This is a genomic window from Treponema parvum (genome assembly GCF_017893965.1).
Taxonomy (GTDB): domain Bacteria; phylum Spirochaetota; class Spirochaetia; order Treponematales; family Treponemataceae; genus Treponema_D; species Treponema_D parvum.
The window spans coordinates 2,363,589-2,421,259 of record NZ_CP054142.1 but is presented as its reverse complement, the minus strand read 5'-3'; the positions used below and the strand labels follow the sequence as shown (position 1 = coordinate 2,421,259).

Annotated in this window: 50 protein-coding genes, 6 tRNA genes and 1 other RNA gene (2 of these 57 cut by a window edge); 24 read left to right on the top strand and 33 right to left on the bottom strand. The window is 43.8% G+C overall.

What is annotated here, in order from left to right; translation table 11 throughout:
* On the top strand, positions 1 to 347 hold the final stretch of the coding sequence (locus HRQ91_RS10680) for an ABC transporter ATP-binding protein (RefSeq protein WP_246473221.1). 1,444 nt of this gene lie to the left of the window's left edge; 347 of the gene's 1,791 nt are visible here — the last part of the coding sequence; the start codon falls outside the window, past its left edge; the stop codon is at positions 345 to 347.
* A gap of 24 nt (positions 348 to 371) precedes the next feature.
* Here HRQ91_RS10680 and HRQ91_RS10675 read toward each other — a convergent pair whose 3' ends face one another.
* Complete coding sequence (locus tag HRQ91_RS10675; RefSeq protein ID WP_210119523.1) at positions 372 to 1,349, bottom strand: undecaprenyl-diphosphate phosphatase; 978 nt, start codon at positions 1,347 to 1,349, stop codon at positions 372 to 374.
* Between the two features lie 239 nt (positions 1,350 to 1,588).
* Between HRQ91_RS10675 and HRQ91_RS10670 the strand changes: the two genes are divergently transcribed.
* Positions 1,589 to 2,578, top strand: a complete 990-nt coding sequence (locus HRQ91_RS10670) for a pectinesterase family protein (protein ID WP_210119522.1) — start codon at positions 1,589 to 1,591, stop codon at positions 2,576 to 2,578.
* An 8-nt stretch (positions 2,579 to 2,586) separates the two neighbouring features.
* On the opposite strand, the gene HRQ91_RS10665 is transcribed toward HRQ91_RS10670, so the two are convergent.
* From HRQ91_RS10665 to HRQ91_RS10615, 11 genes are all read right to left on the bottom strand, one after another.
* Positions 2,587 to 4,158 (bottom strand): extracellular solute-binding protein, encoded by a 1,572-nt coding sequence (locus HRQ91_RS10665; protein WP_210119521.1) that lies wholly within the window; start codon positions 4,156 to 4,158, stop codon positions 2,587 to 2,589.
* Positions 4,159 to 4,231: 73 nt separating this feature from the next.
* Positions 4,232 to 5,140 carry a carbohydrate ABC transporter permease gene (locus HRQ91_RS10660; protein WP_210119520.1) on the bottom strand — a complete coding sequence of 303 codons (909 nt, stop codon included), beginning with the start codon at positions 5,138 to 5,140 and terminating at the stop codon, positions 4,232 to 4,234.
* 86 nt (positions 5,141 to 5,226) lie between these two features.
* Entirely contained in the window at positions 5,227 to 6,126 is a 900-nt protein-coding gene (locus HRQ91_RS10655) for an ABC transporter permease (RefSeq protein WP_210119519.1), read from the bottom strand.
* Between the two features lie 126 nt (positions 6,127 to 6,252).
* A complete protein-coding gene (locus HRQ91_RS10650; protein ID WP_210119518.1) occupies positions 6,253 to 9,648 on the bottom strand; it encodes a helix-turn-helix domain-containing protein in 3,396 nt (1,131 codons plus the stop codon).
* Positions 9,649 to 9,808: 160 nt separating this feature from the next.
* Positions 9,809 to 11,200 (bottom strand): glycoside hydrolase family 28 protein, encoded by a 1,392-nt coding sequence (locus tag HRQ91_RS10645; RefSeq protein ID WP_210119517.1) that lies wholly within the window; start codon positions 11,198 to 11,200, stop codon positions 9,809 to 9,811.
* A gap of 319 nt (positions 11,201 to 11,519) precedes the next feature.
* Positions 11,520 to 12,719, bottom strand: coding sequence for a hypothetical protein (locus tag HRQ91_RS10640; protein ID WP_210119516.1), 1,200 nt, complete (start codon positions 12,717 to 12,719; stop codon positions 11,520 to 11,522).
* 254 nt (positions 12,720 to 12,973) lie between these two features.
* Positions 12,974 to 13,687 carry a DNA alkylation repair protein gene (locus tag HRQ91_RS10635; protein ID WP_210120799.1) on the bottom strand — a complete coding sequence of 238 codons (714 nt, stop codon included), beginning with the start codon at positions 13,685 to 13,687 and terminating at the stop codon, positions 12,974 to 12,976.
* Positions 13,688 to 13,759: 72 nt separating this feature from the next.
* Positions 13,760 to 14,650 carry an Rpn family recombination-promoting nuclease/putative transposase gene (locus tag HRQ91_RS10630; protein WP_210119515.1) on the bottom strand — a complete coding sequence of 297 codons (891 nt, stop codon included), beginning with the start codon at positions 14,648 to 14,650 and terminating at the stop codon, positions 13,760 to 13,762.
* A 182-nt stretch (positions 14,651 to 14,832) separates the two neighbouring features.
* Positions 14,833 to 15,588, bottom strand: a complete 756-nt coding sequence (locus HRQ91_RS10625; protein WP_210119514.1) for a hypothetical protein — start codon at positions 15,586 to 15,588, stop codon at positions 14,833 to 14,835.
* Between the two features lie 54 nt (positions 15,589 to 15,642).
* Positions 15,643 to 16,365: a hypothetical protein gene (locus tag HRQ91_RS10620; protein ID WP_210119513.1), complete on the bottom strand. Its 723-nt coding sequence runs from the start codon at positions 16,363 to 16,365 to the stop codon at positions 15,643 to 15,645.
* Position 16,366: 1 nt separating this feature from the next.
* A complete protein-coding gene (locus HRQ91_RS10615; RefSeq protein WP_210119512.1) occupies positions 16,367 to 17,644 on the bottom strand; it encodes a C40 family peptidase in 1,278 nt (425 codons plus the stop codon).
* A gap of 285 nt (positions 17,645 to 17,929) precedes the next feature.
* Here HRQ91_RS10615 and HRQ91_RS10610 point away from each other — a divergent pair, with 285 nt between their 5' ends.
* From HRQ91_RS10610 to HRQ91_RS10570, 9 genes are all read left to right on the top strand, one after another.
* Positions 17,930 to 19,669 carry an AMP-dependent synthetase/ligase gene (locus HRQ91_RS10610; RefSeq protein ID WP_210120798.1) on the top strand — a complete coding sequence of 580 codons (1,740 nt, stop codon included), beginning with the start codon at positions 17,930 to 17,932 and terminating at the stop codon, positions 19,667 to 19,669.
* Between the two features lie 18 nt (positions 19,670 to 19,687).
* Positions 19,688 to 20,617, top strand: a complete 930-nt coding sequence (pyrF, locus tag HRQ91_RS10605) for an orotidine-5'-phosphate decarboxylase (RefSeq protein ID WP_210119511.1) — start codon at positions 19,688 to 19,690, stop codon at positions 20,615 to 20,617.
* 110 nt (positions 20,618 to 20,727) lie between these two features.
* Entirely contained in the window at positions 20,728 to 22,551 is a 1,824-nt protein-coding gene (locus HRQ91_RS10600) for a dihydroorotate dehydrogenase (RefSeq protein WP_210119510.1), read from the top strand.
* 191 nt (positions 22,552 to 22,742) lie between these two features.
* Positions 22,743 to 23,936: a THUMP domain-containing class I SAM-dependent RNA methyltransferase gene (locus tag HRQ91_RS10595; protein WP_210119509.1), complete on the top strand. Its 1,194-nt coding sequence runs from the start codon at positions 22,743 to 22,745 to the stop codon at positions 23,934 to 23,936.
* Positions 23,920 to 24,522, top strand: coding sequence for a TetR/AcrR family transcriptional regulator (locus HRQ91_RS10590; RefSeq protein ID WP_210119508.1), 603 nt, complete (start codon positions 23,920 to 23,922; stop codon positions 24,520 to 24,522). Before HRQ91_RS10595 ends, HRQ91_RS10590 begins: the two co-directional genes overlap by 17 nt.
* A gap of 172 nt (positions 24,523 to 24,694) precedes the next feature.
* On the top strand, positions 24,695 to 25,924 hold the full coding sequence (gene fabV / locus HRQ91_RS10585) for an enoyl-ACP reductase FabV (RefSeq protein WP_210119507.1): 1,230 nt from the start codon (positions 24,695 to 24,697) through the stop codon (positions 25,922 to 25,924).
* A 135-nt stretch (positions 25,925 to 26,059) separates the two neighbouring features.
* Positions 26,060 to 26,983, top strand: coding sequence for an aspartate carbamoyltransferase (pyrB, locus tag HRQ91_RS10580; protein ID WP_210119506.1), 924 nt, complete (start codon positions 26,060 to 26,062; stop codon positions 26,981 to 26,983).
* A 15-nt stretch (positions 26,984 to 26,998) separates the two neighbouring features.
* Complete coding sequence (locus HRQ91_RS10575; RefSeq protein WP_210119505.1) at positions 26,999 to 27,454, top strand: aspartate carbamoyltransferase regulatory subunit; 456 nt, start codon at positions 26,999 to 27,001, stop codon at positions 27,452 to 27,454.
* Positions 27,451 to 29,001, top strand: coding sequence for a dihydroorotase (locus HRQ91_RS10570; protein WP_210119504.1), 1,551 nt, complete (start codon positions 27,451 to 27,453; stop codon positions 28,999 to 29,001). Before HRQ91_RS10575 ends, HRQ91_RS10570 begins: the two co-directional genes overlap by 4 nt.
* Positions 29,002 to 29,031: 30 nt before the next feature.
* Here the strand turns inward: HRQ91_RS10570 and HRQ91_RS10565 are convergent, their stop codons facing one another.
* The gene (locus HRQ91_RS10565; RefSeq protein ID WP_210119503.1) at positions 29,032 to 30,162 is read right to left on the bottom strand and encodes a lipid II:glycine glycyltransferase FemX; all 1,131 of its coding nucleotides are present in this window, start codon (positions 30,160 to 30,162) and stop codon (positions 29,032 to 29,034) included.
* Positions 30,163 to 30,411: 249 nt separating this feature from the next.
* Complete coding sequence (locus tag HRQ91_RS10560; protein WP_210119502.1) at positions 30,412 to 31,704, bottom strand: ABC transporter substrate-binding protein; 1,293 nt, start codon at positions 31,702 to 31,704, stop codon at positions 30,412 to 30,414.
* Between the two features lie 294 nt (positions 31,705 to 31,998).
* On the opposite strand from HRQ91_RS10560, the gene HRQ91_RS10555 reads away from it, so the two are divergent.
* The 10 genes from HRQ91_RS10555 (at position 31,999) to HRQ91_RS10510 (ending at position 43,587) form a co-directional block, all read left to right on the top strand.
* On the top strand, positions 31,999 to 33,006 hold the full coding sequence (locus HRQ91_RS10555) for a TRAP transporter substrate-binding protein (protein WP_210119501.1): 1,008 nt from the start codon (positions 31,999 to 32,001) through the stop codon (positions 33,004 to 33,006).
* Between the two features lie 95 nt (positions 33,007 to 33,101).
* Entirely contained in the window at positions 33,102 to 33,545 is a 444-nt protein-coding gene (locus HRQ91_RS10550) for a TRAP transporter small permease (protein WP_210119500.1), read from the top strand.
* A 2-nt stretch (positions 33,546 to 33,547) separates the two neighbouring features.
* Positions 33,548 to 34,840 carry a TRAP transporter large permease gene (locus tag HRQ91_RS10545; RefSeq protein WP_210119499.1) on the top strand — a complete coding sequence of 431 codons (1,293 nt, stop codon included), beginning with the start codon at positions 33,548 to 33,550 and terminating at the stop codon, positions 34,838 to 34,840.
* Positions 34,841 to 34,851: 11 nt separating this feature from the next.
* Positions 34,852 to 36,132 (top strand): nickel-dependent putative hexonate epimerase, encoded by a 1,281-nt coding sequence (locus HRQ91_RS10540; RefSeq protein WP_210119498.1) that lies wholly within the window; start codon positions 34,852 to 34,854, stop codon positions 36,130 to 36,132.
* 122 nt (positions 36,133 to 36,254) lie between these two features.
* Complete coding sequence (dctP, locus tag HRQ91_RS10535) at positions 36,255 to 37,256, top strand: TRAP transporter substrate-binding protein DctP (protein WP_210119497.1); 1,002 nt, start codon at positions 36,255 to 36,257, stop codon at positions 37,254 to 37,256.
* A gap of 362 nt (positions 37,257 to 37,618) precedes the next feature.
* A complete protein-coding gene (locus HRQ91_RS10530) occupies positions 37,619 to 38,110 on the top strand; it encodes a TRAP transporter small permease (protein WP_210119496.1) in 492 nt (163 codons plus the stop codon).
* Positions 38,111 to 38,150: 40 nt separating this feature from the next.
* Positions 38,151 to 39,446, top strand: a complete 1,296-nt coding sequence (locus tag HRQ91_RS10525; RefSeq protein ID WP_476718534.1) for a TRAP transporter large permease — start codon at positions 38,151 to 38,153, stop codon at positions 39,444 to 39,446.
* 152 nt (positions 39,447 to 39,598) lie between these two features.
* Positions 39,599 to 41,500, top strand: coding sequence for a fructose-1,6-bisphosphatase (locus HRQ91_RS10520; protein ID WP_210119495.1), 1,902 nt, complete (start codon positions 39,599 to 39,601; stop codon positions 41,498 to 41,500).
* A gap of 48 nt (positions 41,501 to 41,548) precedes the next feature.
* Positions 41,549 to 42,841 carry a M48 family metallopeptidase gene (locus tag HRQ91_RS10515; RefSeq protein ID WP_210119494.1) on the top strand — a complete coding sequence of 431 codons (1,293 nt, stop codon included), beginning with the start codon at positions 41,549 to 41,551 and terminating at the stop codon, positions 42,839 to 42,841.
* A gap of 74 nt (positions 42,842 to 42,915) precedes the next feature.
* On the top strand, positions 42,916 to 43,587 hold the full coding sequence (locus HRQ91_RS10510) for a YoaK family protein (protein ID WP_210119493.1): 672 nt from the start codon (positions 42,916 to 42,918) through the stop codon (positions 43,585 to 43,587).
* A gap of 67 nt (positions 43,588 to 43,654) precedes the next feature.
* On the opposite strand, the gene ffs is transcribed toward HRQ91_RS10510, so the two are convergent.
* The 10 genes from ffs to HRQ91_RS10460 form a co-directional block, all read right to left on the bottom strand.
* An RNA gene (gene ffs / locus HRQ91_RS10505) (signal recognition particle sRNA small type) lies at positions 43,655 to 43,753 on the bottom strand.
* Positions 43,754 to 43,757: 4 nt separating this feature from the next.
* Positions 43,758 to 43,843 (bottom strand) — tRNA-Ser (locus tag HRQ91_RS10500).
* Positions 43,844 to 43,953: 110 nt separating this feature from the next.
* Positions 43,954 to 44,040 (bottom strand) — tRNA-Ser (locus HRQ91_RS10495).
* Positions 44,041 to 44,074: 34 nt separating this feature from the next.
* Positions 44,075 to 44,149, bottom strand: a tRNA-Arg gene (locus HRQ91_RS10490).
* Positions 44,150 to 44,177: 28 nt separating this feature from the next.
* Positions 44,178 to 44,262, bottom strand: a tRNA-Ser gene (locus HRQ91_RS10485).
* An 11-nt stretch (positions 44,263 to 44,273) separates the two neighbouring features.
* Positions 44,274 to 44,358: transfer RNA gene (locus HRQ91_RS10480), tRNA-Ser, on the bottom strand.
* Between the two features lie 125 nt (positions 44,359 to 44,483).
* Complete coding sequence (locus HRQ91_RS10475; RefSeq protein WP_210119492.1) at positions 44,484 to 44,837, bottom strand: DUF1667 domain-containing protein; 354 nt, start codon at positions 44,835 to 44,837, stop codon at positions 44,484 to 44,486.
* A 19-nt stretch (positions 44,838 to 44,856) separates the two neighbouring features.
* Entirely contained in the window at positions 44,857 to 46,146 is a 1,290-nt protein-coding gene (locus tag HRQ91_RS10470; RefSeq protein ID WP_210119491.1) for an NAD(P)/FAD-dependent oxidoreductase, read from the bottom strand.
* Positions 46,143 to 47,612 carry an NAD(P)/FAD-dependent oxidoreductase gene (locus HRQ91_RS10465; protein ID WP_210119490.1) on the bottom strand — a complete coding sequence of 490 codons (1,470 nt, stop codon included), beginning with the start codon at positions 47,610 to 47,612 and terminating at the stop codon, positions 46,143 to 46,145. Before HRQ91_RS10465 ends, HRQ91_RS10470 begins: the two co-directional genes overlap by 4 nt.
* 361 nt (positions 47,613 to 47,973) lie before the next feature.
* Positions 47,974 to 48,891: a 1-acyl-sn-glycerol-3-phosphate acyltransferase gene (locus HRQ91_RS10460; RefSeq protein WP_210119489.1), complete on the bottom strand. Its 918-nt coding sequence runs from the start codon at positions 48,889 to 48,891 to the stop codon at positions 47,974 to 47,976.
* A gap of 379 nt (positions 48,892 to 49,270) precedes the next feature.
* Between HRQ91_RS10460 and HRQ91_RS10455 the strand changes: the two genes are divergently transcribed.
* The 3 genes from HRQ91_RS10455 to HRQ91_RS10445 are packed head-to-tail and all read left to right on the top strand — an operon-like array spanning position 49,271 to position 50,060.
* The gene (locus HRQ91_RS10455; protein ID WP_246473220.1) at positions 49,271 to 49,471 is read left to right on the top strand and encodes a type II toxin-antitoxin system HicA family toxin; all 201 of its coding nucleotides are present in this window, start codon (positions 49,271 to 49,273) and stop codon (positions 49,469 to 49,471) included.
* A 46-nt stretch (positions 49,472 to 49,517) separates the two neighbouring features.
* Positions 49,518 to 49,907, top strand: a complete 390-nt coding sequence (locus HRQ91_RS10450) for a type II toxin-antitoxin system HicB family antitoxin (RefSeq protein WP_210119488.1) — start codon at positions 49,518 to 49,520, stop codon at positions 49,905 to 49,907.
* Between the two features lie 9 nt (positions 49,908 to 49,916).
* A complete protein-coding gene (locus tag HRQ91_RS10445) occupies positions 49,917 to 50,060 on the top strand; it encodes a hypothetical protein (protein ID WP_210119487.1) in 144 nt (47 codons plus the stop codon).
* Between the two features lie 88 nt (positions 50,061 to 50,148).
* Here the strand turns inward: HRQ91_RS10445 and HRQ91_RS10440 are convergent.
* The 9 genes from HRQ91_RS10440 to HRQ91_RS10400 all read right to left on the bottom strand — a co-directional run.
* Positions 50,149 to 50,221 (bottom strand) — tRNA-Ala (locus HRQ91_RS10440).
* Between the two features lie 16 nt (positions 50,222 to 50,237).
* Complete coding sequence (locus tag HRQ91_RS10435; RefSeq protein WP_210119486.1) at positions 50,238 to 50,918, bottom strand: HAD-IA family hydrolase; 681 nt, start codon at positions 50,916 to 50,918, stop codon at positions 50,238 to 50,240.
* A 21-nt stretch (positions 50,919 to 50,939) separates the two neighbouring features.
* The gene (locus tag HRQ91_RS10430; protein ID WP_210119485.1) at positions 50,940 to 51,515 is read right to left on the bottom strand and encodes a uracil-DNA glycosylase family protein; all 576 of its coding nucleotides are present in this window, start codon (positions 51,513 to 51,515) and stop codon (positions 50,940 to 50,942) included.
* Between the two features lie 77 nt (positions 51,516 to 51,592).
* A complete protein-coding gene (locus tag HRQ91_RS10425) occupies positions 51,593 to 52,243 on the bottom strand; it encodes a beta/alpha barrel domain-containing protein (RefSeq protein ID WP_210119484.1) in 651 nt (216 codons plus the stop codon).
* 2 nt (positions 52,244 to 52,245) lie between these two features.
* Entirely contained in the window at positions 52,246 to 52,857 is a 612-nt protein-coding gene (locus tag HRQ91_RS10420; RefSeq protein ID WP_210119483.1) for a KpsF/GutQ family sugar-phosphate isomerase, read from the bottom strand.
* On the bottom strand, positions 52,844 to 53,542 hold the full coding sequence (araD, locus tag HRQ91_RS10415; RefSeq protein WP_275946234.1) for an L-ribulose-5-phosphate 4-epimerase AraD: 699 nt from the start codon (positions 53,540 to 53,542) through the stop codon (positions 52,844 to 52,846). Before araD ends, HRQ91_RS10420 begins: the two co-directional genes overlap by 14 nt.
* On the bottom strand, positions 53,532 to 55,205 hold the full coding sequence (locus HRQ91_RS10410; protein WP_210119482.1) for a ribulokinase: 1,674 nt from the start codon (positions 55,203 to 55,205) through the stop codon (positions 53,532 to 53,534). Before HRQ91_RS10410 ends, araD begins: the two co-directional genes overlap by 11 nt.
* Positions 55,206 to 55,221: 16 nt before the next feature.
* Complete coding sequence (locus HRQ91_RS10405; RefSeq protein WP_210119481.1) at positions 55,222 to 56,187, bottom strand: ABC transporter permease; 966 nt, start codon at positions 56,185 to 56,187, stop codon at positions 55,222 to 55,224.
* On the bottom strand, positions 56,184 to 57,671 hold the 3' portion of the coding sequence (locus tag HRQ91_RS10400) for a sugar ABC transporter ATP-binding protein (RefSeq protein ID WP_210119480.1). It continues 24 nt past the right edge of the window; only the last 1,488 of its 1,512 coding nucleotides appear in the window; the start codon falls outside the window, past its right edge — the gene reads right to left on this strand; its stop codon occupies positions 56,184 to 56,186. Before HRQ91_RS10400 ends, HRQ91_RS10405 begins: the two co-directional genes overlap by 4 nt.

Here is a 57,671-nt window from a genome sequence, read left to right as displayed (position 1 = left end):
ACGGTTACGACACTATGGTGGGTGAGCGCGGAATAAAACTTTCAGGCGGGCAAAAACAGAGAGTTTCGATAGCGCGAATTTTTCTTAAAAATCCGCCCATTTTGATTCTGGACGAAGCTACGTCGGCTTTGGACACTGCAACGGAGATGAAGATTCAAAAATCGTTTGAAGAACTTTCCGAAGGGCGGACGACTTTTGTAATCGCGCACAGGCTTTCAACCGTTAAAAATGCAAAAATCATCGCCGTAGTAGACAACGAAGGAATCACGGAGTGCGGAACTCACGACGAGCTTATGAAATCCGAAGGCCTTTACAGCAGCCTGTATACGGCTCAGTTCGGCGACTGAATCAGTGCTCTTGCAGCTGGCGCTTTAAAACAATAAAATGCCCGCTATTCCCAGGGGAATAAGATAAAGCGAAAACCATTCCAGACGCCCTTTTTTTATAATTTTCATGAGCAACGCAAGGCAAACATATCCTGTAACAAGGGCTGTAATAAAGCCCGCCGCGGCGGGAAGAAGTCCCACGGAAGACGACAATTTTCCAATGTCTTTTATTTCGATGATAAATGCGCCTAAAATTGCGGGAATAGAAACTATAAACGAGAATTCCGCCGCGGTTTCACGGTCTACTCCGGAAAACAAGGCTCCGGAAATTGTAGAGCCCGACCTTGAAATTCCGGGCAGTGTTCCGATCCCTTGCATAAGACCGATCAGAAGCGCCTGCCGCCATGAAATTCCCAGAGGAATTTTGTCCGAAGCCGCTTTATTACGTTTTTCGGCCGATGAGGATAAGATTAAAAGCAGCGCAGTTACGATAAATCCTGTGCAGATAAATTTAGGCGGCAGATCGGTGACATATTCTTTTGTAAATATTCCTATCGCGCCCGTTAAAACCGTTGTCAAAAGGACGGCAATGATTGTTTTTTTACTGAGCTCGTCGGTTCCCGTAAGGCCGTCGCCAGGATCATCGCATGCGCCGCTTAGACCGTCAGGCCGGAGGCCGCCGATACGTTCAGTCTTCGTATCACCAATGCCTTCCACTTGTGCGCCGCCTACATTTTCAGTTTGCACACCGCCGCGGTCATAGTTTGAACCGCGCCGCAACTTACACACCGGATAAAAAAATAAAATTTTTGCAAAAACGCATAACAGGCGCCCTATCTTTTTTCTAAAAAAAATGACGACCGCCGCAAGCGTTGCGATGTGCAGCATAATATCGAATAAAATAGGAATTTCATTTGCCAAAAACAGACGGCGTAAGATAAACAGGTGCCCGGAAGACGATACGGGTAAAAATTCGGTAATCCCCTGTACTAAACCCAGGATAATAGCTTTAAATACTGTCATAATATAGCTTTGCACGTGTGTGCGCCTTTTATAAATTTGCGGGCAAACTCAAGGAATGCCGGCTGTTTGCTGCGATCGGAGGCGTTAAAAAAAACACCCCGACCGATCGGCTAAAATCTGCTTCGGGGTATTTTCAGGACGCTATAGACGACTATATTATACACTATTCTGTAAATTTTTCCATATAAAATTTGAATTAAATTCATATTTGTTTTAAAATTATCCATAGAGAGGCAAGAATGAGCAGAATATATACCGTCGCTGCCGACGGTTCAGGCGACTTTACCGCGATACAGGACGCCTTAAACACCGAAGACGACGACGTTGTCATAAAACTTAAACCCGGCCTTTATAAAGGGCAGATTTTTTCCGCCAAAAAAAGACTTAAAATCTTAGGCGAAGATCCTGAAAAAACTGTGATAAGCGGAAACATAGGCGCCAAAGATATTCATCCGGACGGTTATAAAACGGGAACATTCCGTTCTTTTACGGCATATTTTGCGGGAGATTCGGTTTTTCTTGAAAATCTTACTATTGAAAACACTGCGGGGCAGGGAACTGACGTAGGCCAGGCGGTAGCTTTGTACGCATCCGCATCTTACGTTTATTGCAAAAATCTTAAAATATTAGGACATCAGGACACTCTTTTTACAGCTCCTCTGCCTGAAAAAGAGCGCATACCGGGCGGCTTTAAAGGTCCCGAAGAAAATTCCGTGAGAAAGCCGTCGTTACAGTATTACGAGGATTGCTTTATTTCGGGCACTGTGGATTTTATCTTCGGGAGCGCGGATGTATTGTTTAAAAACTGTACCGTGTGCGTGCGAGATTCATCTACGGAATGTTACATAACGACGCCTTCAAGTTTTAAAGACGGAACAGGATATATTTTTGACGGATGCACGGTCGTCAGAGACAACGAAGACGGCGAGACTTCCCGCTTGCAGCGTAAAAACGTGTATCTCGGCCGGCCTTGGCGGGAATTTGCAAAATGCTGCTGGATGAACTGCGATTTTTCAGATGTAATTTGCGATGAAGCATGGGATAATTGGCGTAATGCGGAAAATGAAAAAACTTGCCGTTTTTCCGTTTACAAGAACAAGTGGGACCGTACCGGCGAAGGAGGTTTGGGAGGCTTTGCCCGCCGCCTTTCGGATGAAGAAGCTTGTGAAATGATCCGAAAGGCAAAGGATATTAAGCTTAAAGTAATAGCTGCGTGCCGCCTCCCGTAAGGCAAAGATCAATGGAATATGTTTTTCTTTTTTCCTTCGGCGACGCCAGCATCATTCCACGCCTGACCGCCTATATCCTTAAAGTTTTTAACCCATGCGTCCCAATTTGCCCTTGTAAGCTGTCGCTTTCCCGTAAGAAATTCCAAAACACCCTGTTCCAAAAACCTTTTTACGTCGGCGTTGGGCGGCGGCATCATGGAAATTCCGTTTGAATTTTCCCAAGGGCGGCTCTGCATATTGATAAGAATTGCGCCCGGATCCATGATCTTTTTGGATACGTCGGTTGTATAGGCAGGATAACGGGCCTTTATTTCTACAGCTCCGTTGTAAAATACCATATTGCGCAGCTGTGTGATGTTTACTATTTCGGAATTGCTCCACGCTTTCGTAGGATCTGGGATACCCTTTGTTGTCGGGATGCCGTTTGAATCTTTTATAAAGTTTACGCCTTCTTTACCCCAGCCGATCATATAATAGCCGCCGTCAGGGCCTTCGTCCGACATCCAGTTTAAAAGTTTAGCTATGGCATCCTTTTTTCCCGCTGCCGCAGCCGATTCGGATATAGCGTAGATGCGGTAGTTGTTTGAATAGTTGCCTGCAGACTGAAGACCGTTCGGTCCCTTGGGAGGATCTATGATCATCCATTCGCCGTTCGGGAAATTTTTATCGAACGGAGCATAATTGTTTTTTGAGGCAAGAGCGCTGTTCTGTTCGCGCATCATTCCGAAACGTCCTTGTTTCCAAGCCGCTCTAAAATCATCTTTTTTATATGAAAGCCAGTTTGGGTCTATGACTTTTTTATCGCACATTTGCTTTACATAGGAAAGAGCTTCAAAGTATTCCGGCCGAAAAATCTTCAATCCCGGATTTTTTGCCGACATATCCCAAGTGCCGCACAGGCCGAAGGCGCCCATGATAGGTTCCAATCTGCGTCCAAGCCCTTCCGTATCCTGCGTATTTTCAAGGAACGCGCCGTAGCCGTAAGTGTCGTTTTTACCGTTGCCGTCAGGATCATTGAATGTAAAGGCTTCCATCACTTTCATCATCTCGTCAAGGTTCGTAGGCGCTTTTAAGCCCAGCCTGTCAAGCCAGTCTTTTCTTATAACCAAGCCTTCATTTCTTATGATAGAACCGGGCGAAGCCAGTCCGTAGGATTTTCCGTCTATGGTAGTGTGCATAATGCTGTCTTTACCGTAGTGCGTTTTTCGATTGGGCATTTTTTCATACATGTCGTCTACGGGAGCTACAAGCCCCTGATCCACCAAACGAAGCCAAACAGGGCGGGAAACCATAAACAGATCCGGAAGTTCGTTCGCAGCGCTTGCAGCGTTAATTTTTTGATCCTGATCGTTGTCAGAAGACGGAAGGGCAGTCAATACAAGATCGATGTCGAATTTTTCTTTAATGATCTTTTGTACTTCCCAGCCGGCAGGCGGCGGGCCCGCTTCTGTAACGGCGGCTCCGTACCACAGGTTGATCGTAACCGGGCCGCCGGCCTGTTTTTCGTTTGCTCCGCTTGCAAACAATGCGGCGCCCATAGCGATTGCCAGAGCCGCTGCAGAAAATCTTGTAAGTTTCATAAAATCCTCCAAATATTTATTTGCAATAATTATTTATCGTAACCGAAAGTTTTATCGGTCTTATGCGCTTCGCTTATCCCTTGACGCTTCCCAAAAGAGTTCCCTTTGTAAAGTATTTTTGAATGAACGGATAGGCAATTACCATTGGGATTGCGGACATAAATACGGAAGCCGCTTTTATGGCTGCGATGGGAGCTTCGCCGAACGCATTTACTTCAACATACTCGTTCATTCCGCTGGCAAGAAGTATGTTTCGCAGCAATATGGGAAGGGGTTGCAGTTCGTTTTTATTCAAATACAGCATGGCGTTAAAAAAGTCGTTCCAGTATGAAACTCCGTAAAATAATCCTATCGTCATGAGAATCGGCTTTGAAAGCGGCAGTATTATCCTTACCAAAACCATCCATTCCGGCGCTCCGTCTATGCGTGCGGATTCTTTAAGAGAATCAGGAATTCCTTCAAAAAAACTTCGCATTATAAGACAGTTGTAGGTTGTAACTGCGACGGGGAAATAGACTGCCGCAAGGTGATTTGAAAGTCCCAATTTTGTGATCACCAAATAATGCGGTATAAGGCCTATGTTAAACAGGTACGGAATCAATATGAAAATATTAAGAAATTTCCGGCCGGGCAATGTCTGTATCGAAAGCCCGTATGCTATGGGTATTGTAAAAATCAGAGCCGTAATTACGCCGAAGAACAATATTTTAAGACTGTTAAAAAAGGCGAGGGCAAATCCGCGGTTTCCGAGCAAGGCTTTGTACGCGGCGTTAGACCACTTCCACGGCGGAAGAAACATGCCTTCGACGTTCGAGCCGATAAAATGGTTGGGACGGAAAGAGAGCGTTATCGTGCTCCACAGCGGAAGCGCAATGACCAATAGCGATAAAATCAAAAAAACATCAAGGGCTGCGTAAAATATTCTGTCGGAGCCCGTCATTTGCATCAGTATTTTTGACGTCCGGTTATTCTTTTTAGCCATTTTAATCTCCTAAAACAAGCGATATTTCGGCTTTATCCGAAACCCGCAGTTTAACGAGGCGAGCCGTACAGCCGCCGAAATTAAACCTAAAACAGGCTGGAATCGGCGGTAAGTTTTGTAAGCCTGTTTGCAAATACAACAAGACACGTTCCGATTATTCCTTTAAAAATTCCCACTGCGGTGGCTAAGGCGAAGCGACCTTCCAATAAACCCTGCCGGTAAACCCACGTGTCTATTATGTCGGCAACGCTGTATACCGAAGTGTTGTACAGCATAAATATCTGATTAAATCCCGCGTTCAATATGGTGCCGAGTTTTAAAAGGACAACCATAACTATTACGGGGCGTATGGACGGCAAGGTTATGTACCAAGTCCTTTGCAGCGCGGTGGTTCCTTCGACCATGGCCGCTTCATATAAAGAAGGATCTATGCCCATGAGCGCGGCTATGAATATTATCGCGCCCCAGCCCATCTCCTTCCACGCATCCGAAAGAATTACGATCCACGGGAACGCCCTTGTGTTGGTTAAAAAATCTATGGGTTCTCCACCGAAATACTTTATAACGTCGTTTATAATGCCGTCGCCCGGCGCGAGCAGCGACAGTAAAATTCCGTATATGATTACCCAAGACAAAAAGTGCGGCAGGTATGTGAGCGTCTGTACGATTTTTCGCAAAAACTTGCGGTGCGATTCAAATAGCACGACGGCAAGCAGTATTGAAAGAGGAACGCTTACGAAAAGTTTTCCGAAGCTGTAGCCTATTGTGTTGCGGATTAATTCCCAAAAGTAATAGGAATTAAAAAATTCAGTAAAATACTTAAATCCCGCCCAAGGACTTTTCCATACGCCAAGACGCGGCTTAAAGTCCTTGAATGCTATTTGTCCGTTTAACATCGGCACGTATTTAAAGATTAAGAAATAAACGAGCGGGACAGCCATAAGCATGTATATGTCTTTGTGGCGTTTTATTTCTTTAAAACTCATACATCACCTCTGTATAAAATGTACAGTAAGCTTCGTAGATAATTAATGCAATTTTTTGTACTATTCCGACTATTTATTGCGATCTTTTATTTCGCTTTTATGCTGCCTCCGCTTAGCGGCGAACTTTCAAAAAGCGCATATGCCTTTGCGGTAATGCCCCGGTGTAGTTCCCATCACTTTTTTAAAAACCCTGCAAAAATAAGCCTGGTCCTGAAATCCGCTTTTTTCGGCGATCGTTAGAATGCTCTCGTCGGTTTTTCTAAGTCTTGCGCAGGCTATATGGATCCGGTAGATGTTCAAATACTCCCACGGAGAAAGCCCCAGTTCTCTATGAAAAATTCTGGTAAGATAATCTTCGCTCGTATGAACGGCTTCGGCAATCTTCCACCGAGAAATATATTCGCATCCGTGCGCATTAAAATATATCAGCGTTTTTTTTACAAAGCCTGCGGTATTTGGCGACAGCATGTGATCGCCCGACAGCAGCGCCTTAACTCTGTTGCCGAATTCCCGTGAAGACGCTACGCACAGGTTGCATAATATGAGTTTTTGAAAGCCGAGCGCTTCGTCAATACGGGGCGACGCTTCTATTTTGTCGGGGGCGATTATTATCGGAGAAAGTTCCGTGGAAGGATTGTTCCGTATAAAATCGATCATATCCGTGTTTATTTCATTCATGACGATGAGAAGTGGATTTAATTTCACTATTTGCTTTTTTATGTTCTGTGTGTCAGACAGCGTGTTCGGTGCGTCTTCCGTTTTTATGCGGATAACGGTAAAAGAAAGCTCCCACTTCTTTTCCATGTCTTCGGGACAGTTTATAAACAAGACGGGGCGTTCGGCTATTTTCAGTTTTCGTTCAAAAAAAGACAAAAAATTGTTACTTTTTTCAAGATCCCCGTCTTCAGGATCCGCATAGCAAAGAAACGGCCGCTTCATAAAATCTTTTTTTACAAACATCTCATATATACGCCGATTTTCGTCTTCCGTTTTTTCTCTAAATTTCCATTCAAACGGTTCTTCTTTCTGCGATGCGGCCGCTTTTATTTTGTCCGAAGCCTGCACAGCATTGATCTGCGCTGTGTTCGGTGCAAAGACTGCCGCGCCCGGCGTCGTGGCGTCGTGTGCGGCGTAGCGTCCGCCGTTCTCCGGCTCGCTTCGGGGAACGCCGTCAAAAACATTTTCGCTGGGATTTTTTAAGCTGCTTTTTCTGGGTGAACATGAAAAAAACGGCCAATAAAAAAGAATTTCACACGGATCCTTGTTTTTTACAAATTCGCAGTCTTGCATGAAAAATATCTGATTTGCAAGCATAACACCGGGAAGCTCTGCCGTCGGTCCCGTGAAAGCTTTTTCAGAAATCGGCATGACGATTTTTAGGCCTTTGCTTGTTTTTTTTAATTTACATTGTTCCAATTTAAAATGAAAATTTTCGGCTATGAGAAGCAGAGCCTGTTTTATGCGCTCTTTGTCGCCGAACAGAATCGGAAGATCCGACGCCGCGAAAGGGGATTCTTCTTTTTTATGCGGATTTTCTCGGGGAATTTGCACCGGACGTCCTTTAAATAAGGCGGCCGGAAATAAAGCTGCCGGATGAAACAGAGTGTTATTAAAAACGATTTCATTGCTTTGAAAGCGCGTAAGTTCGACGATAAGATCCGTCTTTTTTTGCTGCGCTTCGATGTTTTTTTCCAGTCGTTCGACGATGTTTTTTATTTGATCGGGTATTAATTCTTTTTGTTTTAATAAAACTTTAAGACGTGAAGCGTCGCTCTTTATTTCACTGAGCGGGTTTGAAAGATCACTGCCTACGGCCGCAAAAAATTTCGTCTTTGCTTGTTCGGCTTCCTCGGCAGCTTTACGGGCGGCGGTAAGTTCATTGAATAAAAATATACCCGAAAATGCGCTGCTCAGTACGGAGCGAAGATCTTCGAACAGTGCGCCGTCAAAAAAAGGAACGGAGCATATGAAGTGGCCTATGGCCTTGTTTCCGGCAAACATCGGTTGAACCATAAAAACGTCTTGGCTGAAAGCGGAAATCAGGCGTGGAGGAACAATTTCATCCGGGGAAAATTCCTCTTCTTCAAAAATTCTGTTTTTTGAAAAGCCCGACAAAAGCCGCGAAACGTCTTTTGTTTGATAAATGACTGAAGCTGCGGAATGAATCCCTATACGCGGAAGATATTTTTTCAGCGCTTCGGAAAGTTCTTTTACGGAATGTTTGCTTATAAGCTCGCATTTAAGTTCGTCAAGAACCTTGTTGCGTTCTTCCCGCATGGATTTTATTTCTTCCTGATAACGTTCCGCGGCCTGCCCCAATGCGATAAAAATGTCTTTTTCGATCGAAGCGACGTAATCGGGATCGATGTTTTTCGATATTTTTATGATTCCGATCGCACGGTAGATAAGCCTCATGTCCGTTTCGTCTTTGTAAAAAGTTTCAAGCAATTCTTCAAAAAGATTAAAAAAAAGGCGTGAGTTTTTTGCATAAAGCGCATTTATCATAGGTTCCAAAAAAGTCCTGCCTTCCGCCTTATCAAGGTAGAATAATTCCGAAAGCCGTTCAATGAGACCTTCTTTTGACACTTGCGCTTCGGGAAGATCGTCTTTTGCGGACATCGGGTTTAAGGCATGCTTTATCAGCGAGGGACAGCCGCACGATTCTCTCACAACAAGAGGCGCCGGAAGAAGGACGTCCTTTTTTGCACGCGGGGCATCCGTTATTTCGTTTAAAATAAGTTTAAAAGAATTCATTCCCATAGCCTTGTACGGCATGTGAACGGTAGTAAGGGCGGAACGCAGCCTTCTTGTCTTGGAAACGTCGTTAAATCCCGCCGCCAGAAAATCGTCCGGAGAGGAATACCCTTTATTTTGAAGATATTCTATCGCGTCCAGAGTCATAAGATCGCTTGCGGATACGAGGGCGGAAAAATCTTTACCGGGAAGAAGGCGGCGTTTTTCGCATAATTGGATTATTGCGTCCTTGCCGCTGCGCCATTCAAACGGATCCGATACAAGAGGTGAATCCTTTACAGAAACGCCGGCTTTTTGCAGAGTGTCGCAAAAAGCTCTGTAGCGGTCGTCTGCGGAAACATGATTTTCAGGCCCGCGTAAAAAGGCGATCTTTGTTATGCGATGTACTTTTAAAAAATGATCGATTAAGGAACACATTCCAGAATATGCGTCAAAATTTACGCAGGAATGACCCTCGATTTTCTGTGAAATGGTAACAAAGGGTAAGGGCTCGATATTTTTATGGAATTCGATAAGCTCTTGCAGGGGGAGCGCACCTCCCAGCGCAGAAGCCCAGCTTATAAGCCCGTCAAGAGTTTTCGTATTTGCCAGACGGTAGACTGAATTGCGCAGCCACTCGGAATTTTGAGTTGCTTTTAAGCGCCCTCCGGGGAATATGTAAAACGTGGTTTTAAAACGGACCGCCTGTTTTATAAGCTCGGAACACACTTGATCGCCCGAACCGCTGTGTATTGAAGCCAAAATAAAACCGATCCGTTTTTTATTCATCAAGACAAGTATAAGGCATTAGTTTAAAATAAAAAAGGCCGGCAATTTTTTATGCGACGTCTCTTGTGCAAATTTTTCGGCTCGACTGACTCGGCGCGCTTTTGTGCCGGCAAGTTTCCGCCGGCAAGCGGCAGTCCGCCGATCCTTCGGTATTCCCGTTTTACGAATAAAGGAACGGCGTTTGGGGCCCGATTATTTGAGTGTCTTTGAACGAAACGTTTTTTGCGTTTACGATCCTAAAAGATTTTTCCGTAACGCAGGGAAGCCCCGCCGTCATGTCCGATTTTTCAGGAAGCTCGGAGCTTTTTTCGTCGGTTTCAAATACGCAGTTATTAAAAACCACATCGCAAACGGGCGATTCCGGCAGTCCCGCTATAAATCCGGCGGAAGATCTGCAGCCCGCAGCTTTTATGCCGTTTACGGATATGTCTTTTACGGAAGGAGTGGAATTTTCAATCTTTTGTTTTTCCGTGCTGAATAAAAACGGATCCTTAGGATCCGCTCCGCATACATAATACATGTTTATGCTGAACGGGCAAAGACAGTCCTTTATAGTCAAATTTGAAAATTGTAAGTTTTTTATTGCGCCTCCGCGGCCCCTGCGCGTTTTTATGCGTATTCCGCGGTCGGTATTTTTAAATACGCAGTTTTCCGCAACCACATCTTCTATGCCGGCGGCCGTTTCGCTTCCTATTACGATTCCGCCGTGACCGGAAAACACGGTACAGTTTGAAATCCTTATGTTACGGCACTGTTTGGCGGCTTTTATTCCGTCTTCATCTGCGCCGGATTTTAGAGCTATGGCGTCGTCGCCCACGTTTATGCTGCAATCGATAATCGTAACGTTTGTGCATGAATCTATGTCTATCCCGTCCGTGTTAGGCGCCCTTTCCGCCGGGTTTTGCACCGTTACATTTGAAATGTTAATTGAGTCCGAGTATACGGGATGAATAGTCCAAAACGGAGAATTACAAGCTGTGATATCTTCGATCGAACAGTTTTTGCATTTGTAGAATTGAATGAGCGGAGGGCGCAAAAATTGGATATTTCTTCCGCCTCCTCCGCCGGGCTGTTTTTTGTAATCCGGATTGAGCTTTGCAAATTCAAGCTCGATTGGGGTTTCGGGGGAAGTCTGTTTTTTCTTTGCTTCGCGCGAGCGCCACCATAAAAGACCTTGTCCGTCGATCGTTCCGTTGCCCGTGATCTTTACGTCTTTTTGCGCGTTTACGTAAACGCAGGGATGCATTGCAAAACAGTCCGCGCCTTCCCAGCGCGTGTACACAGGTTTGTAACGTTCAGGTTCGGGAATAAACGATATTACGGCGCCTTCTTCAAGGTGCAGCGTTATGTTAGAAAAAAGCTCGATAGGTCCCGTGTGCCATACGCCGCTTGCGACTTTTAGCGTGCCGCCGCCGGCCTTTTTTAAAATATCCAAGGCTTTAAAAAAAGCTTCGCTGTTGTCAAAAAAAGATTGCTTTTGCGTTGTGCCGGCGGCGGCTTTGGGTAAAGGAGACGGTCTTCCGCCCGTTTCATGTAAAAAGATACTCTGCATGTTTTAAGTATCTGTGTATATAAGGGCCTTGTCAAAGGATGAAGACGTTATTTTTTTGGATTATTCCGTTGAAAAAAGTTTTGGGTATGCAGGCGGGACGTGGAGAGGGCAAGCCGTCCACGCGATAGATCGGCAATCGGGCCCGGCGCGGCAGATCCGGTGCGGAGCGTCGTGCGCGCCGTCAACCGTGCGCAGCGCGATATGTCGAATTTGCCGCCGAAGAAATTGCCCGCACATAAAAGTCCGTACATAAAATGCACATAAAAAAACCGGCCGGAAGCTTTGCTTCCGGCCGGTCAATCATGTAATTAAGTTAAAATTACATTTTTACGCGCAAGATAACAGGGATTGCAAGTTTTGAATCAAGAGTGTCTGTTGCAGCGGTTGCATCGCCTGTGTTGAGAGCTTTGGTATATTCAAGACCCGCAGTGATAGCGGCGTTTTTACCGGCTGTGAATTTTGCGGCAGGGCGGATCTTAAAGAGGTTTTCACCAACATTAGACTTGTCATTGTCGTCAAGGTCGTAGCCGTAGTAACCGGCGTCGCACTGTACCGTTACAAGGTCGTTAACGATGTACGATACGCTGCCGACCAATTCGAGAGCGGTTTCCGTATCTCCGCCGTCAGGAGAAACAGAGGTGTATTTTACCTGCAATACGGTGTTCAAAGCGTCGGAAACGGGGTATGCCACGCGGCCGTCGAGAGCCCATGCGCTGCCTTTTTTTGCTGATCCTGCTGTATCATCTTTTATATATGTAAAGCCTACCACTGTCTTTAAGGGCAGCATGAGAGGAGAAACGTAAACGCCGAAGCCTAACTGATCTTCAGTCGGCATCTTTAAGACAGCGTCAAGGTTTACCAAGTCGTCCTGTTTGTAAGCTGCTTCAAACGCATAGCCCGCTTCCTGCTTGTCGGTAGCTTTGTTCTTGTATTTGTTTTCAAGAAGAGCGGCTTTTAAAAGCAGTGTTCCCGGAAGATCCGCGATCGTGTAGTCGGCGATAAAAGCGAGTTTATCCGCACCGGCGATTTTAGCCATGTTTCCGAAGTCGTAGCCGAAGGTTTTACCAATTGCGCTACCCCCAACCATAATACCGTTGGAAATACCATATTTCGCCGTGTCGCTGTCGGTAAGACCGTTTTCTACGGCCGATACGTTTAAGCGGTTCATATAGCGTGAGCCGAGAATACCTGCGGTAAATTTAAGAGCGTTGAACTTTAAATAACCGTAGTAGGTATCGATAGAAACATCATCATTAGTGGCTTTCGATTTTTCCGTATTGTTCATTGAAAGCTCAAGAGCGACGCCGGCATAATCGTTGTTAGCTTCGAACGCCAGAGAGTCATCTGCGCTTTTGTAACCGTTAAGATCGAACTTTGTCGTAACTTTGTCCTGATCAACTTTCTTTGTCTGGTTGAACATATCAGCTCTCATGCGAGAGTTTAGGCTGACTGCTACATCGGCAAACGCCATACCTGCAACCAGCGAAGCTGCTACGGCAACCCCAATAATTTTCTTCATATAGCCTCCTGTGCGGCGTAGCTTTATTTTTTTTGAATAGCATAAAACCGCAACTTTTATATAAGGCTATTTTATCTTATAAGAGATTATATGTCAAATTTTTTTCAAAAAAAATGCGTTTTTGAAAGTTTTTTTTCAAAACTGTCGACAAATTTGTAGGTCGCACGTCCATGTGCGACTGCGGCTGCCCTAAAATTAAAGAAACTTGAAATTCGGGCTTTTAATCGCTCGGCCTTTACTTTTGCCGGCAAATTTCAGGTTCCCCGGCTGATTTTTAGGGTTTTTAGATATTTTTTTTGGTCGCCGGGGATGCGAAAACTTTCCAACGCTTTTTGTATGGCTTTGTTGTGAGTCCAAACGTCAAGTTTTTTTTGTTCCAGATAAACTACGGAAGGTTTGTACTGTTTTGAGAGAGCAGTCGCAAAAAACCACGCCTGCATCATGTTTACGTAATATTCGCCTGAGCGCACCGAAGCGGCGGTCTTTAAGTATTTTTCGCAAAACACGCCGTCGGAAAGATAAAAGCGCATGAGCGTTCCGAGTGCGAAGCGCACGGTGTATGTGTGATCCGACAAAATCCATTGTTCTATTTTATGGAGAAGTTTTTCAAGATGGTTGCCCAAGGCCTTAGGATTTATGCTGTCACAGGTAGCCCAGTTGTCTACGTAGGGTAAAAAATCGTCCAGAGCGGCGATTATTTGGTCATAATCGTTAAATGTTTCAATTATAAAGCCGTGCAAGTTGTTTTCTTCGAAATACTTGTGAGGAAGAATTTTAAGAAAGGAGAGGTTTTTGGGGCTTTGGGCAAATTCTTTTGCAAATTTGCGTAAGGCGGGCGTGCGTATGCCTATCATCGTTTTTGGATCGACTGTAGGCACAAGTTTTGCGTTAAAAGCCTTGTATTTTTCATTCTGAAGTGCAAAAAGTTTTTTCTGCACTTCGCTTTCACATATTTTGTCGCCGTCCATGGGTGGATGTTGTACCGCTATGTCGGTATCGTAGTCGTATTCAGACAATAACATGTTCATCAATGCTCATTTCTAAAGTTTTTCGATTTCTTCGACGGAAAGACCGGTCCCCTCGGCTATTTTAGCGATATCAATGCCAAGCTTCTTAAAGGTCTTGGCCATTTCGAGTTTTGCCTGGTACGCACCGTCGGAAAAGCCTTGTTGAATACCTCTCTCGATCCCTTCGGCAAAAGCTATCTGGCCAGCTTCTTCTCTCTGTACCGCTATGTCGGTATCGTAGTCGTATTCAGACAATAACATGTTCATTACCTCCCGTGATTTTCGTTGCAGGTATTCTCGTAAGATGTCATTTTGTATGCATTCTTTGATTGCGTTTTCAAAACCGTGTTCTTTGTCGAGCGCGGTATGGCGGCGCACGGCTTCTACAAACATACTGTATTCTTCCAATGGTCTGCAAGCCGTCAGGATTTTATTCGCCTTATCCGTATTGATGTTGAGTACCTCTATCGCAAGCTCCAGAGGAGCGTGTTCAGGCTTTACGATGTAGGCGTCTGAAAGTTTCAGCGTCTTGCGGACGGGGTAATTTTCCGTGCCGTTATAAAACACGTAGAACTCAGGCGTAAGAATCTTTTGCAGGGTTCTGTGGTATTTTGCCTTCGGGTCTTGGATCTGCTCGTACAGGCGGGCTACGTATTGCAGACAGCGTAAAGGCATATTTTCATTGATTGTAGACTGGTGTTCAGCCAAAACGATAATCTTGTTGTCAATCAGGCACGACACGTCGTTAGACAATTTCGTGTACATCGCCTGTTCGAGTTTGAGAGGCTTCAGTTCCGTAGAACTGTCGAGGTGTGTGCCGTGCAAGGCATTATACAGAGATAAAAACCTAACTTTAGCGTCTTTGTCGGTGCTGAAAAGATCAACAAAGACCGAATCCTTGTACCGGCGATTGTGTTTTGGCATACTTCCTCCCAAAAAACACGCAGCTGCTATCTGTATTTTTTATCATTACCTGTATAATATACAATATGCTACTTTTTCACAGATTTCAACCTTTTGACATGTTTTTTGATTTGCAGAGAAAGCTCTATTTCGTTTTCTTATGATAAATTAAATTTTTTCTCTTCTACAGTTCATTAAAGTTTTTAATACTTATCTGCGCTCTCTATAGGAAGAACGTTTTCTTGCCGTATGCCGTTTATAAAATCTTCGTCCATATATTTTACAAGTTCGCCGGCCTGTTTTTTTGTCATAAGAAAGGTCATTTTGTCCGAATTGACGGGCTTGTTTACGTCTATGCCGTTAACAACAGGTTCGGGAGCTGCTGGCCAGAACGTAAGTGTAAAATACGGAGATTTTTTTACGAAGCGGTAACCAACTGTAACCTTGGGTTTTGTGATCGTAGCCGTTCCGATAAAACCGGTGCGGTATTCGCCTGTAAATTCTCCGTAAATATTGTGGGTTTTATTAGGCTTATTCATTAAAACTTTTGCCGAAAAATCTTCAAGATATTGCTTGTATGCTGCGTGGCACACGGCGCGGTCGTTGGCGTCGAACAGTAAAAAATATTTTGCAAGAGCGTTTGAAATTTTTAAAACGACAGCGTTCTCTTTTGGGTAGTACATGTAACTCACGCTGCTTTGCTGCACGTCCGTGTTTAGCAAGTTGTATTCAAAGACGGAGCCTTCTCCCAGTTGAATCGGCGTGTCGTCTACAGCAAAGGAGGAAGCGTTTTTTTGCGGCCGTTTTTGCAGTTGCTTTTCTTTAAGCCCTGTTAAATCCGTTGCTTCGTACCGGTCGGCTTCTTCCTTTAGCGAAGATTGAGATGAAATTTGTGCCGGCGCGAAAAACGCTAAAAGCGTAAAAATTGCCGCGAAAGCAGTTGTTTTTGAAGTTTTCATACAGATCATAATACTTTAATAACAATGACATTCTCAAGAGGTTTCAAAAAATTGTTAAATAGAAAAGATTTTTTCGTCGTGCAGCGTAAGAATTTCTATAACGGGAACGGTAAAGGTTTCGGTTTTGCCCGAAAAAGTAAGCTTTATTGAAAGCAAAGACCTTTCAAGTTCCGAAGCGATTTCTTGGCCGTAAACGGAGCCGATGAGTTCTTTGTATTCTTTTTGCGTCATCGCCTCGCCTGTAAAAACCGGCGCCATAAGAAGATCCGCACATGTTTGTAAGTCCTGCGGCATAATTTTAAGTAGAGATTGCAGCGTTTCGGGCGAAAGTTTTAAAGCGATTCCCGTCTTTGTGCGGTATACGGTTTGAAAAAGAAAGCTCGTTGTTAAAGACGGAAGTTTCGCATTTATCTTTAAAGAAGAATCTTTTGAGGCAAGGCACACGACGTCGGTAAAACCCGCTTTTTTAAGCCCCTCCCGTATTTCGACGGCGTCAAAAAAACTTTGCGACAAAGTTTCTTCGGACGAAGGCTTCAAGGTTGTTCCGGAGCTCGGCTGCGACGCATTTAAAAGAGTGTTTACGAGCGAGGTCAAAGAAGGACCCAACGAAGAATGATATTTTATATCGGCGAAATCCGCGTTTACTCCGCCGCTTTTTACGGCTGAAATTTCAATTTCCGTATCTATAGAGCAGCTTAAAAAGATGAGCGAAAAACAGCCCAAAAAGACGAGCGCGGCGTGTTTTATAAAACTCGAAATTGATACTAAATAATTCATGCTATTTAAAAAGCGACGACAGAGGCAAGGTTACTCTTACGCCGGTTGAAAACACAAGGCCTGAAGCAAGGCTGTTTTTAAAGGATAAGGCGGAGCCGTCGGTCGCGTTGAATACCGAATATACTATGTCCTGGGTAAGAGAAACCTTTGTCTTTCCTTTTGTAAAACTCGGAGTGTTCCATGAAAGTCCGATCATTCCCGGAAAAAAGGAAGCTTCTATTTTTTTACTGCCGCCGGGCAGGTCGGGATCTCCCAGCGTGATTACAGGGCCGGCGTAGAAGCGCAGATAGTCGTTCGCCGTAACACTGAACATGAGCGGAATTTGAACGGATCCTACGCCCGTGTTAAGACGGATGCCGGTATTTATTCCCGGCTGGAGCGGCCACGGGGCGTAACGCGCATTTAAAGTAAGAGGAACTCCGCGGAAATTAAGTAAAAACCGGCTGGAAGTAAAGAGGCTCCAGTCTATTCCGAACGTTGCGTCAAAGATCAGATTATTTATAAAATCTTCGTTTACTCGTTTGTTCCCGGCTGCGCCGCTTTTGCCGCTCTGCTTTTTGCCGCCGGTGGAAGTTGAACCCGTAGAGGAAACTCCTCTTGCTGTGGAATGTGAACCTGCTGAGGAAGGCGAAGGCGCAGGTTGGCCCGAACTTTCGGATCCTGCGGCCTCATCGCCGTCGCTTTCCGCGCTCGGAAGAAATTTCCCCGAACCCGCGTATGCGTTTTTCCATGTGTTCTCTTTTAAGGAAGATACGATCACGCCCGTATTGGGTCCGTCGCTTACGGCATGCATAAACTGATTTCCGCCTATGTATATTCCCGCGTGTGAAATGGAACCGTCCCTCGTTGTCCTAAAAAATACTATGTCGCCTTTTTCGAGCCTGTTTTGCGGAATTATTTTTACAAAGGAATAAAGCGCTTTTGCCGTGCGCGGAAGCTTTTTTGACGCGGCTTCGTAGGCCACTGTGCATATAAAACCCGAACAGTCAAAACTGTCCGGGCCGGTTTTGCCGTATTCGTATCTGGCTCCTACGTATTTTTTTGCCGTGTTTACAATATCTTCGCGCAGCTGTTTTGCGTCTTTTTGATGTTCCTGCGAAATCGGGCGGCTTGCCTGAGAGGCCTGAGGCGCCTGTGCCTGAATCGTCTGCGCTGCGTCGATCGTCCCTTCGTCCTGAACTTGAACCGCTTGAGCGGCGACGCCTGGTCCTTGTGTCAAACATAAAAAAACTGTAAAAACAAACAGAATAATGCGGTTATTTTTTATCGGCTTATCCATATTTCGATTATCGGTTTTTATTGCAAATATATCAAACGATTGTAAAAAAAATATGCAAAGTTTTACACTGATCGCAAAGATTGTGATAGAATAAAATAATTTAATAATGCGGCGTATAATCCGAATTTAAAATATTGCGCAATGGCGGAGGCTTACTGCTTTTGCGGCAGTTTGCTGAGAGGCAATATTGAATGCGGAGTCAAAGCGTGCGTGCAGCCTAAAATGTGCGCGATCGATGAATCGATGAGTCAAAGGCGTCCGCAATGCGATTTTACAGGAGTGAATATGGCGGTTTTGATCGAACGGAAACCTTGGTCGGTTTTAGATAAATGGCGCGGAAAGGCATTTTCGGGAGAATGGCCTACGTTGCCGGAGCTTTTTTTTATTTCAGCGGAGCGCTTTCCCGAACGGCCTTGTTTTACCGATTTTGAAGGCGCGGGCGAAACGAAGAACACGCTTAATTATGACGAGGCGGCAAAAAAAATAAGACAGCTTGCTTTATGGATGACGGCTAACGGAATAAAAAAAGGCGATCACGTGGCCGTAACCGGAAAAAATTCCCCTGAATGGGCGGTGACGTATTTGGCGGCGCAAGCGGCTTCGGCCGTCATCATTCCGATTGACTACGCTCTGCATGAAAACGAAGTTAAAAATCTTATCCGCGTGTCAAAGCCAAAGATGATATTTTGCGATGAAGAAAAACATGATTTTTATAAAACTTCTTTTCCCGATTGCGGAATATATTCTCTAAACAGAAAGTATCGCGACACCTATGTTTATGATCTTAAGGCCGACAAAAAGGTTGAAGAAAATCCCCCTGCGGACGAACACGATACGGCTGCGATACTTTTTACGTCCGGAACTACGGGGAATCCCAAGGGCGTCGTTTTGACGCATAAAAACCTTGTGAGCGACTGTTTTATTGCGCAGACTAATCTTGCCATCTTTGAAACTGATATTTTTTACGCCCTTCTTCCCATTCATCACGGTTACACTATGCAGGCCGCTTTTATAAATCCTATTTCCGTAGGGGCAGAAATCGTTTTCGGAAAGAGCATGTCCGTTACGAGGCTTATGAAGGAACTTAGGGAAGGGCAAATAACAATAATGCTCGGTGTTCCCATGCTGTATAACAAATTGCTTTCCGGAATACGCAAGGGTATAAGGGCAAAAGGGCCTATCGTAGCTATAGCTATGAAATTATTGATGAATTTTTCGTTTCTTTTGCGCAAGCTAACCGGGAAAAATTACGGCAAGATTCTTTTTAAATCGGTGTTAAAGGCTGCAAATATTTATACTCTGCGCGTGGCGATCTGCGGCGGGGGGCCTCTGTCGGCGAGCGTTTTTAAAGCGTACAACGCCGCGGGAATAGATTTTATTCAAGGATACGGACTTACCGAAACTTCCCCCATAATAGCTCTTAATCCGCTCGAACATTTTAAAATAGAAAGCGTCGGCCGGGATTTTAGTCCCTATATGGAAATGAAAATTCTCGATCCAGATGAAGACGGCGTAGGAGAGGTCATCGTAAAAGGCCCGATGGTCATGAAGGGCTATTACAATATGCCGGAAGAAACGGCGAAGGTGTTTACGGAAGACGGATATTTTAAGACCGGCGATCTGGGCTGGATGGACGAGGAACATTATCTTATGCTTTGCGGCCGCATAAAAAACATGATCGTTACCGGCGGAGGAAAAAACGTTTATCCTGAAGAAATAGAAGACGCCTTTCAGCTTTTTGACGAGATCGAACAGATAACCGTTCAGGGGTATGTTCCCGATGAAAATAGTAAAGATGAAAGAATTGAAGCGCTGGTTTATCCTTCCGACGAGCTTTATAAGCGGCTCGGCATCGACCGAAATAAAAAGGAAGATGAAAAGGCTGCGCTGAAGGCGATAGACGAATATATCGAAAAAGTAAATAAGAATTTGCAGCCGTACGCGCGTATTACGAGAGTAACGCTTCTTGAAAAACCGCTTGAAATGACTACGACGCGAAAAGTAAAGCGCATTTATAAAAAATGACTTAAAGGATCGCCGAATATGAAACACAAGATGCAGATCTTACAGGAATCGGCGGATGTTTTGGGGCCTCTCTGCGTAGGACTTGACACGGATCCGTCGTATTTACCGCCTTCAGTCTTATCAGGATTTAGAAGTCCGGCTCAGGCAGTTCTTGCTTACAATAAGGAACTTATAAAAGGCATCGCACAGTCAAAAAGCGCCTGTTGTTTTAAAATACAGATCGCTTATTACGAAGCTATGGGACTTGAAGGACTGGCCGCTTACGCTGAAACGCTTAAAGCGGCTAGAAAAAGCGGCTTGCCGGTTATTTCGGACGTAAAAAGAGGCGACATTGCCGCTACTGCGGACGCCTACGCCCGCGCTCATTTTTCGGGTGATTTTGAAACGGACATAATCACGGTAAATCCTTACATGGGTTTTGATACGCTTTTGCCGTTTACCGAGTATTGCTCTCCTTCAAAAGGCGGCAAGGGTGTTTTTGTGTTGCTGCGCACTTCGAATCCGGGTACGGCGGACATCGAACAAAAAGAGCTGAAATCCGGGAAACGCGTGCTTGACGCTGTAGGAGACGGACTGCTTTCCCTTTGCGGCGAATGGAAAAAAGATTATCCGGAAGAAACTTGCTTTCCCATAGGAGCCGTCGTAGGCTGTACCGGAGAAAGCGACGCAAAATGCTTGAGAAAAACCTATCCCGATATTTTCTTTTTGATTCCGGGATACGGGGCGCAGGGCGGAGCTGCGCGCATCGCCGCTGCCTTGCTTGAAAACGCGGGCGGCACGGTAAATTCTTCGCGCGCTATTTTATGCGCATGGAAAAAAGACGAAAATCTTGAACGACAAAGAAACGACGGAACTTTAGGCCTTGACGATATAGTGAAATCCGCGGTCTATGTGGCTGAAATTTCAAAAAAAGATCTTCTTGAGGCAAAAGCGGATTTTTTACACTGAAGGGGTTGGGAAATTCTGAGTTTTAACGAACCGGAAATTTAACCCAAAAAAAACAGTCGAAATTTCAGCAGGATTTTACCAAAGCGGAAATTTCATCAGGGGATAAGAAAATGACCGAAACTACGGATTGCGGCGGCAAGACAGTCCCCGTATTTGCAAGAGCAAAGGTTTTAGACAGGCGGAATAATTTAACTGATTGCAGAGAGAGGTCTTCGGATTTTGCCGACGGCGCGGTGTTCACACTTAAAGTTTCAATACCTTTTAACCTCAGCTTAAACGGATATTCTTTTCCGCGACCGGGGCAGTTTTACATGCTTAGGACGGAACATTCGGCAAAGGTGCTTTCCAGACCGATAAGCGTTTTTCATGTCGAAAAAAAATCCCGCAGCATTATTATTGAGTTTTTGATTTTAAAAAAAGGAGAGGGGACGAGAGAGCTTTACAGGCTTAAAAGGGGCGACATCCTTCTTATGCTCGGTCCTTTGGGAAACATGTTTCCTGCGCCCGATTTTAAAACGGAAGGACAAAACAAGGTTTGCTTGATCGGCGGTGGAATAGGAGTAGCTCCTGTGGCGGGCTTTGCGGAATCTCTTGTCCCGAAAAGTTATGATTTTATCGCAAGTTTTAAAAGCGCTTCTTACGGGCTTGAGCACTTAAAGGCCGACGATTTGATAATTACGACGGAAGACGGAAGCGAAGGTCTTTCCGGAATGCTTCCCGCCGCCGTAGACAGTCAAAAACTTATCGCTAAAAAATATACGACAGTTTACGCCTGCGGACCTTTACCCATGTTGGAATATGTAAAAAAAATATGCGGCGAAGCCAGAGTGCGATGTTGGCTAAGCATGGAAGCCCGCATGGCATGCGGCATGGGAGTTTGCCTCGGGTGTTCAATAAAGACAAAGAAAGGATATAAAAAATGCTGCGTAGACGGTCCTGTTTTTGACGGCGAAATGCTGATCTTTGAAAGTTCCGCCTTCAAGCCGCGCCGAAAACCTCTTTCGAAGGATCCCGATCTGTCGGTAAATATTGCCGGAGTGCGTTTTATAAATCCCGTCATAGCCGCTTCGGGAACTTTCGGGTTCGGAACGGAATATATGTCCGTATTCGACGTAAAATCTCTCGGCGGAATTGCGTCCAAGGGACTTACTCTTGAAGAACGACAAGGCAATTCCGGTATTCGCATTTGGGAAACGCCGTCGGGAATTATGAATTCCGTGGGGCTTCAAAATCCCGGAATAAAGCATTTTATAGAACACGAACTCGGTCAAATGTTAAAACTCGGCCCCGTAACGCTTGCAAACCTGTCGGGCTCCACGCTTGAAACATATGTCGAAGGCGCCAAGTTGCTCGATAAGACTGACGTCCCCATGATAGAGCTTAACATTTCATGCCCTAATGTTTCGCAGGGGGGAGCCGCATGGGGAATGAGCTGCTCTTCCGCAGCGGAGGCGACAAGGGCTGTGCGTGCCGTTACTGCTAAGCCGCTTGCCGTAAAATTAACGCCGCAGGCTCCGGATCTTATCGGAGTGGCCGTCGCATGCATCAACGAGGGCGCCGACGCCCTGGTCATCGGAAATTCTTTTCAGGGGGTTGCGATAGACATTGAAAACGGAAGGCCTGTTTTTGATAAGGTCAAAGCGGGCGTCGGCGGTCCGGCCATGCGTCCGCTCGCCGTTAAGAATGTGTATGAGATTGCCTCGGAAATTAACAAACTTCCTCCGCAAAATCGGGTTCCGCTGATCGGAGTCGGAGGAATAGTTTCATGGCAGGATGCGGTCGAATTTATTATGGCCGGCGCCTCTGCCGTTGAAATCGGTTCGGGAACCTTTATTGATCCTTATACAATGCTCCGTGTGATCGACGGGCTTAGCGCCTTTATGAAGCGTAAAGGGTATGCGAGTATCGAAGAAATGAGAGGCTGTGCGCTGTAGGGCTCTTAAGCGCCTCAGAAGAATCGCGCCGGAACCGTACAACCGTCTCTAATTGATATTTTCAAAGCTCGACCGCGGCATACACTCTGGCTAAGCGAACGATATTCTTGCTTGGCGTATAAGCATTATTGGCTGATATTTTCAAAGCTCGACATTTGACCATAATATGTAAAAATGTTAAATTCCTTTTTATGAATACGATCGTGGCGCTGTGTGCCGTCGGAGCGGAAAGGGTTTTAGGCAACGAAATAAAGTATCTGGGATACAATCTTATCTCAAACGCTCCGGGGCGGGTTTCTTTTTCGGGAGACGACGACGCCTTATTTCGTTCGAATTTGTGTCTGCGCACGGCCGACCGGGTATACCTTCAGGCGGCGGCATATCCTGCAGAAGATTTTGACGATCTTTTTGCCGGAGCGTACGATGTAAATTGGCAGGATTATTTTAAAAAAAACACGCGTATCGTAGTAGACAAGGTCCGTGTTTATAAGAGTAAGTTAAATTCGGAACACAGCATTCAGTCCATGGTACAAAAAGCCGTTTACAAAAAATTGGGCGATGTGTGGAAAATTCCCGTTTTACCCGAAACGGGCGAAAAAGCCGATATCCGCGTTTATATGGATGAAAATACCGCCATACTTCTGCTTGACCTGTCGGGACTTCCTTTGCATAAGAGGGGTTACAGAGCCGACGGCGGTATTGCGCCTTTAAGGGAAACCACGGCGGCCGTCCTGCTTCAGATGATGATGTGGCGTAGAAAGACGCCGCTTCACGATCCTTTTTGCGGTTCGGGAACAATTCCTATAGAAGCAACTTTGTACGCATACAATGTTGCGCCGGGATTCGGGCGGAATTTCGCGATTGAAAATCTTGCCTTTTACGATCAAAAACGCGCGCTGCAGATTAAAAAAGAAGAAGCGGCAAAGATTCGTACGGATGTCGAAGTGAGGATTACCGGTTCCGATATCGATCGGGCCGCAATAGAACGCTCCGCAAAAAACGCCGAATATGCGTGCGTTACTGCCGGACGAGCCTTGCAGCTAATAGGAAGCGATGCCAGAATTGTTCGGCCGGATTTCGTACAATCCGATTTTAAGGATTTACAGCCGCCTTATCCGGAAGGGCTTATCTTGTGTAATCCTCCTTACGGTGAAAGACTTGACGACGAAGATAAGGCTGAAAAGCTTTATAAAGACATGGCGGATTTATTTAGAGATTTTAAAAACTGGCGGATAGGCGTCATAACTTCGAACAAAAAATTCCAAGAGCTTTCGGGCTTTTACGCGTCTTCTTCAAAGGAACTGAAGGCCGGAAATCTTGACACCCGCTTTTACATGTTTAAAGAATGTTTATGCCGGAGAAATAAAAATGGCTATTGTTGTTGAACACGATAAGAGAAAAAAGGAAATCCTCGAAAAAGCGCTGGATGTATTCAGCGAAGAAGGATATGAAGACGTAACTTTTCAAAAGATCGCCGACCGCTGCGGAATTACGCGTACTACGCTTTACATATATTTTAAAAACAAGCGCGAGATCTTTTTATGGAGCATAAAACAGATGATGAGCGGCCTTGAAGAAGGACTTGTGCGTCTGTGTTCCGACGAATCCGTTCCGGCTTCTCAAGCTCTTTTGAACATCCTCATGATGATCATGGAAAACTGTGAACTTAATAAGCGCCTATTCGGCGTAATTTTGGATTATCTTTTACAGATGAAAAAATCAGGCGGGAATCCCAGAGAAAAAGTCCGCCGCCGCGTCGTTCATTTGAGGCACCTTTTGAGCCAGGTCATTATCAGAGGAATAAATTCCGGGGAATTTAAAAAGATAAACGTAAGATCCGTAAACGAACTGTTTTACAGCATAATAGAATCGGCAATTTTCAGACTTGCGGTGTTAAATCAGGAAGACTTGGCTGAAACCAGGCTCATATTGAAATTTACTGTGGGCGATTTGCTTGCACATAGAATTTAGAAGCAGGTTGTTGCCGGATTTTTGCCGATTTACATATTGACGAAATTTGTCATAATAATTAGACTTTGACAAAGATAACTACGGTAGTTTATAATTGCGCGCAAAAAGCGTGCAATTGTGGCATTTTCGGAAATCCACATTTTCTGCAACGCCGTATCTTATAGGAGATGTTATGGTCATTAAACCGATGGTACGAAGCAATATCTGTATAAACGCACATCCTGTCGGGTGCGCAAAAGAAACGGAAAATCAGATCGAATATGTAAAAACGCAAAAGAAAAAACGCGGAATAAAGAGCGTAAAGGAAGGCGGCAAGGGGCCGAAAACAGTTCTTGTTTTGGGATGTTCTACGGGATACGGCCTTGCCAGCCGCATAGTCAGTGCCTTTGCATACGGAGCCGACACGATCGGAGTTTCATATGAAAAAGAAGCCACCGAAACAAAGAGCGGCACTCCCGGCTGGTACAACAATACGGCCTTTGACGCTGCCGCAAAAAAGGCGGGACTTGTTTCAATAACCATGAACGCCGACGCCTATGCGGACGAAACCCGATCTCAGGTTATCGGCGAAGCAAAGAAACTCGGACGGAAATTCGATCTTATAATTTACAGCCTCGCAAGTCCCGTGCGCACGGATCCCGACACAAAGGTTCTATATAAGTCCGTAATCAAACCGCGCGGAAAACCTTACAGCGGGAAATATATCGATATCATGTCGCAGACTCTTAAAGAATCGAGCGAAGAACCCGCTACGGAAGAAGAAATTGCCAATACCGTCAAGGTTATGGGAGGCGACGACTGGCGCCGTTGGATAAAACAGCTTTCACAAGCGGGCGTTCTTGCAAAAGGATGCCGCACGGTAGCTTATTCTTATATAGGGCCGGAACTCAGCCATGCGATATATCGTGACGGAACTATAGGAACTGCAAAGCTCGACCTGGAAAAAGCCGCGCTTGATCTTAACGAGGAATTAAAATCGTCTGTAGGCGGCGGAGCCTTTGTTTCCGTAAACAAGGGGCTTGTAACCCGCTCAAGCGCGGTAATTCCCATAATATCGCTTTACCTTTCAGTGTTGTTTAAGGTGATGAAGGAAAAAGGAACTCACGAAGGCTGTATCGAACAGATTGAAAGGCTTTTTGCGGAACGGCTTTATACGGGTGCGGACAATTCCGCCGCCGACGTTCCTACGGACAGCGAACATAGGATAAGAATTGACGATTGGGAACTTGCCGACGACGTTCAAAAACTTTGTCGCGAACGTATGACCGCCGTTACTCAGGAAAATCTTTCGCAGCTTTGCGACCTTGAAGGATATAAGCATGATTTTCTTGCTACTAACGGTTTTGACATTGCCGGCGTTGATTATGATAAAGACGTCGCGCGCATGGACGCAATATCATAGTTAAAGAAAAACATTCTTGTAGGTCGCACGTCCGTGTGCGACTGCGGCAGGAGTTTTAAAAAAAACGTCCGGAATATCGACGGTTGTTTTTATGAGCCGGCCTGTGGTATAATTCATGTCAGCGGAGGATGTGCCATGTTAAACGGACGGCATCTCATTGAGCCAAACGATTTATCTGTGACGGAAATAGATGAAATTTGTTCCTTGGCCGAACAAATTATCGTTGATCCGGTATCTTTTCAAGATGTGTGCCGCGGGAAAATTCTCGCGGCACTTTTTTTTGAACCCAGCACAAGAACACGGCTTTCCTTTGAAGCTGCAATGCTCAGATTGGGCGGCGCCGTTGAAGGTTTTTCCGATGCGTCGTCTTCATCCGCAACCAAAGGAGAATCCCTTGCCGACACAATCCGTGTCGTTTCATCCTATACGGACGTCCTTGCGATAAGAAGTCCCAAAGAAGGCGCCGCTCTTTTGGCAAGCAAGTATTCGTCTTGTCCGGTGATAAACGCAGGCGACGGGGGGCATTTTCATCCTACGCAGACATTGACGGATCTTCTTACCGTAAGACAGCTTAAAGGCAGTCTTGAAGGACAAACGGTAGGTTTTTGCGGCGATCTTAAATTCGGGCGTACGGTGCACAGTTTGGTGCAAGCGTTGAGCCGCTATCCTAAAAATAAATTTATTTTTATAAGCCCCAAAGAACTTCAGATGCCGGATTACATGCTAAAAAATATCCTCGAACCTTTAAAGATAGAATACCGAAGCGTGGAACGCCTTGAAGACGCCATAGGGGACGTCGACATTCTTTATATGACCCGTGTACAAAAAGAAAGATTTTTTAACGAGCAGGATTATATAAGATTAAAAGACAGTTATATCCTTGACAACGAAAAAATGAAACTTGCGCGCAGAGACATGATAGTGCTTCATCCTCTGCCTCGCGTAAATGAGATCGCTGTGGAAGTCGACGGAGATACGCGGGCTGCCTATTTTAAGCAGGCTAAGTACGGAATGTTCGTGCGCATGGCGCTTATTGCAAAACTTACGGGAAGTTTATAGGAGATCTTAAGCAAGATGTTAAATGTTGATACGATAAAAAACGGCCTTGTGATCGATCATATAAATGCCGGTTACGGACCCAAAATTTTTCAATGGCTCGGTTTGGATAAAGCGAAATTCAGTTCCGCACTTATTATGAACGTTCCGTCAAAGAAAATAGGAAAAAAAGATATTATAAAGATAGACAATACGATAAATATCGATTTTTCCGTGCTGGGATTTATTGATCCCAATATTACCGTAAACATAATAAAAGATGAAAAGATCGTTAATAAGATTACGATGGAACTGCCTGACAGGGTAGAAAATGTTGTAAAGTGCAAAAATCCGCGCTGTATAACTATGACGGAACACTATATTCCTCAAATTTTCAGGCTTGTCGATCGTACGCAGGGACTGTACCGCTGCCAGTATTGCGATACTTTGTACAAAGCCGGAAACAACGCCGAGCTTATGGAGCATAAATATTGAACGGATATAAGAATAATGCGCTTTTGATTTATAACGCTCATTTAGTCGACGAAGATCTGGACACGGAAGGCGCCGTTTTGGTTTTTGACGGAAAGATATTAAGGGTGTTTAAGGGGCGTTTCCCAACAAAAAAGGACGCCGAATCCCTTGTAAAAAACGCTTCGATTGCCGCCGTATCGGGTAAAGCTGCAGCCGGTAAAACGACGTCTTTGTCTGCGGCTGCCTTAAATTTTAAAGACGGCGACATTTCTTTTTACGACGCCGAAGGGCTTACTCTTATGCCCGCCTTTATAGACATGCATGTTCATTTGCGCTATCCGGGGCAAACGCAAAAGGAAGATCTTCACAGCGGTCTTAAGGCGGCCGTTGCCGGAGGCGTGGGAGCCTTAGTCGCCATGGCCAATACGTCGCCGACGGTTTCTTCGGGAAAAGAAGCAAAAAAAATATCGGAAGAAGGGAATACGCTGGGGCTTTCGAATATGTTTCAGGCGGTAAGCCTTACAAAGGACTTTAATGGAAAAGACACTTCTTCCCTTGACGATGTCGATTCCGATTTTACTCCCGTCGTAAGCGAAGACGGAAAGGATGTTTGGGATTCTTCCGTCATGTTTGAGGCGATGAAAAAGGCCGCAGAAAAAAATCTTATTGTAAGCTGCCACAGCGAAGATCCTTCACTTACGGCTGCGGCCGATCTTTACAGGCGGGAAGCGCTTTCGGTTATGCGCGAGTATTCGATACCCGCATGGGGAGTTGAAAACCTGAGCGGTTCTGAATCTGCAGACGGCGCAAAAAAACTTCCGCCCGAAGCGGACGCAAAGATCACGAGAGCTCTTACAAAGGCGAATGAAATCCTTGCAGTGTCCGAAGATTCTTATACCGAAAGAAATCTCTTGCTTTCGGAACTTGCACACTGCCGCGTTCACATAGCTCACGTGAGCACGAAAAAAAGTATGGACGCGGTGCGCCGAGCAAAAGAAAGATTTTTTGCCGCAAACAGAGATTGTGAAAACGGCAACGGATGCGGCGCTTTTAAAAACTTGAGAATTTCTTGCGAAGTAACTCCTCATCATCTGGCCTTGTGCGGTACGTTTCCGCCTTATATAAGGGCGCTTGTAAATCCTCCTTTAAGAAACGAGGAAGACAGAAAGGCGCTCATTGAGGCATTGCGTGACGGAACGGCCGACGTTATTTCTACCGATCACGCTCCGCACACTTTTGAAGACAAGGCTCGAAGTTCTCCGGGATTTTCGGGGCTTGAAACCTCTTACGCCGTCTGTAACACGGTTTTGGTAAGGCAAAACGGGTTTACCGCAAGCCGTCTGTCGCGCCTTATGTCCGCCCAGCCTGCGAGAATTTTAAATCTGAAAAAAGGACGTCTTTTGGAGTCGTTCGACGCGGATTTGGTTTTGGCTTCTCCCTCCGAAAAATGGCGCGTTACCGGAGAAAATTTTTTCAGCAAGGGAAAGGCGACTCCTTTTGAAGGAAAAGAACTTTTCGGCCGCGTTCATGCGACGTTCATAGGCGGAAAACAGGTTTTTAAATTATAAACAGCGGCCTTGGCTATGCGCAGGGCCTTTTTATTGCCTGTAAAATTGATCTTCCAAGCAAAAATACGAGTACGATTTTTCATTGAACAGAAAATCCCATGTGCTGGCAAAGCGCACTTTTTCTCCGCCGAAGCCGGTTTTAAAAAGATAGAGGCCTGCCATAGGGTTTGACGAATCGTTATTTGGGGGAATGCCCATGAGATCGTAAGCGGTACAGCCCTTGCTGCGGGCAAATCGTATCGCTTCCCACTGCAGACCGTAATTCGGCATTAGCTCCTTTTTTTCATCGCTCGATCCGGCGTACAGGTAGTATGCGTTATGTCCTGAAAGCGCAATTATTATTCCCGAAAGCAGAATTCCGTTTTTTGACGCGCTCATAATGTGAAATTGCGGAGACGGAGCGGGAGCGGAAAGAGGTATGACATCTTTTTTCCTTCTTTCGTTTTGATTGGGCGGGTGCTCGTGAAAAATATTTTCTTGAATACGCTTGTGCGAAAACAGCTTGTTAAAATATTCTTCACGCTCGTAATAAAAATGTTTTCGTTTTGCCGTTTTTTCATAAAGCGCATACCAGTCATGGAGCATATCTTTTCCGCCTACGGCAAAATCAATTCCGCTGCGGTATGAGCGGCGTATACAGTTGCGCGTAGTTGCTCTCATGTGCGAGAGTATTTGCTCGGGCGTAAGCGCTAAATTAATGATGACCGTGTTTGCCGCAAGGTGACCGGTCGGAGCTTTTCTAAGATTGTGCGTTTGGGTTCCCCAGTTTAAAGCCAGCTGCGCAGTCTGAGGATTTACGATTTCTTCACCGCCATACTGGCTTCGCCAGGCAAGATCGTACCGTAAGCATATGCAGTTTTCAGGCAGGTAGGGGCGTAGTGCAAGGGCGAGTTCTTCAAGCAGAACGCCGCGTTTTTCAGACGGCAACACGACTGAGGGCGCTTTAGGCGCGTATGCATAGCAGCTGCCGTCGCCGCGTTTTCTTATCAGCGTCATAAACGGAAAAGTTAGCGGAGAATCGAAGTTTTCGTCTGAAAACGTTACCGAAAAAAAATAAGGCTGCTGGCCGAGAGTCTCTTTAAACGTTCCCCAAAATGCGGTTTGAAAAAGATTGTCGTGCGGAGGAAATACGTCCGGGGCGACTTTTTGTACCGTAACCATAGAAGGCACGATAACAGCAAAAAAAGAAAGCCGCAACGCTGTCATCTGTATACCATGCAGCTAGTCCTTTTTATAAGGCGGATTATAAAACTGCGGCAGTATCACAGACTGATACTGCCGGAACTTGCAGCTTGCAGAAAGCCGGCTGCGGCTTTTTGCACCTTTTGCGCGTTCCGCACGCCGGACACAGGAGCCGCAGCCGGACAATGGAATGGGTAAGGCGTACGTCCGCCGCCCGGTAATAAAGACTTACTTGTTGTTCCTTGCAAGAATCTCTTCAACCTTAGCCCTAAAATCCTTTAAGCCCTTTTCGGCGCTGACGTTGCCGCTAAGAATTCGCTGGAATACGGGAACGGTGTTTGCGTCAATTTCGGAATAGCCGCTTCTAAGCTGCAAAGTGTGTCCGTATTTTGCATTGATGGCGTCCGTAGCCTTCTTTATGTCGCGTGGGCTCTTGGTGGCGTCAAGATACAGACCCCACAATTCTGGATCGTTGTTTAAAGACGGAGGAATGCGGCGGGCTGCGCTGTATAACCTTTCTCCCTCGTTGCCTCTGAGAAAGCTTAAGAACTTCCATGCTGCGTCTTTTTGTTTGGATGCTGCGGATATTGCAATCTCGTTGCTCTTGACGGTAGTAGTGTTTTTTACCGTTTTTCCGCCGGGGAAGGGATACACTTCAAAATTTATGCCTTCAACTTTCTGAATGGCTAAGATTTCCTGTGCTGAAACAATCATCATAGCAAGCGTTCCCGAAGTAAACCAGCGGCTTATCGTTTCGGCTGCAGGGGTGGAAATCATGTCTTTGGGTAAAAATCCCTGCTGATAAAGGTCTGCGATCATCTGTAAGGCCTGGCAGCCTTCGGGAGAATCGAGCGCATAGCCTTTGCGGTCATCAGTGAGCAGATTTGCTCCGTAAGCCCAGATAAAGCCGTAAAAAGGATTGTTGGAAGCCATTTGGTTTGCGTATCCGTACACTCCCGTTTTTACTCCTCCGAACTGCTTTACGATCCTTATAAAATCGTCTACCGTCCAGTCGTATGATGGGAGCGCGATGCCTGCCTTTTTGAAGGTGTCGAGGTTTAACGCCAGATAAATGGGAGCGGTACCCCATGGAAGGGCATGAATTTCACCTTTGATCGTAGCTTCTTCTATTGCCGCCTTTGAATAAATTGAAGTGTCGAAGTCCGATTTTTCTATAAAGGGTTTAAGGCTTGCGACGGCTCCCAGATTGCAGAAGTCCTGAAAGAAATATGAGTCGATGCGCATGACGTCCGGCGCCATACCGCCTGAAATCATCGTCATGAGTTTTGTGTGATAGTCGTTGTAGGCGGAGACTACCGGTTCTACTTTGATGTTGGGATTCTTTTTTTCAAATTCGTCGATGATCGTTCTTTCAACGCCTATTGAATCAGGGTTGCCCCAAAAAGCGTATTTTATTGTGGTAACGCCGCTGCCCTGCGATCCTGCATCCTTATCGCCCGAAGCGAAAATACTTCCTGTAGCCGCTAAAAGCGCCAAAAGAACTGCGAGTGTTTTTTTCACGTTTTCCTCCTAAACTTTAGTTTATTGATATTCTCTTATCACCTTCGGGAACTGTCAATTTAAAATCTTTTATGATCATTGTAAAATTTTTCAGTGAAGAATAAAAATAAGACGGGAAATGACATAGACGCTGCAGCATTCCCCCGCGCATTTGCAACGAACCGAAACGGCGCCGATATGAGCGTTTTCAATCACGAATAAATTGACACGGCAATAAAGCTATGATAGCATGATTTTCATAATGCATTTTAGGAAATCGAAATTTCCTAGAATGCCGTTTCATAAGGAGGAGAAATGAAGAAAACAATTCTAGCGGCGATACTCGCCGTATGCGGTATTGCAATGCTTTTCGCAAACGGGAACCAGGAATCCGCAAAAAAGCCTTATATCATTAAGACAGGAATAGGTCTCAATGATCAATCTGTACAGTTCAAAACTTTGGAATTTATGAAAAAAACTCTTGAACAAAGTACCGACGGCGCTGTAGTTATGCAGCTTTATCATTCCAGCACGCTTGGCGACGATATGGCTGTTCTGGAAGGTTTACAGCTTGGAACCATAGAAATGTTTTGCGGTACGATAGGGCCAGCCGCTCAATTTTCCAGCAAAGTGAAGCTTTTTGATCTTCCGTTTTTGTTTACATCTTATGCGCAGGCTGACGCCCTGTTGGACGGACCTATCGGTCAGGAAGTCCTTGACTCTCTTGAACCTGCCGGCATGATCGGTATTGGTTATTGGGAAAACGGCTTTAGGCAATTAACAAACAGTTCCCGTCCTGTCAAAACTCCTAAAGATATGATCGGATTAAAACTCAGAACAATGCCGACCCCCGTTCCTCTTTCAACTTTCAGATTGCTCGGAGCAAATCCTACGCCGATGAATTTCGGAGAAGTTTTTACAGCTTTACAGCAGAAAGTTGTTGACGGCCAAGAGAATCCTTGGGAAACAATTCTTTCAAACAAATTTTATGAAGTTCAAAAATATGCTACCAATACGGGACATGTTTACTCTCCCTTCGGAGTTCTTTTTTCAAAGAAATTCTGGGACAAACTTCCCGACGAATATAAACAGGCTGTAAAAGAAGCTGTGTATGCTGCAAGGGATTTTAACAGAAAAACCGCCCGTGAAGCGGAACAAAGAACCCTTAATGAACTTAAGAAGTATATGGAAGTAACAATTCTTTCTCCGGAAGAATTAAAGGCCTTTCAGAAAATTACAAGACCTGTGTATGATGAGTTTGCGCCTGAAATCGGACCTGATCTTGTAAAGCGCGCTGTTAAATTTCTTAACGAGATGCAATAATATATTAGGATGTAATAATATATAAAAGGATGGAGGGACGATGAGTCCCTCCTATGAGAGGTTCTATGAAACACCTGTTATACTTTATAAAAGGTATGTATAAAGTTGTAATCGTTATTTTTACAGCTCTTCTTTTTTTTATAGTAGCATATAATGTTGCCAGTCGCTACGTTTTTAATAATTCCATTGTTTGGGCAGACGAACTTTCAAGGTTTATTTTTATTTGGATGAATTTACTGGGAATAATCAGCGTTTTTCAAAATGACGAGTTGGTAAAATTGGATATTCTTTCGGCACGGCTTCGAAAATTGCGCTGGGGAAAAAATGTTCTTGACATTATTGAATTTTTATTAGTCGGCGGCGTTTTGCTGTTGCTCACTTTTTATAGTTTTCAATTTATATCAGTCATGAATCACGTTTCCGCAAGTCTTGTAGTTCCTATGAAGATTGTTTATTCCATTCTTCCTATTTCTATGTCTTTTATGTTTATCGGAAACATTGCCAGATTTATAGATACTATAAAAAACAACAGGAGATAATAATGCTTTTTATTTTTTTAGTTATATTGTTTTCAGGTATTGCTCTAGGAATTCCTATTGTTTTTTGTATGGCAATAGCCAACGTCGTTATGCTCTTTATAATGGACTTCCCAATGGTCAGCTATATTCAAAAGCTGTTTACCGGAATGGATAGTTTTACGCTTCTCGCCGTACCTTTTTATATGTTTGTAGGAGAAGTTATGAATCGCGGCGGTATCGCCAAAAGACTTCTTGTTTTTTCGGATTCTCTCGTCGGTCATATAAAAGGAGGTCTCGGTCACGTTAATATCCTTTCAAGTTTGTTTTTTGGAGGAATTTCCGGTTCCGCTATTGCGGATACGGCGGCAATCGGCGGCCTGCTTATACCGCCGATGAAAGAAGAGGGGTATGAACCGGCCTACTCGGCTGCCGTTACCGCATCATCTTCTGTTATCGGAATTATCATTCCTCCGAGCATTCCTTTTATACTGTACGGAGTAACGACAAGCACATCGATATCTAAGATGTTTATCGGCGGAATTATACCCGGTACACTAACGGCTTTTATATTGATGTTTGTAACCTTTCTGACAGTTGGAAAACATAAAAAAGATTTGAATGAGGGGAAGAAAAACAAGTTCTCTTTTAAAAAGGTTTTTGTTGCATTTAAGAGCGCATGGACGGCCCTTCTTGTACCTTTTATCATTGTCGGCGGTATACTGGCGGGCGTTTTTACGGCAACGGAGGCGGGGGTCGTGGCTTCAGTAGTAGCCCTCTTTTTAGGTCTCTTTGTGTTCAAAGAGCTTAAAGTTAAAGAACTGCCCCAAGTTCTTTTCAATACCGCTAAAACCACAGCTTCCGTGCTTTTTTTATGTGGAACTGCTTCCGTAACCGCTTATCTGCTTACTTTGGCTCATGTCCCTCAGGAACTTACTTCTTTTTTCAGTTCTCTGAGTGACAACCCTCTCGTCATTGTTTTTTTTGCAAATATTTTGTTACTTTTAGTCGGTTTTGTAATGGATATAACTCCTGCCATTCTTATTTTATCTCCGGTACTTCTTCCCGTTATGCAAAAGTACGGTATCGATCCTGTTTACTGGGGAGTTATTACCTGTATTAACTTAGGGATAGGGCTTATTACGCCGCCTGTGGGAACCGTCTTATATGTTGCGTCAGGGGTAGCAAAGGTCAAAATGGAAGAACTGGTTTATGCGTTAATTCCTTTTTTCCTTGGAATGCTCGTTCTTTTGGTTATTTTAATACTTTTCCCGCCGCTCATAACATTTTTGCCTAATTTACTAATGCCCGTTAAATAGGTTTAAGAGATATGTTGTATTATAGCAGTAAAAATGAAAAACAGGATTTTAAAGAAGACGCTCTTTTTGGAGTTTTGGAAAATTTTATTAATAATATTTCAAAAGAGCGTCGCCTTGATAAGGTTATGGTTATTCCGCCTGATTTTACACGATTTCATTCGAGGGCAGGCAAAATAACACAGTATCTATACAAAATCCTCGGTTCAAAGCTAAAGCTTGTCATGCCGGCTCTGGGAACACATTACGGCATGACTGATGAAGAAAAAACATTGATGTTTTCCGGTATTCCTTTGGAAATTATAAAAGATCATGATTATAAAAATGATGTAATTGAATTAGGACGCATCGACAGAAATAAAGTTGCCGATATATCCGGAGGAGCCGTTGATTATGATTGGCCGGTTCAGGTAAATCGTTGCTTGCTTTCTGAAAATTGGGATCTGATAATTTCCGTTGGACAGGTTGTTCCTCATGAAGTTGCCGGTATGGCGAATTTTACAAAAAACATACTTGTAGGACTTGGAGGAAAGGAATGTATAGATAAAAGTCACTTTGTAGGAGCCTGTTGCAATCTTGAAAAAATAATGGGAAGAATAAATAATCCTGTGCGAACATTGCTTAACTTTGGTTCAGAGCAATATTTGAGGAATCTACCCATTGTTTACATGCATACCGTAGTTGCGCCCGATATGAAAGGAGGAACTCTTTTTAAGGGGCTTTTTATCGGTGACGATGAAGAATGCTATTTGAAGGCCGCCGAACTTGCACGGGAGACAAATGTTTTTTTAATGGAAGAGCAACCGGATAAAATCGTTGTTTTTCTTGATGGAGAAGAGTACAAAAGCACATGGGTGGGCAATAAAAGTATTTACAGAACTCGTATGGCATTGGCTGATAATGCGGAACTTGTTATCATTGCTCCCGGGCTTCGCACTTTTGGCGAAAATCCGATAGCAGATAAATTGATTCGTAAATACGGCTATTCGGGAATATCTTTAATTAAAAAGATGGTAAAAGAGAATGAAGATTTATCTTCAAATTTAGGAGCCGCATCCCACTTGATGCATGGTTCAACCGAAGGTCGTTTTAAAGTTACATATTGCCCCGGATTTTTGAAACAGGAAGAAATTCAGTCTGTCGGGTATGATTATGGAGATATAAAAGAGTATAAAAAAAGATACTGTCTGGATAAACTGCAAGACGGCTGGAATGATGTGCAAGGTGAAAGAGTATTTTATATCTCAAATCCGGGACTGGGATTATGGGCTTATCGGGCGAATTTTGATGTTTGATTTTTTGTGCTATTTCCCCGTTTACTCTTTTTCTGCATAAGCTCTTGAATACAGTTAATGAGAGTTGGATAGCCCAAAATTATTTGTCGTAATTGACAATAAAAACATATAAGGAGTTACGTATGAAAAAGTACAAAAAATTGGTTTTTGTTTTTGCAGCCTTAGGTTTTTTGTCGGCTTCCGTTTTTGCCGCCGGCAAAGGCGAAGGCGGTTCCAAGATTCCCGTAACGTTTGCGGGAACGGAAGCCGCAACGACGGGACAGAGCCGCATGATGATGGCTGCGGCAGAAAAACTCAACAATTCCGGGCGTTTCAGCGCTACGGTACAGGTTGCGGGCGCCCTTTCAGGCGATACCGACGCCTTGGTAACGCAGGCGAAACTCGGCGTAAGTCTCGTCGTTCCGAGCGATCCCGGCCGTCTGGCAAGTCAATTCAATATTCCGGATCTTAATATCCTGATGGCGCCGTATATTTTGACGGATCCCGAATTGCTGAAAAAACTTCCCGACACTCCGCTTTTTAAAGAATGGCAAGCCGCTCTTGAAAAGCAGGGAATTATCTATATAACTAATATGTATAACGGATTCCGCTCTTTTTATACCACAACTCCCGTAAATAAAGTTGCAGACCTGTCCGGTCTCCGCATACGCGGCTTCGGGAATGCGATCGGAAACAACCTTGCCAAATACTTGGGATTTGCAAATATCGGTATTCCGTGGTCGGAAGTCTTCCCCGGAATTCAGTCTAAAACTCTTGACGGATGCGAAGTGCAGGTTGCAAGCGCATACGGAAGCCGTATCTATGAAGTTGTAAAATACCTTGCCTTATCCAAACACTACATGCTCCAGTCGTCCTTTGTGTGTTCGTCCAATTTTTATAACAGCATGCCCGCCGCCGATCGCGAGTTTTTTATCAAAACTATGCGAGAAACGGCTCTGGAATACGGCGCGATCATCGCAAGCGAAGAAGCCGGTTACTATGAAAACATGAAGAAGAACGGCGTTCTGATCACGGAAGTAAGCCTTGATGAGTTCCAAAAGGCCATAAATCCGTTGTACGTAAACAATGATTTGGGATTTTCCGCCGGTCTTAAAGAAAGATTGTTTAAAGAACTCGGAAAATAGTATTTTTTAATCGGCCGCCGCAAACGCTTTTTAAGGTTTGCGGCGGTATTTTCGACGGGGCGCTTTATCGGTCTTTATCGGTATAAGACGACTAAGGAAGATCGTCTCGGGAAAAACTCGCCTTTAGCGATTTTTTTTCGAGATTTCTACGAGTTGAACCCGTCGTGTTATCGCGAGTTGCAACGTCGCATTTTATAAAAGTTTTAAGCTGAGTTTTGGCGTCCTTTGCCGAATTTTACAAAACCGCTAATCTTAATCTTTTAAAGCCTATAGTTTTATAGGACCGGATCATTTTTCATGCGGATCTCACGCTTGACGTAATGTTTAAGCGTGTGCATCTTGTATGAAATGGAGAATAACATATGAAAAAACTATATGGAATCCTTTGCAAGGCCGAAATTATCGTATGCGGCGTAGGATTCATTTTTTTAATTCTTTTTGTTTTTATGTCGGCCATACTTCGTTTTTTCCGCGTATCAATGTCATGGAACATTGATCTGGCTATGCTTCTTTTGGCGTGGACGGCGTTTTTAGGCGCGGACATAGCGTGGCGCAGCGGCCAGCTTATAGGAATAGATTTGCTTACGCGTTATTTACCCAAAAAACTGCAAAAAACAGTATCGGTTTTGATATATGTCATTATTTTTTGTACTTTAGTGGTCATCGCCGTTTACGGCTGCCGCCTTGCATGGACGGAACGCTTAAGAACTTATCAGTCCATGCCGATCCCTTATTCAATAGTAACCTTGAGCCTCGTCGTCGCGTCCGCTTCAATGGCGGTTTCTACTATAGGAAAAATAAAGAAGATCATAATTTATTTTAATGAAAAGTCCGAAAAAGACGCCGCACGATAACGCAGCGCGGTAAAAATTCCGTCTTTTAGTTTAGGGGGATATGATGAATTTTTTGTTATTATGCTTTGTGGTCTTTCTTGTTATGGGAATGCCCATTGCTTTTGTTATAGGTATTTCGGGGTTCGCCTATTTTTTAAGTCAACCCGTATTACCGTTTGAAGCCGCCGTGCAAATGATAGTTTTGCAAAGTCAGTCTTTCGCTTTTCTTGCCGTTCCCTTTTTTATATTCGCAGGTAATCTGATGAATGTTTCGGGAATTACCGAGCAGCTTTTAGGACTTGCAAGATTGCTTACGCGCCGCATGTACGGAGGAACCGCGCAGGTTTCCGTCGTCATGTCGACTTTGATGGGCGGCGTTTCAGGTTCCGCGACGGCGGACGCCGCTATGGAAACGCGGATTTTAGGTCCTGAAATGATGAGGCTGGGCTACAGTAAAGGGTACATATGTTCCGTAAACTGTCTTACGGCTCTCATAACCGCGACGATTCCGCCAAGTCTAGGGCTCATAATATTCGGCTTTATAGGAGAAGTTTCCATAGGAAGACTTTTTGCCGCAGGCATAGTGCCGGGCTTTCTGATGACGTTTTTTCTTATGGCGACGACTACTATAACAAGCCGCATAAAGAAATACGAACCGCCTAAGGCCGACGCACCCAAGCTTTCATTCCGCGAACTTTTTGATAATTTAAAAGTATCAATATGGGCTCTTCTTTTCCCTGTAATCTTGATCGTTGGAATACGGTTCGGCATATTTACCCCGTCCGAATCTGGAGCGTTTGCCGTTATTTATGCTATTATAATTGGAAAATTCATATATAAAAAACTGACGTGGGAAAATTTTAAATCCGCTCTTCTTACGACGCTTAAGGATAACGGGGCTATAATGCTTATCATCGCCATGTCCGGTCCGTTCAGTTATGCGATCACATGGGTAAGACTTCCTGCGGTATTGAGTTCCTTTATCTTTGGAATTACGGACAACCCACATGTGCTTACTCTTATCATGCTCGGATTCTTGTTCATTACGGGAATGTTTGTGGACAGCAATGTAAACTTTTTGCTTTTAACGCCTATCTTTTTGCCCATGGTTACAAGCGTAGGAATGGATCCAGTCCATTTCGGAGTTCTCATGGCTACGATCGTTACCTTAGGTGTAATGACGCCGCCTATAGGTTCCGCGCTTTATACCGTGTGCGGTATTATAGACTGTCCTCCCGAAGAGTATACGAAGGAAAGCCTTCCGTTCCTTCTTGCAATTTTAATTGAGCTTTCGATTCTTGTGTTTTTGCCGGATTTAGTATTGTTTATTCCCAATATGATATTCGGGAAGGTGTGATTTTTGCCGGGGGTGTGATCTTCATTTGAAGATCACACCCCCGGCGGCCTTTTATGTGCGCATTTGCTGCTTTATAGGCATTTCCGACGCGGCTACGCATTTACTTTATGCTTTTTACAGAAGTCCTTTAATATATGTGTTATAATACATGTATGGAAGATTGTAAAAAGTATTTGAAAATTCTTGCACGGCAATATCCTTCGGAACGTGCCGTGATTACGAAGTTGGTCAATACTCAGTCCGTTTTAAATTTGCCCAAAGGTACGGAGCATTTTTTGACCGACATACACGGGGAATACGAACAGTTTAATCATGTTTTAAAAAACGGATCGGGTTCAATATGGCAGAAAATTGAAGAGGTTTTCGGCTTTTCCGAATCCGAGGCTTCAAAAAAGGAACTGGCAACCCTTATCTATTATCCGCGAGAACGCCTTGAACTTGAGCGGTCTTTACATGCTCAGGATATTAACGACTGGTACACGGTCATCCTGCACCGCCTTGTTCTCATCCTCCGGCGAGTTTCTTCAAAGTATACGCGCTCCCATGTAAGAAAACTGATTCCTCAGGATTATTCATACATAATAGAAGAACTTACAACCGAAAAAGAAGAAATAAGCGACAAAAAAGCTTATTATTCGTCGATTATTGCGACAATAATCCGTATAGGCGCTGCGGAAGAATTTATTATAACATTTTGCAATCTTATTCAAAAACTTGTCATTTATAAGCTCCACATCATAGGCGATATTTTTGACAGAGGGCCTTCCCCGCATTTGATTATGGATAAGCTTTTGGATTATCATTCCGTGGACATTCAATGGGGTAATCACGATATAGTGTGGATGGGCGCTGCTGCGGGAAGCAAGGCGTGTATCGCAAACGTTTTGCGCATGTCGGCAAAGTACAAATCTTTGGATCTTCTTATAGACGGATACGGAATAAATCTCACGCAGTTTTTTGCGTTTGCCGCCAAAGTTTATAAAAAATCCGGAGAAAAAAGTCTTTTAAATGCCGCAGCGATGATTCAGTTTAAGCTCGAAGGCCAAATTATCCTTGAGCATCCGGAATTTGAGATGAACGACAGGCTGTTTTTCGACACTCTCGACGTTCAAAAAGGAACGGTAAAGATCGAAGGAAAAACATGGAAACTCAATTCCGCCGATTTTCCGACTTTTAATCCCAAGGATCCGTATTCTCTTACGTCGGAAGAAGAAGAAATAATGAACAGGCTCAGGTCTTCGTTCCTTCACAGTGAAAAGCTTCAAAAACACGTACATTTTTTGTTTACGAAGGGCAGCATCTACAAGATTTACAACGGAAATTTGCTCTATCACGGCTGCGTACCTTTGGCCAAAGACGGTAGTTTTGCAAAGGTAAATATCTACGGAAAAGAATTTTCCGGTAAGGCCTTGTACGACGAACTTGAAATTTGGGCGCGCCGGGCGTTTTTTTCAAAGCAGGGCAGCGCGGAACGACAAAAGGGCGAGATCATGATATGGTATTTGTGGACGGGGCCGTATTCTCCCATGTTCGGTAAAAACAAGATGGCGACCTTCGAGCGCATGTTTGTCGAGGAAGACGAACCTAAGGTTGAAGAAAAAAACACTTACTATAAAACGCTTGAAGATCCTGAAATGATAAAGAAAATCTTTGCCGAATTCGGAATAGATTACAATACCGGCCACATAATAAACGGGCATGTGCCTCAAAAAGTAAAAAAAGGTGAAACTCCTATAAAGTGCGGAGGAAAACTTCTTATAATCGACGGGGGATTTTCCGCCGCCTATCACGAAGCTACGGGGATAGCGGGCTATACGCTCGTTTCCAATTCGCGCGGAATACGGCTGGTAGTGCATAAGAAGTTTGAAAATACGCAGTCGGCCATTATGAACGAAACCGACATTGCATCGGAAACCATTACCGTGGAAACTTTTGCAAAAAGAAAATTCATCGCCGACACTGAACACGGGCAGTCGCTGAAAGAATTTGCGGCAGACCTCGAAGAGCTTTTGGAAGCCTATAGGGACGGAAGTATTCCTTATGCTAATGAATAGGTTTCGTCCTGTGCGACAACGCGGAATTGATAAAGCAATAAAAAAATTATGAATTACTCGAATATTTTTGTTATTATTTTTTTGGCATCGACGGTATTTTCTTTGTTCTTGGATCAAGCGCTCGAATTTCTTGACTATTATAACCGCTTGAAAAACGGACGCAAGGTTCCCAAAGAGCTTTCCGGCATAATCGTTGAAGAAAAATTAAAATGCATCTGCGCATACGAAGATGCAAAATATGTGCTGCAGATTCCTGAAAGCATATTGTACGCGGGGCTTTCTCTGCTTTTAGTCTGCGGCGGAGTTTACGCTTTTATTTTGAAATTTACACTTCAAAACGTTACGCACGCCGCTTTTTTTGCAGTCTTTTTATTTGCGCTTGTCTCGTCTGTTCCGGGAAAGATCGTTTCGCTTCCTTTTGAGCTTTACCGGGAATTTTCAATAGAAAAACGTTTCGGTTTTTCGGTAATGACGTTTAAGATGTGGGTTTTAGACCGAATAAAAGACTGTATAGTCCCGCTTTGTATTACGGCGCTGCTTCTTGCCGTGATGACCCTAATATTTTCGGTGTTCAGATCTTCATGGTGGATATTTTTAGCCGCCGCTTACATATGTATTTCGCTGCTGATTTCGCTAATTTATCCCTTGTTTATCGCTCCGCTCTTCAATAAATTTACCGCCTTACCCGAAGGCGAACTTAAAGACCGCCTTGAAAAACTTCTTGCAAAATGTGCTTTTAAAGCTAAAGGACTTTTCGTTATGGACGCTTCAAGACGGAGCCGTCATTCAAACGCGTATTTTACCGGATTCGGGAACGCCAAAAGGGTAGTTCTTTACGATACTCTTATAAAACAGCTTCTCCCGCAGGAAATAGAAGCCGTTCTCGCCCACGAGCTGGGTCACTATAAAAAACACCATATCGTAAAGCGGCTTTGCATAATGATTCCGCTCGTTATCCTTGCGCTGTTTGCGGCGTACAGGTTAAGTTTATCGCGCGGAATGCTCGACGCCTTCGGCTTTTCTTTTTTAAATGAAAGTTATAGAACTGTGGAATGTTTTACGTCTCTTTTTTTACTGGGAATAGTTTTCGGCGGATTCGGCGGCTTGTTAGGCGCTGTGGGTAATTATTTTTCCAGAAAGGACGAATTTGAGGCGGACGCTTTTGCCGCAAAAATCTGCGGAGACGGAGGAGATCTTTCTAATGCGCTTATAAAATTGAATATGGAAAACATGTCGGAAATTTCAGTTCCTAAAATTTATTCGGTTTTTAACTATAACCATCCGCCTTTATTGGAAAGGTTACGTGCGCTGGGATATAAAGGCGGCGGCGTAAATAGATAAAAATTATTTTATCGGGTGAAATTATCGGCTAAAACGGCTGAAAAGCGGCTCCGCGCCTGCGATGTTAAAGTATTATGGAAACGAAGATTAGAAAAAACAACGAAAATATTAAAATCGGAATTTGCTTGTCGCTGCTCGGCGGATTCCTTGATTCCTATTCGTACATTCTCAAAGGCAATGTTTTTGCAAACGCGCAAACAGGAAACGTGGTGCTTATCTTTATTGCATTGGCAAACCGTGAATTCAATAAAAGCGTAAAATATCTTATACCGGTTGTTACCTTTGCCGTCGGAATATTCATATCGGAATTGTTAAAAACAAAAAAGAATTTGCGCTCGCACATAAGACTTAAAATTATTTTGATACTGGAAGCTGTGTTGATAGCCTGTATCGCGTTTTTCGGCAAAAATTATTCCAATCATGCGGTCAACTGCGTTATATCGCTTATTGCGGCGGTTCAGGTAGCGAATTTCGACAGAATAGATAACAGCCCCATCGCTACTACGATGATCACCGGAAATTTAAAGAGCGGTATGATTCAATTGTCGCAATACATTCATACGAAAAACCGAGATTGTCTTTATTCGTTTATCAAATACATCATTGTGATTTGCAATTTCGGTATAGGCGTAATCATAGGCTGTGTTTCGATAAGATTATATTCGGAGTATTCGATATTGATGTGTGAATTGTTTTTGGTATTAACGTACATCACAATTGAAGAGGATAAAACCGGTTTGCCCTGATACAGCGGATTTTTACGGCGGCGACGGGTGTTGCGATTTTGCGGCGGTGCGATGTTGCGGGCAAAAAAAAGCCCAGGTATTCCACGGCACGAGAGCAATCTTACTACAGTTGCTTCATTCCTGATCTGGCTGGGTTTGCAAGCTGCGCTCTGCATGGCACCTGGGCAAAACGGAAAGGGGGGGATTCGAACCCCCGGTACCTTTTGGGTACGCACGCCTTCCAAGCGTGTACCTTAAACCACTCGGACACCTTTCCAAAGTTTCAATTTACGTTCCTCTCGAAAAAATCGCTAAAGGTGATTTCTCAAGATTTACTGTTAAGGAGAGCTGCGGAATTTTGCATTCGCAAAGATAAATTCCGCTTTACGGAAAGAGGGGGATTCGAACCCCCGGAACCAATAAAGGTTCAACGGTTTTCGAGACCGTCCGGATCGACCGCTCCCGCATCTTTCCAGAAGTAATTATTCATCAGGCCCAAAAACCTGTACGAGACTAACACGATTCGAACGTGCGACCCTCACCTCCGCAGGGTGATGCTCTAATCCAGCTGAGCTATAGTCTCATTTACAGTTAAAAAACTGTACATCTAGCGGAAGCGACAGGAGTCGAACCTGCCCAGCCCGAAAGGAACTGACGGATTAGCAATCCGTTGTATTACCGCTCTACCACGCTTCCGTAAAATTAGCCGGAGCGAGAGGGATTCGAACCCCCGGAACCTCGCGGTTCAATAGTTTTCAAGACTACCTCCATCGACCACTCGGACATCGCTCCAAAGATGTAGAAAAATCATAACAGAATTCAAGCGCCATTGTCAAGCCGCTGTGAATGCCCTGCGCCTATGCATGTCGAGGTTCGTACGGTCAAGATCGGACCGCTATCCGGCTCATATCGGGAACCTATCTGGCTTCGATCGTCTGCGTTGCGATAAAGTCTACTTGACTTCCGCAGATATCTTTTATAATAACTTGTCCCGTTTTTATGGGAGCCTTTATTATAATATTGTCGAGGGTTTTCATTGCGTCGAACATCATTCCTTTGGGGATCGTGCCGCTGGTTTTTACCGGGCAGCGCGAGTATCGTCCGCCTTTTACGGCGACGGTGCTTGTCACTATGCGGCGCGGGTCCTGAATTTCCTGCTTACCGTAAATTTCACCGCGTTTACATAGATTCCCGCTGACGGCAAAGCCCTTGGTTTCGTCTACGCTTAAGTGGCAGCCCGTCGGGCAGCAAATACAGATTATATTTTTCATGGTCGTTCGTCCTTATAGCTTATTTTACGGCTTGTTCGGTTTCAATGCCGATTGATATTTTACCGTTCACATCGGCAAGCATTTTTTTTGTGAGGTCTATTCTTTCCATTTCGCCCGGCGCCAAGTGTGTGCGCTTTACGCGGTAAATTTCTTTGTCGGCGGATTTTACGCTTATAAAGGCTGGAGTTTTGTGTACTGAACGTACGCGAAAATAAACGCCTATCTTATCGCTGAAATTCCCGCTTCTTATTTTTTGAGGAACGGTATAACCTACGTCAAAGCCGTTGGAGATTTCTATAATATTTTCTTTATCCGTCGCAAGAGGAGTGTTTTTACCTTGCATGACGAACCGTGCGCTTCCGCGGCCGGCTATCTGTCCTTCTTCGGTTACAAAGTCTACAAGGTCGTGCACGTGTACGGCGTTTCCGCAGGCAAAAATTCCCGGCACGGAAGTTTCTCTGTTTTCAAAAACTACGGCGCCCCGCGTTCTCGCATCCATAGATATCGAAGCTTTTTCAGTAAGCTCGTTTTCGGGAATAAGCCCCACGCTTAAAAGTATTGTGTCGCAGTCAAATTCCATTTCGCTTCCGGGGACAGGCTTTCGATTTTCATCAAGTTTCATAACGACGGCTTTTTCTACGCGCTTATCACCTTTTATGTCGACTATGGAATGCGACAGGTATAACGGAATGTCAAAGTCGTGCAGACATTGGACTATATTGCGCGTAAGCCCTCCCGAATACGGCATTATCTCGACGCAGGCAAGAACTTTGGCTCCTTCAAGAGTCATTCGTCGCGCCATTATGAGTCCGATGTCTCCGCTGCCTAAAATGAGCACGCGCTTACCCACCATGTATCCTTCGATGTTCAAAAGACGCTGGGCAGTTCCCGCCGTATAAATTCCTGCAGGCCTGGTTCCGGGTGTAGCTATGGCGCCGCGGGTTCTTTCACGGCAGCCCATGGCAAGGACAATGCTTTTAGCGTCGTAAATGCAGTACCCGTCCGAAGTATTTATGGTGTGGACTTTTTTGTCGCAAGTGATTTCCAAAACCATAGTGTCAAGTTTTATTTCTATGCCCGTTTCCGATACCATGTTCACGAATCGGCCGGCGTATTCAGGGCCCGTCAGTTCCTCTTTGAAGTAGTGCAGGCCGAACCCGTTATGTATGCACTGCATCAAAATTCCGCCGGCCTCTTTTGCCCGCTCGACTATAAGTATCTTTCTGAGTCCGTTATTCCACGCTTCAAGTGCGGCCGCCAAACCTGCAGGCCCCGCGCCGACGACAATGAGTTCATAGGATCCGTTCATAGGGCACCTTCCATCAGATCTTTTTCCGATTCTTTTTTCGTTATTCCCGAAAGCATAAAAGACGCCTCTTTATCGAGAATAACATCTTTATAGCTCATGTGTGTTTTTTTCATAAGAATTTCTATCACGCGCGGGCCGCAGAATCCTCCTTGGCAGCGGCCCATTCCCGTTCCGCAGCGGCGTTTTATGCCGTCTATTGAGACGGGCGGCACAGGCGAAGCTAGGGCTTCAAGAATCTCTCCTTCCGTAATGGTTTCGCAGCGACAGATTATCCTTCCGTAAAGCGGATTGTGCTTTATAAGCTCCGTTTTTTCTTTCAAAGAAAGTTCTTTGAACCTGATCCTTTGTCTTTTGTCCGTGTAAACTTTTTTTTCTTCCAGCGGGAGCCCTGATTTTTCAAGCAGTTCAAGGCAGCGCACCGCTATTGCCGGAGCCGAAGTCAGACCCGGCGATTTTATGCCTGCAAGGTCTATGAAGCCTTTGGCGTTTTCGGCTTCGGCGATTATAAAATCGTCCGTATCCACATTTGCTCTCACTCCAGCAAAATTTCTTATCGATGTGCGAAGATCCAAGTTTGGTACCGAAAGGCGCGCTTTTTCCGCGACAAAGTCAAGGCCTTTGCTCGTGACGCTTACGTCGTCCTTTGCGGAAGGGCTTGCGTTCGGCCCTACGATTATGTTTCCGTGCGCTGTGGGCGACACTAAAACTCCCTTGCCGTTTTCATTCGGACACTGAAAGATCACGTGCTTTACTAGGCCGCCTGTATTTTTGTCTAAAAGGTAGTATTCGCCTTTTACGGGTTTTATTTTAAACGTCGGAGGTGAAACCAAGTTGTGAATGACGTCGGAATTCAAGCCTGCCGCGTTTACGACGTATTTTGCCGACACTTCGCTCCCTGATTCGCTTTTTACGACGTATCCGCCGTTTTCAGCTTTGATTATCGAATTTACTTTGAAATTTCTGTGAAGGGTTGTGCCGTTTTTTACGGCGGTTTCAATGAAGGCGAGGGCATACTCCCACGGAGATACCACTCCCGCAGACGGTGCGAACAGAGCGCCTTTTATTTTAGTGGAAAGATTTTTTTCTTTGTTTTGCACCTGTTTTGCATTTAGAATTTCCATGCCCGGAACGCCGTTTGCTACGCCCCTGTCGTACAGGTCTTTTAGAGTTTTCATTTCGGAATCGGAAAAAGCTACTACATAGGAACCGCACCATGACACGGGAACGTCAAGGTCTTTGCACAGATCTTTGGCCATGGCAACTCCGTCTACGTTAAGTTTGGCCATTGTTGTTCCCGGTTCAGGATCGAACCCTGCGTGAAGAATACCGCTGTTTGCTTTTGTCGTAACATCGGAAACATCGTTTTCAGCTTCGACGACAGCTATGTTGAGCTTATACTTTGAAAGCGTATATGCCGCCGCTGCGCCTACGATTCCACAGCCGATCACGGCTACGTCGTATTGCATAAGACCCCCATATAGGCAAGGACGGCGCGCTTTATAACTTTTTACATAAAAAAAGAGCGAACGCACGCCTATCCCATTTTCGGACAGAAGCAGTTTCACTCTTAATACTCAAGAAACGGCACTTATCTTAAACACTAAAATATCGAGAATTTTCTCTTAAACAAAGTATAACACATATTTTTTTTGCAGTCGAGAAAATTTTTAACTGTCTGCCGTCCTCGCTGCAAAAATTTTACAGCGTTTCCCCGGCGACCGCACTAAGGACATTTTGCAGAATCACGGACGACGGACTGTTGAAAAAATAATCGGCTTTTGCGGCGGTCCTCTTCAGGCTATTGCGGTAAAATATCGGCCGTCTCTTTTAAATTTTTTCTATTTCTTTTTCCCGAATCTTTTCAATTTCATCATGCTGCCTGTCAAATATTGACATGATTTCGTTCACGACTTTTTGTTTGGGATCGGGATCGTCTTTGGGAAGTTTGTTTAAAATATCTTCCCTGAATTTTTTGCATTCTATGACGGGGCTTGACGCTTGTATTATTATGTCTTCATAGACCAAGTCCGCCAGCATGTCTTCCGTGTTTTCAGGATCAAGGCGCAGGCAGTTTCCGTTTATGGAAACGAGAATCATCACATCAAACATGCGGAGGTAACTGTCTACTTCGCGAAGCCCGCGTTTTGTTTCGGGTTTTCCGGGGCGATAGCGGGTTCCCGACGGAAACACTAAGATAACCTGTCCCCTCTTTTTGCACGCATCTATGGCGCGCATTGCCGCAAGGTTAATGGCGCGGGCGCGTTTTTTTTCGGCAAGTTTTTCTTCTTCAGGGATTTCTTTATTTTCAACGGATTCCAGACTGCGACTCGGATAGATTATAACGCGAGTAAATCCTTCCGCCCATGCACGTACCATAGGATTTTCTTCATTCAGTTTCATGCCTGCAATCGCGACAATGCGGTCGGACAGTTCCTTTCCCCACGGTTCTTTGTAACAGGCCAGCTGATATATGAGAGCCGGTAAATCCATGTTGCTGTAATGCTCCATAAGGATTAGCCCGCGCTTTCCGCTTTTTACAGCCTCGTTAAAGGCTTTAAAATTTTCAACGTTTTCAAGTCTTGTCCCCGGAAGCATGTTTTCTTTAAGCATGGAATACATGACTTTTCTGGTTTCAATATTCGCTTCTTCGTATACGTTCGTAGCATCGATTTTAGGCGCGGCCTTGGTAAGAGATGACATAAGTGAAAAATATTTACCGTATTTTTGTCTTAAAGATAACGCCATTTCGTATTGCTCCTGTAGGTTTCCCTTGATTTTGATTTACGAGTTTTTAATAAGTCATTTATAGTACAAAGATTTATTAGAAACCCTGCGGTACTTGTAAGGCACTTCTAAAACTCCGACCGAGTTTTTAGAAGTATATACGATTATTTTATGCCGTATGAGTTTTACTGTCAACAAAAAGCAAAGCTGCTTTTGATTTGCGCAAGCGCAAACATCGCGGAATTATAGGTGGTAAAGCATGGCCTTCTCTCAAATGCATAGAAATCGTCCATCTTACGACTATTACACATTTTAGCCAAAATTGATTTCCGTATGACAGCGGTATTTTTTGCGAAGTGGAGCAATATAAAAACACTTGACATACGTAATAATACGTATTATGTTAAAGGCATGGGGGAACGATATGACGAAGCTTGAAATTGAACGAAAGTTCAAGAAAGCCGGCTGGAAAATCGTTCACGGTAAGGCACACGACCTTGCGATCAGTCCGACAGGGCAAAAAGTGCCGATCACACGCCATGCAGGGGACATACCGACGGGTACGGCCCAAAAAATCTTAAAAGACGGTGGTCTTAAATAGGTTTTCAGGCAGGCGTGCAAACGCCCGCCTTTTTTTGGAGGTTAGTATGAAATACGTGTATCCTGCGATTTTCGAAGACGATGACGGCAAAATCGGCGTAACCGTTCCGGATATTCCACACTGTTATACTTTTGGCGACAATATGGCGGACGCCATCGAAATGGCGAAAGACTGCATTGAAATGATGCTCGCAAGCTACGAGGACGACGGACAGCCGATTCCGCCTGCAAGCAAAATCAATAAAATAAAAACACGAGGAACCGTGTCGTATATCCTCGCGGATACGGACGAATGGCGAAAAGAATTTGACAGCAGGGCGGTAAAAAAAACGCTCTCGATTCCTGCATGGCTGAACACAAAAGCCGAAAGGGCTTCCGTCAATTTCAGCCAAACGCTGCAGGACGCCCTGTGTCAAAAACTCGGCATCGCCCGATAAAAGGAAAATATGAAAACCGTTGCCGATACCCCGCGGAACATCGAAGACTGGGATTATTTTCAAAAGATTAAAGCGCGTCTCACTCCCGCAAAAGTGCTTAAAATCCGCAGGGAAAATGCGAACCTGACACAAGCGGCGCTTGCCGAAAAATAATGCAAGTCCTTGATATTTTATTGACATTCTGCCTGTACTTTAAAACAATACAAGGATTGCAATTACATATAATGTAAAAAGTTAAGATTGGAGATAGCCGGAGTCGAACCGGTGACCTACTGATTGCGAACCAGTCGCTCTACCAACTGAGCTATATCCCCGTATTTTTTTATTATACTATAGATCGGCGATTTGTTTCAATACCGCAGGCAGGCTGTACACGGAATCAATATGAAAAATTTTTCCGCCGGCGGCATCGGCATCCGATAAAAACGAAGGCACTGAAGACGCTTTATATGAGGGGCTCCCTACATGAGCGCAAATACCTCCGAGCCTTTTATATCCTAGGATATATTTTATTTGATCGTCAATAAACAGGGTGTCTTTTACGCTGCTGCCCGAACGGCGCAAAGCGGTCTCAAAAGCTATAGGGTAAGGCTTGCCTTTAAAGGCGCAGTCGCGTATGTCGGTTACGGAAGAAAATAAATCTTTTATGTTTAAAAAATTTAAGACGCGCTCGGCGTGTTCCATAGGCGCGTTAGTCAAAACGGTCATGGGAATTTCAAGCGACAGCAAAAATTGCCGAAGCGCAGGATCGGGCAAAAGATTTTTAGTTTCGTCTTCGGGATGAACTGCAAAAAGATAATCTTCGGCGTCTGTCATACCGCTGTTCATAAGCCATTCCAGCGTTGAACCGAACATCGGCAGGTTCTTTTTTCTTAGGGCAACGGCGTCTTCGTATGTGATGTTAAAAAATTTTGAGACGTACTTGATCATGTTTTGTGTAATCGCCTCCGACATTTTGCCAGAGGGATAAAGCGTATCGTCCAAATCGAAGATCAGGTGTTTGATAAGCATGGGATTTCCTTTTGCGTGAGGTTATGTCAGCACGGTCTTAACCGCCGCCTGCAGAGCCGGAACAACGTCTTTTTCAAACCAAGGATTTCGCTTTCGCCAGAATATATTGATCGGCGACGGATGAACCAGCGGAAAATAATCGGGCAAATAGGTTTTGAAATTTTTTACGTTTTCGGTTAGGTTTTGTTTTGCGTTTTCCGCTAGATAATACTTTTGCGCGTAAATTCCGATTAAAATTGTAAGCCGGATGTCCGGCATAAGAGCCAACAATTTAGGATGCCATGTTGCAGCGAACTCTTTGCGGGGCGGAAGGTCTCCGTGTTCGCCCTTACCCGGATAGTAAAAATCCATGGGTATAATTGCAAACAAATCCGGATTATAAAACTGCTCGTCCGTCACACCCAGCCACTGCCTGAGCAGTCTTCCGCTTGCGTCATTCCATGTTTTGTTCGTCTCTTGCGCAAGTCGTCCCGGCGCTTGGCCTATAAGCGCAATGCGCGAGTGCGGAGACGCCGTGTATAAGGGAGACCATCCTTTTTCTCTGAACGCGGCATTCATCTCTGCTTGATCTATTTCATCATAAAGAAGAGGCTTCATAGTTAAGTATATTAAAATATTTTGATAAGACTTACAATTGCTAGTGTAGAAATACGATTATATGCATACTTTTTTCACTAATCACGTAGCTTTAAATTAATAATTTTTACTTGTTCCTCAGGGACAAAGAAGGAACGTCCAACCACTGCATATGAAACACCGAGATGCTTTATTTTGCTTAGTCGTGCTGCGGTCATGCCACCATCAACTCCGATTTTTAAATTTATTTCTTTTTTTTTCAGGAATAAAAGAAGATTTTCAATACGGGTATATGATGTTTGGAGAAATGTAGATTGCGACACACCTGCTTTTGTAGTCATAACTAATAAGTTGTCGATATTGGTTATGAAAGATTCTATCATTTCAATATCTGTTTCAGGCCATAATGCAATTGCCGCCTTTTTCCCTGCTTGTCGGATTTTTTGCAGACATGCAAGTATCGTATCAATAGGTTCTTTTTCAATTGTCAAGAATACTGTATCAATTGCGGATAAGGGGAGAATTCTTTCAAGTTCTGACATTTGATTCTGAACCATTAAGTGAATTTGGATAGGAAGAGTATAAAGTCTAGAAATTTTTAATAAAGCATCATAAGAAACGCCTACAAGCGGCACGCAGATTCCATCCATAATATCTACATGAATAGAATCTGCATAATGAATAGAAAAAAGATTTGAATAAGAAAGGTAATCGTGGGGACATGCAAACAAAGATATTGAAATTTTCATTTTTACTTTTCAATTTCCGATTTTAATTGATATCCAACCTCTCCTCCTGGATGAATAGTAAGGAATTTTTCTTTTGTAAAACCAGTCTCTTGCTGTAATACAATAGTCAAAGCATCAAAGAAGGCTATGACGGAAAGAGTGCTGGCGGTCGCTAGCATATGAAATGGATCAGGCTCTTTTTCAGTTCGTATCTGCATAAATTGTGTTGCCTTGCCTGCAAGGAACGTCCTTGGATCTTCTGAAACGACTATTGTCTGAGCATTCATCATAATTAAACGATCCATCATTATATCCAGTTCTGAAGTTTTTCCTCCTTTAGAAATCAAAATTATTATGTCATGTTTCTCAACAACACCTAATCCTCCATGAAGGGCATCAGAGGGTGAAAGAAAAAAAGCTGGAATTTCAACACAAGAAAGTGTATGGGCAATTTTCTTTGCAGCTTCGCCTGAAGTTCCGCAGCCGGAAAGAATTACTTTTCCTGTACAATTTAGCAATAAATCAATACAAGCTTTTGCTTGTAGCCAATCTATGTTGTGTATTAGCGATTCAATTGCAGCGCTTTCAGCGGATAAAACATTGCACATAATAGTTTGGAATTCATTTTTGTCCATAGTATGCCCCCGGTCCGAATTTCCTGTTATAGTGTTTATCTTCAAGTACTTGTGGAATTGGATGAATTGAAGGGAATCCTAGCTCACTGAGGATAGCCATTTTTGCGATATATTCCAAAACTTGACTATGCAACACTGCTTCTGTAGGGGTTTTACCCCATACAAACGGCCCGTGGTGTCTTACCAATGTTGCCGACATATGAATGCAATCCGTATGAGACATAGCTTCAAGAATTACTTTTCCTGTATTTTTTTCATATTCTGAATTGATTTCTTCGGCAGACATTTCTCTTGAACACGGAATTTCTCCGTAGAAATAGTCGCCGTGTGTAGTTCCATAGCAAGGAATTGCACGACCCATTTGTGCCCAAGACGTGGCGAATTGTGAATGGGTATGAACGATTCCACAAACGCCTTTTTCAGAAAAAGCTTTATATAATTCAATATGCGTAGGTGTATCTGTTGAAGGGAGTTTATCCCCTTCTATTATTGTTCCCGAAAGATCTACTACAACCATATCGTGGATTGTCATTTTATTATAATTTACGCCGCTAGCCTTTATAACGATCAGTTTTGTTTCAGCATCATATCCGGAAACATTGCCCCATGTAGAAATTACCAAATTTTTATTTACTAAATCCAAATTTGCTTCCAAGACTTCTTGCTTAAGGTGTTCAATATTCATACTGTTTTTTCCCTCCTTCTGCGATTTTTTTTAGATTTTTCATGACAGATCTATTTTCATCCCCAAAGTATTCATATAATTTGCAATATTCAAAATATAGTTCATCGTAGACTATTTTATTATTCAAATTTGGTCGAAAAATTCGTGAACTTATGTGAGACATGTTTTTTATGGCTTCATTAAATGAGAAATACCCACAGTTATTTTTTGCAGCCAACGCTCCGCATATACTGGCAGATAATGCAGCATTTTCTTCTGTTTCAACGATGAGAATATCCATCCCCAACACATCCGCGTAAATTTGCATCATGAAAGGATCTTTTCTGGCAATTCCCCCAGAAAAATAGACTTGTTTTACAGGAACTCCATTTTTATTAAAGTTCTCAACAATTACACGAGTGCCAAAGGCGGTTGCCTCAATTAAAGCTCGATAAATGTCTTCTACTTTAGTCTGCAAAGTACATCCAATAAGCAATCCTGATAATTTGCCATTATTAAGAATTGAACGATTTCCGTTCCACCAATCAAGAGCAAGTAATCCGTTTGCTCCAGCCGGTTTAGCGGCTGCCAGTTCGCCAAGATATTGAAATATTGTCTTTTTCTGTTGTTCAGCTTTTGAAAGATATTTTGAAGGAGTGCAATTTTCTATCAACCATTGGAAATGATCTCCGACACATGATTGTCCTGCCTCATATCCTAAAAAGCCAGGAATAAAACCATCTTCTACATATCCGCAAATTCCTGGAACATATTGTTCGTCTTTTCCTAGCAGCATATGACAAGTGGAAGTTCCGACAACTGCAAGCATTGATCCATCGCTGTTTATTCCTGCGCCCATCAAGGAACATGCAGCATCAAGATGACCGCTGCTTACACAAACATTCGGAGATAAACCAAGCTGATGAGCCAAAGAAGGGCGTAATGTGCCTATGTTGGTTGCTACGGGGACATGTTTCCCTTTGATTTTTTCTTGGACCACATATTCAAAACGTGGGTCCAGAGCTTTAAAGAACTCTGTAGATGGGAACCCTTGCTTGGAATGCCACATTGCTTTAAATCCAAGCGAACAATAATTTCTTGTCATATTACCGGTTAAATAATATGGAACCCAGTCGGCTGCTTCGATAAAACAATCGATTTCATCATATAAACTAGGGTCATCATGAAGAATTTGTAGAAGCTTAGGAAATAGCCATTCGCTGCTAATCTTTCCCCCATATCGGTTAAGAAACGGTTCCTTCCTATCTGATGCAACTTGATTAATCAAATCGGCTTCTGGTTGAGAAGCGTGATGCTTCCAGAGTTTGACATATGAATGTGGATTCGATTTTAAATGTGGCAAAAAACATAGCGGAGTACCGGTTTTGTCTAATGGTAAAACTGTACATCCGGTAAAATCAATCCCGATACCAATAATGTCTTTCCCATCGACATTTGCTTCATGAAGGACAACTGGAATTGTCTGAAATAATACATCGATATAATCTTGTGGGTGCTGAAGAGCCCAATCTAGAGGAAGGGGGATATCATCTGTGAGTTGTCTGTCCATAACGGCATGCGTATATTTCGAAATCGCTGTCGCTACGACATCCCCGTTTGCGATATTGACCAATATGCAACGTCCTGACAAAGATCCATAGTCAATTCCGATAGAATATTTCATATACTCATAATCCTTACTATGTTTTTAATTTGTTACTAATCTTTTGCCGAATTACGTGAGATTCATTAGAAAACGTTACAGCACCAAGCAAGACTAGGCCCTTTACTAATTGCTGGACATAATCATTAATATTGCACATCAGCATACCTGTAGATAAAATTCCCATGATCAACACACCTACCATTACTAGCGGTAGTTTGCCTTCTCCTCCTGTCAAACTCACTCCTCCGAGAACAACTGCTGTAATTGCATCCATTTCATAACCATTGCCGGCGCTAGGTTGGCCACTATTAGTTCTAGAAAGAAGAACTAAACCTGCTATTCCTGAAAGAAAACCATTTATTGAATAAACTATAATCATAATTTTGTGTGTATTGATTCCAGACAGGCGGGTTGCTTCTTCGTTGCCTCCGATACCATAGACATATCTGCCAAAAGTTGTTTTGTTCAAGACGAACAATGTAAGAAGAAATACGAAGATCAGCAGAAGAATCATATATGGGATTCCCAAAAAATTACCTTTTGCAAAATTGCTGTACATTTTGTTAAAACCAAAGACAGGAAGCCCGTCAGTGATTATAAATGCAATCCCGCGTAAAGACATCATCATTCCGAGAGTTGCAATGAGAGGCGGCATTTTTATTTTTGTAATAAGCAAACCATTGATAAAGCCATAGCCTAAAGCTATTAGAATAGTAATTAAACAAGCAAAAAAGATAGGCAGTTCACTGCGCATCAGTAATGCCGCAGTAACAGCGCTTACTCCTGCTATTGATCCCACTGATAAATCAATTCCGCCGGTAATAATCACGAAAGCCATACCTATGGATATGATCCCTGTAATAGAAACCTGTCTAAGTATAGTCATAAATGTAGAGAGTGAAAAAAAGAAGTTAGCTGTGAATGAAAAAAAAACAATCAAAAATAATAGTATAACGACAATCCCGTAATCTAGAATAATGGAAGTATATCTCTTTTTCATTGCACTACCGCCTTTGTTTGATTTTGTGAAGCAAATTCCAGTATCAATTCTTGGGAATAATTATCTCGACTCAATTCCGTTTTAATTCGGCCGTTTGCCATAACATATATTCTATCTGACATGCCTATAAGTTCAGGCATCTCGCTGCTCACCATGATAATACTTTTCCCCTCTCGAACTAATCCGACCATTAATTCATATATTTCTTGTTTTGCACCTACATCAATGCCTCTTGTAGGTTCATCAAAAATCAAAATTTGACAATTCGTTGCAAGCATTTTTCCTAATACTACCTTTTGTTGATTTCCGCCGGACAAATTTCTAATCTGCTGATCTAGGCTAGCGGTTTTAATATTCAGGTTTTTAATATATCGCATGGCCAATTCCTTTTCTGTCTTTTGGGAAATAATTCCATATTTTGCGATTTTTTTTTCAGTACAGATACAAATGTTATGTTTTACGCTCAAAGAAGATATAATTCCTTGTGATTTACGATTTTCGGGTATCAATGCGATTCCGGCCTGTAAAGCAATTTCAGGAGATTTAGGAAAATATTTCTTCCCATTTACAAATATTTCACCGCTTTCCAAGGGGTCAGCACCGAACAGAAGCCTCATAAGTTCTGTCCGCCCTGCACCTACTAACCCCCCGAAACCTAATATTTCACCTTTACGGAGTACGAAAGACACATTATGGATATCTTTATTCTTTATTTTTTGGACATCCAACACAATAGGACTATAATTATTAATAAATACTTCGGAACGTGGATATGTTTCTGTCAGATTCCTTCCAACCATAGCTGATACTAATCGTTGGCGATTTATCTCCGATGTCTTTTCTGTTAGAATTTTTTTTCCATCACATAGAACCGTTACGCGATCACAGATTTCAAAAACTTCTTCAAGGCGGTGAGAAATGAAAATGAAAGTAGTTCCTTTGTTTTTTAAACGTTTGACTAAATTGAAGAAAACAGCAGTATCTTTTACTGTCAACGGGGCAGTGGGTTCATCTAAGATCATGATGTGACAATTTCTGGATACCGCTTTCATGATTTCGACGATTTGTTGATACGCAACACCTAAATCACAAACACGAGAATTAATATCAAGAGAAATACCCATTTTTTTACAAAGATCTTTTGCCTGCTGTTTCATGGTTTTTATGTCTAGAATGCCATGTCTAGATATTTCTCTACCATAAAAGATATTCTCAACTACTGTCAAATAAGGTATGAGACTGAATTCTTGATATACAACGGAGATTCCTAGATTCATGGATTCTTTAGGTGACAGGTTTTCAAATTTTTCTCCATTAACTTCTATATATCCGCTGCTTGGTAAAACTGCACCGGTAAGAATTTTTACGATAGTAGACTTGCCTGCTCCGTTTTCACCACATAAAGCATGAACTTCCCCTCTATGAATTTCCAATGATACATTATGAAGGACACAGACTCCGGAGTAGGCTTTAGATATATTCTC

What these genes read in the sequence shown, in the direction of transcription:
- pyrF (WP_210119511.1), top strand. Translation starts at nt 19,688, where the DNA reads ATGAAACACAAGATGCAGATCTTACAGGAATCGGCGGATGTTTTGGGG.
- HRQ91_RS10640 (WP_210119516.1), bottom strand. Translation starts at nt 12,719, where the DNA reads ATGAAGAAAATTATTGGGGTTGCCGTAGCAGCTTCGCTGGTTGCAGGT.
- HRQ91_RS10615 (WP_210119512.1), bottom strand. Translation starts at nt 17,644, where the DNA reads ATGGATAAGCCGATAAAAAATAACCGCATTATTCTGTTTGTTTTTACA.
- HRQ91_RS10510 (WP_210119493.1), top strand. Translation starts at nt 42,916, where the DNA reads ATGGAAACGAAGATTAGAAAAAACAACGAAAATATTAAAATCGGAATT.
- HRQ91_RS10435 (WP_210119486.1), bottom strand. Translation starts at nt 50,918, where the DNA reads ATGCTTATCAAACACCTGATCTTCGATTTGGACGATACGCTTTATCCC.
- HRQ91_RS10425 (WP_210119484.1), bottom strand. Translation starts at nt 52,243, where the DNA reads ATGAAAATTTCAATATCTTTGTTTGCATGTCCCCACGATTACCTTTCT.
- HRQ91_RS10645 (WP_210119517.1), bottom strand. Translation starts at nt 11,200, where the DNA reads ATGCAGAGTATCTTTTTACATGAAACGGGCGGAAGACCGTCTCCTTTA.
- HRQ91_RS10465 (WP_210119490.1), bottom strand. Translation starts at nt 47,612, where the DNA reads ATGCAATACGACGTAGCCGTGATCGGCTGTGGAATCGTAGGCGCAGCG.
- HRQ91_RS10600 (WP_210119510.1), top strand. Translation starts at nt 20,728, where the DNA reads ATGACCGAAACTACGGATTGCGGCGGCAAGACAGTCCCCGTATTTGCA.
- HRQ91_RS10530 (WP_210119496.1), top strand. Translation starts at nt 37,619, where the DNA reads ATGAAAAAACTATATGGAATCCTTTGCAAGGCCGAAATTATCGTATGC.
- HRQ91_RS10470 (WP_210119491.1), bottom strand. Translation starts at nt 46,146, where the DNA reads ATGAACGGATCCTATGAACTCATTGTCGTCGGCGCGGGGCCTGCAGGT.
- HRQ91_RS10410 (WP_210119482.1), bottom strand. Translation starts at nt 55,205, where the DNA reads ATGAAATATTCTATCGGAATTGACTATGGATCTTTGTCAGGACGTTGC.
- HRQ91_RS10525 (WP_476718534.1), top strand. Translation starts at nt 38,151, where the DNA reads ATGATGAATTTTTTGTTATTATGCTTTGTGGTCTTTCTTGTTATGGGA.
- HRQ91_RS10625 (WP_210119514.1), bottom strand. Translation starts at nt 15,588, where the DNA reads ATGAAAACTTCAAAAACAACTGCTTTCGCGGCAATTTTTACGCTTTTA.
- HRQ91_RS10430 (WP_210119485.1), bottom strand. Translation starts at nt 51,515, where the DNA reads ATGAAGCCTCTTCTTTATGATGAAATAGATCAAGCAGAGATGAATGCC.
- HRQ91_RS10660 (WP_210119520.1), bottom strand. Translation starts at nt 5,140, where the DNA reads ATGGCTAAAAAGAATAACCGGACGTCAAAAATACTGATGCAAATGACG.
- HRQ91_RS10670 (WP_210119522.1), top strand. Translation starts at nt 1,589, where the DNA reads ATGAGCAGAATATATACCGTCGCTGCCGACGGTTCAGGCGACTTTACC.
- HRQ91_RS10620 (WP_210119513.1), bottom strand. Translation starts at nt 16,365, where the DNA reads ATGAATTATTTAGTATCAATTTCGAGTTTTATAAAACACGCCGCGCTC.
- HRQ91_RS10630 (WP_210119515.1), bottom strand. Translation starts at nt 14,650, where the DNA reads ATGCCAAAACACAATCGCCGGTACAAGGATTCGGTCTTTGTTGATCTT.
- fabV (WP_210119507.1), top strand. Translation starts at nt 24,695, where the DNA reads ATGGTCATTAAACCGATGGTACGAAGCAATATCTGTATAAACGCACAT.
- HRQ91_RS10610 (WP_210120798.1), top strand. Translation starts at nt 17,930, where the DNA reads ATGGCGGTTTTGATCGAACGGAAACCTTGGTCGGTTTTAGATAAATGG.
- HRQ91_RS10575 (WP_210119505.1), top strand. Translation starts at nt 26,999, where the DNA reads ATGTTAAATGTTGATACGATAAAAAACGGCCTTGTGATCGATCATATA.
- HRQ91_RS10675 (WP_210119523.1), bottom strand. Translation starts at nt 1,349, where the DNA reads ATGACAGTATTTAAAGCTATTATCCTGGGTTTAGTACAGGGGATTACC.
- HRQ91_RS10555 (WP_210119501.1), top strand. Translation starts at nt 31,999, where the DNA reads ATGAAGAAAACAATTCTAGCGGCGATACTCGCCGTATGCGGTATTGCA.
- pyrB (WP_210119506.1), top strand. Translation starts at nt 26,060, where the DNA reads ATGTTAAACGGACGGCATCTCATTGAGCCAAACGATTTATCTGTGACG.
- HRQ91_RS10545 (WP_210119499.1), top strand. Translation starts at nt 33,548, where the DNA reads ATGCTTTTTATTTTTTTAGTTATATTGTTTTCAGGTATTGCTCTAGGA.
- HRQ91_RS10520 (WP_210119495.1), top strand. Translation starts at nt 39,599, where the DNA reads ATGGAAGATTGTAAAAAGTATTTGAAAATTCTTGCACGGCAATATCCT.
- HRQ91_RS10540 (WP_210119498.1), top strand. Translation starts at nt 34,852, where the DNA reads ATGTTGTATTATAGCAGTAAAAATGAAAAACAGGATTTTAAAGAAGAC.
- HRQ91_RS10450 (WP_210119488.1), top strand. Translation starts at nt 49,518, where the DNA reads ATGAAATACGTGTATCCTGCGATTTTCGAAGACGATGACGGCAAAATC.
- HRQ91_RS10515 (WP_210119494.1), top strand. Translation starts at nt 41,549, where the DNA reads ATGAATTACTCGAATATTTTTGTTATTATTTTTTTGGCATCGACGGTA.
- HRQ91_RS10550 (WP_210119500.1), top strand. Translation starts at nt 33,102, where the DNA reads ATGTATAAAGTTGTAATCGTTATTTTTACAGCTCTTCTTTTTTTTATA.
- araD (WP_275946234.1), bottom strand. Translation starts at nt 53,542, where the DNA reads ATGAATATTGAACACCTTAAGCAAGAAGTCTTGGAAGCAAATTTGGAT.
- HRQ91_RS10635 (WP_210120799.1), bottom strand. Translation starts at nt 13,687, where the DNA reads ATGGACGGCGACAAAATATGTGAAAGCGAAGTGCAGAAAAAACTTTTT.
- HRQ91_RS10665 (WP_210119521.1), bottom strand. Translation starts at nt 4,158, where the DNA reads ATGAAACTTACAAGATTTTCTGCAGCGGCTCTGGCAATCGCTATGGGC.
- HRQ91_RS10420 (WP_210119483.1), bottom strand. Translation starts at nt 52,857, where the DNA reads ATGGACAAAAATGAATTCCAAACTATTATGTGCAATGTTTTATCCGCT.
- HRQ91_RS10595 (WP_210119509.1), top strand. Translation starts at nt 22,743, where the DNA reads ATGAATACGATCGTGGCGCTGTGTGCCGTCGGAGCGGAAAGGGTTTTA.
- HRQ91_RS10460 (WP_210119489.1), bottom strand. Translation starts at nt 48,891, where the DNA reads ATGGCGTTATCTTTAAGACAAAAATACGGTAAATATTTTTCACTTATG.
- HRQ91_RS10445 (WP_210119487.1), top strand. Translation starts at nt 49,917, where the DNA reads ATGAAAACCGTTGCCGATACCCCGCGGAACATCGAAGACTGGGATTAT.
- HRQ91_RS10405 (WP_210119481.1), bottom strand. Translation starts at nt 56,187, where the DNA reads ATGAAAAAGAGATATACTTCCATTATTCTAGATTACGGGATTGTCGTT.
- HRQ91_RS10650 (WP_210119518.1), bottom strand. Translation starts at nt 9,648, where the DNA reads ATGAATAAAAAACGGATCGGTTTTATTTTGGCTTCAATACACAGCGGT.
- HRQ91_RS10655 (WP_210119519.1), bottom strand. Translation starts at nt 6,126, where the DNA reads ATGAGTTTTAAAGAAATAAAACGCCACAAAGACATATACATGCTTATG.
- HRQ91_RS10565 (WP_210119503.1), bottom strand. Translation starts at nt 30,162, where the DNA reads ATGGTTACGGTACAAAAAGTCGCCCCGGACGTATTTCCTCCGCACGAC.
- HRQ91_RS10475 (WP_210119492.1), bottom strand. Translation starts at nt 44,837, where the DNA reads ATGAAAAATATAATCTGTATTTGCTGCCCGACGGGCTGCCACTTAAGC.
- HRQ91_RS10455 (WP_246473220.1), top strand. Translation starts at nt 49,271, where the DNA reads ATGTTAAAGGCATGGGGGAACGATATGACGAAGCTTGAAATTGAACGA.
- HRQ91_RS10590 (WP_210119508.1), top strand. Translation starts at nt 23,920, where the DNA reads ATGGCTATTGTTGTTGAACACGATAAGAGAAAAAAGGAAATCCTCGAA.
- dctP (WP_210119497.1), top strand. Translation starts at nt 36,255, where the DNA reads ATGAAAAAGTACAAAAAATTGGTTTTTGTTTTTGCAGCCTTAGGTTTT.